Here is a 46302-nt window from a genome sequence, read left to right on the forward strand (position 1 = left end):
CCCTACGACCCCGTCACCCACCAGACCAACAACAAGATCAAAACGACTCCCGAGACGGCTCCGGCGGCATAGAGGTTGACTCAGGAAACTCACGCTGCCACCGTATCGGCGATCTGTTCCCGCAGGTCCCGGATGTCGCCGAGGTTGCGGTGGCGATGGGCGACGCGACCGAGTTCAGCCAGCTCGTGGTTGGCACGCAGCGAGCGGAGGTCGCTGACCTCCGCGAGGGCACTGCGGCCCTCGGCCAGCGCCTGCTCAGGGTCGCCGGCGGCCATCTGGAGCGTGGCGAGTTTGGTGCGGGAGAACGCGCGGGATCTGGCGAATCCATCGCCGTGGCCATTGACCGCTGCCTGGAGTCGCCGGAGGGCTTCCTGCGGCGGATGGCCGGCGAGGGCGAGGTCGAACAAGGCGTGGCCGGTATCGCCGTGGTGCTGGGCGCCGTCGTAATACGCCATCCACGGTCCCTCGGCGGCCGGGGCGATCGAGGCGAACGAGTCGTCGGACGCGCCGATCGCGGCCAGGGTCTGCTGGGCGCGCCCCATCTTCGCCAGGGCCCGCGCGCGAGCGTTGTGGAGCATGGACTGCTCCGCGGGGGAGAGTCGGTCGGCGCGGGCCAGGCCGAGCTCGGCGAAGGTGAGACCGGCGTCGGGGTCCCCACACCAGATGGCCTGGCGGGAGCGGAGGTTGTAGGAGATGGCGCGTAGCGGCCAGTTGTCCACTTCCTCGGCGCACGAGGTGGCGAAGGCGAAGAGCCGGCGGGCGTCTTCGTGGGCGAAGGCGTCGAAGGCCGAGGCGCCGACCACGGTCGCCAGGCGGCTGACGGCTCCGAACAGTTCAGCCCGCAACGGAGCGGGGCAGCGACTCTTCAGGAGGCTGGCTGCCCAGCGCAGTTGGGCGAGCGCCGTGTCACGGACGACGCCGGCGCCGCCGTAGAGGTTGTCCCAGCTGCGCAGTGTGGTCGCTGCGGTGCGGATCTGCTCGACGTCGGCGGGCCGGACAACTGCGGGTACCGCGGCGGCTGGGGTGGAGGTCAGGAGCTGGGCCAGAGGGCCGGCGGCGAGAGCTGCACTCGTCACGGCAAGGAAGTTGCGTCGTTCCACGGGGTCGGACTCATTCCACTCGGGGGCTGGCGGTGGCATTTCCAGCGTGCCCCCGAGCACCTCGCTTCGGGGAGGCTTGGCGGCCCCGTTGCGCCGTTTGTCCATTACCCCTGAGCGGTTGTCCAATTCAGCCTCGGCCAGCACGACGCTTCGCGCGAGCACTCCGCCGGTGTCCAAGACCGCGTCTAACGCCTGGGCGTGGTGAAGCTTGCAGGGCCGTTCCGCCCGCTCGATCTTGCTGATCAGGTCCCCACTCAAGTGGACCAACTGCCCGAGCCTGTCCTGGCTCAGCCCCCTGAGCTTCCGCCAGTACTGAAGTTCCGCGTCGAACCAGTGGGCCGCGGATCGGGTGGGGTCCAGAGGCTTGAGTGGTCGCGGCACTTGATCCCCCAGGGCGTCTCTTGTGGACAGCGGGCGCTGTCCGAATGCCGGTACTGGTCGAGCGGTTCACCGGCAGGGCTGAATGTTTCCGAGCGCTAAGCGCCCATTACACACCGCTACGGGTCTGACGTGCAGGTGTTCGGCACATCAGCGCGCAACGAAGGCGCGTGCTGCCCGCCGTAGCCGGACCGACCGAAGAGGAGATCGCCATGCAGCGAGTCAGCACGACCGTGCAGAACAGCAGCATCACCATCGAGACCGGGCGTCCGCTCCCCACCGACCTCGTCCTGCTGGAACGCAAGGGACTCGGCCACCCCGACACCCTCGCCGACCACCTGGCCGAGGAGCTCTCCCGCGCGTACAGCCGCTACACGCTCGACCGATTCGGCGCCGTGCTCCACCACAACTTCGACAAGCTTGCTCTGCTCGGAGGTTCCTGCGAAGTCCGTTACGGCGCCGGCCGGATGACGGCTCCGGTGAAGGTGCTGGTCAACGGTCGGGCCGCGTACGCCTGCGGCGGCGAGGACATCCCGGTACAGGAGCTGGTCGAACAGGCCGTCACGGCCTTCCTCCACGACCGGCTGCCCGAGCTCGTCGGCCACCTCGACCTGGTCTTCAACATCACCAGCAACCCCAGCCCCGGCGCGGTGGTCACCGACGAGAGCGGCACCGACCGGTCGCGCTGGTTCGCGCCCCGCTCGGTGGACGACCTGCGCGAGCGCCACACCCTGCTCGCCAACGACACCTCGCTCGGCACCGGCTGGGCTCCGATGGCCCCGTTCGAGCAGTTCGCCCACGCGCTCGTCAACCACCTGTCCGGGGTCAGCGAGTTCACCCGGGCGAACCCCTGGTGCGGCTCCGACGTGAAGCTGATGGGGCACTTCGACGGCGCCAAGGCCGAGGCCATCCTGTGCGTCCCCCAGAAGTCCGAGCACGTGCCCGACCGGGCCGCGTACCTCGCCAACAAGGAGGAGGTCCTGGCCGAGTGCGCCCGGTTCGCCGAGCAGCACCTCCCCGGCGTCGAGATCACCTTCCTCCTCAACGCCCGCGACGTCCCCGAGAAGGACGAGCTCTACCTGACCTACACCGGCAGCTCCATCGAGTCGGGCGACGAAGGCGTCGTCGGCCGTGGCAACCGGGTCAACGGCCTGATCACCCCGCTTCGCCCGATGAACCTGGAAGGAGCCAGCGGCAAGAACCCCGTCTACCACGTCGGGAAGCTCTACAACCTCGCGGCCACCCGACTCGCCCAGCGCCTGTACGACGAGACCGGCAGCTACGCCGAGGTGCACCTGGTCAGCGCGACCGGCCAGCGGCTCGACCAGCCCTGGAAGGTCCTGGTCCGGCTCGCGGCCGAGGACCCGGAGATCGAGAAGGTACAGGCCCAGGTCGCCCTGGCCCTCGGGGGCTTCCCGGAGCTCACCGCCGAGCTGGTCCACCACGGCGTCCGGCTCAGCTGATGCACACCGGATCGCCCACGCTCCTGCCCCCGCGCAGCGCTTGGCAGCGGCTCCGGGAGCACTACGGTTCGGGGGTGCACGGGTGGCTGGCCCGCGCCCCTGAGGTCTTCAACGAAGCCGCACGCCGCTGGCAGTTGACCCTCGACGGCTACCACGACGCCGGCCACGCCTCCCTGTTGATGGTGGCGCGCGAGCGAGCCAGCGGGCGCGAGGTCCTGTTGAAGGCATGGCCCGACCACAGCCGCTACCGCAACGAGATGATCGCGCTGGGGATCTGGGCGGCCGGGCCGGCCGTCAGGGTGCTCGAGCACGCGGACGACCTCGGCGTCGCCGCCCTGGAGATGGTGGCAGCCGTACCTGGCGGTTCCGTCGGACCGGAGATGCACGAGTACGAGACAGTAGCCGCCGCTATGCGGCAACTACATCGCCTTGGCCGGGCCGCGAACACCACGGCCTCAGCACTTCCCAGCCTCCACGACTTCCTCGAATGCGAGTTGGTCCCGCGAGTGCACCGTCGCCTGGCGGCGCAACGCCCCCAGTTGGAGGTCGACTGGGCGAGGCTCGGCGAGCGCTTGGTCACCGGACTGCGCCCGGACGCGGCACGGGCATCGGTCCTCCACGCTGACGTCTACCGCGAGAACGTCCTCTTCGACGACCGACGGGCGCCGGTCCTGGCGGACCCCCTGCCGATGGTCGGCGACGAGGTCTTCGACTGGGCGTTCTGGACCGTCTACTACGACCTGGGCACGGACACACGGGACCGCTTCGAGATCGCTGTCACCACCGCCGGCCTCGATCCGCGGCGGCTACGGCACTGGAGCCTCGCACTTTGCGTGGACGGGCTCCTCTACTACCGCGAGGTGGGGGACCACCGCGCCTCCGTGATGGAGCGGGTGATCGCAGGGCTGGCCGGCGACCTCGATCTCACTGCGGTGCCGGAGAAGGGCGGCCGGACGTGACCACTTACCTCCTGCGCCATTCCAGTACCCACTACAGCGCGGCTCACCGGGTCAACGGCGACCCGACTGTCGATCTTCCACTGGATCCGGCGGGACGCGCCGCCTGCCGGACGGGTAGCAGCGTGCTCGCTGCCGTTCAACCGAAGATCTGGCTCACCTCGGCGTTCGCCCGGACGGGTGAGACGGCCCGGCTGCTGATGGGCGATACCGATCATCCTGTCAGGGTCGAGCCCGCCCTCAATGAAATCGACTACGGGCAGTTCGAAGGCGGCTTCTTCACGGAGTACGCGCGCTGGCTCGTCGCCGCCGGACCATGGGAGAACCCGCCCGGGGCCGCCGAGTCCCAGCGCGAAGCCATCCGCAGAATGCTCGCCGGCCTCCGGAGCGCACTCCAGCTGCCCTCGCCTCGGATGGTCGTCGCGCACGGCCTGCTGGCCTCCGTGCTGCGGTGGCGCAGACGGACCTCGCGCGACGCCCCCGGGCGGGCCATGCCGATCTTCTTCGACGAGGTGCCCTGCCTGTACCTGGTCAGGATCGAGGACGGCGAACTCGAAGACCTGATCACGTCCCTGCTCGAAGTCCTGGATGCGGAGACACAGGAGACCACCGCAGCGGGCGGATGGTCATCGCGGCCAGAAGACCAGCGCACGCTTGCTACCTTCGATGGACCATCTGTCCAGCTGGAGGAGACGAACTCCCATGCATGATCCCCGCGCCCTCATCGAGATGGGTTCCGAGGCGGTCCGCCGCCTCGCCCGCCGCGGCTACACCCTGGATCTGTCTGCGTTGGAGTCTCTTCAGTCCAGCCGATCCCAGCTCATCACTCGTGTGGACGAGCTGCGGGCCGAGTCGAAGCGGGTCGCCCAGGAGGTCCAGCAGGCGGCCCGCCAGGGCGGCGACACCGAGACGCTGAAGGACCGAGCCCGCGAGCTCAAGGAAGAGATCCGGTCGGCCGAGGCGGAGCAGGAGCAGGTACAGCAGGAGTTGCGCGACTTCCTGCTGACCATTCCCAACCTGCCGCTCGACAGCACCCCCGAGGGCGACTCGGACGAGCACGCCGTCGAGATCCGTCGCTTCGGCACGCCGCCGTCCTTCTCCTTCGAGCCGAAGGACCACGTGGACCTCGGCGAGGCCCTCGGCATCCTCGACTTCGCCCGTGCCAGCAAGCTCTCCGGCTCCCGGTTCAGCGTCTCGCGCGGTGCCGGCGCCGCCATCGAGCGCGCCCTGGCGACGCTCTTCCTGGACCTGCACACCAAGCGGCACGGCTACGTCGAGCACGCGGTCCCGTACCTCGTCACCCGGCAGACCATGACCGGCACTGGCCAGCTCCCGAAGTTCGAGGAGGACCTCTTCGCCACCGGCATGGGTGACCGTGAACTCTTCCTGATCCCCACCGCCGAAGTCCCGCTCACCAACCTCTACGCGGACGAGATCATCCCGCCCGCCGACCTCCCCCTGGCCCTCACCGCGCACACCCCGTGCTTCCGCTCGGAGGCCGGCTCCTACGGCCGCGACACCCGCGGCATCCTGCGCCAGCACCAGTTCTCCAAGGTCGAGATGGTCCGCATCTGCGACCCCGAGGACTCCCAGGCCGAGCTGGAGAAGATGCTCAGCCACGCCGAAGCTTGCCTCAAGGAACTGGGACTGGCCTACCGGGTCGTCCAGCTCGCCGCCGGCGACCTCGGCTTCTCCGCCCAGATCACCTACGACATCGAGGTCTGGCTGCCCAGCCAGCAGACCTACCGCGAGATCTCCTCCGTCTCGGACTGCGGCTCCTTCCAGGCCCGCCGCGCGGGCATCCGCACCCGGGACGAGCATGGCAAGACCAAGCCCGTCGCCACCCTCAACGGGTCCGGACTGCCCATTGGCCGCACCCTGGCCGCCCTTCTCGAACAGTGCCAGCAGCAGGACGGCTCCATCGTCCTGCCCGAGGCCCTGGTGCCCTACCTCGGATTCCGCCGGATCTCGGCGGACGGAACAACGGAGGCATAAGTGTTAGTCGGCATCTGCGACTTCCCCAGCAGCTACACCTTCCCGCCCGTCGGCTACGGCGGGATCGAACGCTGGCTCTGGGCAGTGGCGGAAGGCGCCCGAGCCGCAGGCGCCGACGTACACCTCCTCGGCCCCGGCTGGAGGACCGACCTCGGAGCGGACTGGACCACTCGTCCGATCCGCCTCGAGGACCTCCAGCCGGGTACCCGGCAGACTCGTGACGTGCGGTCCACCGGCTACGACCTGCTCGTGGTCGGACACGAGTACCCGTCCCTCCCCGAGTGGCGTCGGGTCTGGGCCGATCTCGACTGCGACGTCGCGACCTTCCAGCACTCGCCGGTCTTCCGGCACGCCGCCGACGCCTTCGACGCGAAGCGCTCCCGGCTGTACTGCTACTCGCCCGAGATGGCGCGGCTGTACGCCGCCCACACGCCGGTGCTGGAGCACGCGGTCCACCTCGGGCTCGGTGAAGCCGAACCTCCCGCCAGGCCCGGCCGCGACCTCGTCTGGCTCGGCCGGATCGACGAGGAGAAGGCGCCGCACCTCGCGGTGCGCGCGGCCCAACTGCTCGGCCGGCGAATACGCATCGTCGGACCGGTTTTCGACAACGACTACGTGCGCCGTCACGAGGCCCTCTTCGCGGCTGATCACGTCAGCTGGGTCGGCGAAGTCGGAGGGGCGGCCAAGACGGCCGCGTTCTCCGATGCCTCGGTCTACGTCTACACCTGCTCACGAAGCTACGTGGAGGCCGGCGCCGCCGTGTTCGGGGAGTCCCTGCGTGCCGGCACGCCTGTCGCCGCGCTCTGCTGGCGAGACGGCACCTGTGCGGAGGCGGCTCTGTGCGAGAGCACCGGAGCCGTTGCCAGAGTCGATCCTGAGCACGACGACGAGGACGTGGCCCTGGTGCTTGCCACTGCGATCGAGCGGTGCCTGGAATTGGACGCACCGACCGTGCAGGACATCGGCCTGCACCGGTTCGACCCCGAGCGGCACTTCCGCGCGCTGGCGACCAGGCCGTGCTGACCGCGGACTCACCGTCGAGGCCTCTCGATCTCCTGAGCGACCGCCTCGGGCTCGGCACGCAGTGGGACATCGAGCACGGTGCCGACGGCCGCTTCGAGATCCGCCACCGCGACCGGGGGACGCCGTACCGGCCGGCAAGTCGACCGCTCCAGTGGGCCGGTCTGCTACAGCAGTTGGAGAGTGGCTTCCGTGCGGCGGGCGTCGCCCGCGCGAGACCGTTGCCCCTGCGGTGGGGCCGGGACACCGAGTTGACGATCTCCGCCGTCCAGGCGCTCGATCCCCTCCTCAAGGACGGAAAGCCGTATGTCTTCCGCCGTGGCTACCTTCCCCAGCCGGTCGTCCGACTGACCGGCGAGCGGGACCATGTCGGCGCCCTGAGGGAGGGATTCCTCACCTCGTTCGTCAACATCTCGCGGATCGAACCCGTCACTCGGCCGGCCGAGTTCACCGGGATTCTCGACCACTGGCTCACACTGTTGTCCGGCATCGGCCTCCACGCCAGACACCTCACCATCCATGGCCGCAACGCCGTCTGGCAACGCCGCGAAGTCTGCGGCCTCACGGTGCACTTCCGGCACCTGGACCTTCCCATCGGTGATATCGTCCTGCTCTGGAATGCTGCGGATCCCAGCTGCATGGCCGTGGACCTGGGCTCCGGCCTTGAGCGCCTGGCCTGGGCCCGCACCCGTCGCTCCTGGTGGGAGCTGGCCTTCGGCCGCTTCGCGACGGCCGGTGTGGACACCGACGTGCTCGACGCCGTTCGAACCGCGACGCTGCTCGTCGGTTACGGCATCGCCCCTGCGGCACGAGGGGCCGGCGGGATACTCCGCCGCATCCTTGCCGCCGTTCCTGCCGACGCCGCACCGCTCGGAGTCAGCGCCCTGGTCCGGGCGAGCCACGGGTTCTGGAGCCTCACCTCACCGATGGCCCTGCCGTGGCCCGAGGTCGCCTTCGTCATCGAGCGCGAGATCCACCGCCGCGACGTCACCTCCGCCACGCCTCTCCCCCTACCTCGGTCGAGCTGGAGCGACAGGACGTGAGGCCCCGACGTGACCGGAACCCGCCCGCCGAGTTCCGACTCCGCTTCGCCTGGACGACCGGGTTCTGCTTCAAGTGCGAGGAAGTCACCCAAGTCGCCGAGTTGGGCACACTCACCGTCGAAGGCGAGACCGTCACACTCGCGGCCTGCCACCTCTGCGCCTGGCGGCTGGAGCGGCAGCACCACCACGCCCGCCAAGCCCATCTCCGCGCCCAGCTCGCCGGTGCGTGGGCTGACGCTACGAGACGGGCAGCGGCCTGCATGTGAATAGGAGGGGTGTCGGTGGTGCGTGAATCCGCGTTCGGCTGTCGCCGAGAGGGCGGCCTCGGCCCTTCCGCCGTTTCGTGAAGAACACGGCCCTCAGCGCCGCGTGACGCTCGCGGCGCGAGCCTCGGGTCCGCAGCACGCCCGTTGCAGGCCGTCCTGCCAGCAGGCGACCGAGGTGTGATGGTGATCGCTTGGCGATCGCGTCGATCTTCGATCGGTGCGTGTGCTACGTTCCCAAGTCCAACCGAAAATAGGCGACCCCGGCGGTGGTGGAACACCCCGGGGTCCGGCACCAGGAGTGCGACCTCCCGATGCGTGTCCATCGTAGCGCCCACGCGCGCAACTTCACCGTGCTGCCCAACTGCATGCTGCAGTACCGGCAGCTGTCCTACACCGCCCGCGGCCTGCTCGCGGACCTCCTCTCCCGCCCGGACGGCTGGCGCGAGGACGGCCGGCACATGGCCGACAGCAGTCCCCAGGGACGCGGCGCGATCCGCAAGGCCCTGAAGGAGCTGACCGACGCCGGCTTCTACCGCGTCGAGAAGATCCGCATGCCGGACGGCACGATCATCACCGAGACCCACGTCTACGACACCCCACAGCTGGCGCTGCCGGGTGCCACCCGTCCGGTCTCCGGTGAAGCGAGCACCGGCGGTGCTGACGCCCTTGTAAAGAACCCGGATCAAGAAACCTCCCTCCCCGCCGACCACCCGCCGATCCTGGCCGACCGACCCGAAGGGCGGGAGGAGGGCCACGAGACCGTCCAGGAACCTCCGGCAGTGCAGGACGAGCAGATCCGCGAGGCAGTCGCCACGCTGTTCCGAGTGATCCGACCGGAGCCGCGCCTGCGCCTGGGCGACATCGAGGCGCGCGAGCTCGCGCCGCTGGTCGCCGAGTGGCTCAAGCGCGGCAGCACTCCTGCGGACCTGGCCCAGGCTCTGCTGCCGGGCCTGCCGGTGCCCATGCACTCACCCGTGGGAGTGCTCCGCAAGCGCCTCCAGCGCAAGATGCCACCCGTGCACGCCCCCGAGCAGCTCGCGACGCCCCGCTACGCCGAGTGCGCCCGGTGTCACGACCCGGTACCCCGACCGGGCATCTGTCGGGCCTGTGCTGGCCTCGGCACCTGCGCCGTCGCCGTAGGTGGCGGCGCGGCGGTGGCCCGCGCAGGGGCTGCACGAGTCCGGGCAGCGATACGAGCTTCCAACATCGGGCTGGGCACCGCGCGGCACGCACCCGCGACAGCAAGGTAGCGCTGGCGGTGCCGGTTTCGCCGAGACCGGCACCGCCGTTGAGGCCGAGTCACCGCCTCGGTCACGACGTCGTCGAACGCGGCGGCGACTACTGGCAGTTAACGCTTGCAACTGCAGATGGATCGTGTCATCCTGCAAGGCTTTGTCCTCACAGGCATGGAGGGGGAACTTGGGATGACGGCTAACGGTGCTGCGGGACCCGACCCGGGCGAGCTCGCTGCGCGATCTGCCAACTTCGGCTACCTGCTGCAGCACGAGCCGCTACTGGTGTCGTACGGGGTAACGGCCGAGTCGTACGTGCACTCCGACGCCAACGGCGCCATGTTCAAGGCGCGTGCGTTCGGCGAAGTCATGACCCGCTACTTGGTCGGGCTGCTGGGCATTCGGGTGGATCCGCGAGACCGCCAGGTCGATCGGATCAACGCCCTGGCCCGCGAAGGCGTCCTTCATCCGCAGGTGAAGGCGTGGTTCGAATCCGTTCGCGCTACCGGAAATCGTGCGGTTCACGACCACTACGCCGAGGTCCGGGCAGCCCTCGCTTGTGTTGAGAACTGCTTCCGACTTGGCGACTGGCTGCACCGTTCGCTGACCACCGACACAACTCATCGCGTCTTCCTTCCTCCGGCTCCCGCCACCCAGGGGCCGGTGCCGACAACGGCCCAGGAACAGCAGGAGCTGGAGCAGCTTCGAGCCGAGCTTGAGGCGTACCGCACCAAGCTCGCCGAGGCCCGACTGCGTTATGACGGCAAGCAGGACCGGCTGGAGCGTGAGCTCGTAGCCCGTGAGCTGGCGGAAGCCGAGCTCGCGCGGGCCGAGGCAGATCGGGCGGCACTCCGCGATCTGGTCGGTCAACTCAACGCCCGCCTTGAGCAGTTCAGTGCCGACGAGTTGCCGTTCACTGCTCCTGCGCGGCTTGGGGCCTCCCAGCGCGACGAGATCATCTCGCGCGCCCACAAGGCGGCCCAGCCGCCAATGAACGAAGCCCAGGTACGGGCGGAGATCGACCGCATGCTGGAGGCGGCCGACTGGGTGGTTCAGGATGCCTCTGCGGCCAACCTCCTTGCGGGCCGGGGGGTGGCACTCCGCGAGGTGAGCACGGCCGTTGGCCGAGCCGACTACCTTCTCTACGTCGATCACCGGCTGGTCGGAGTGCTTGAAGCCAAACGCGAAGGCGCTGATCTGACGGTCGCGCAGGACCAGGCAGCTCGCTATGCGTCGGGCCTGACGAAGGGCCAGCAGCTGAGCGCCTGGCGGGCAACCCTGCCCTTCCAGTACGTCTCGGACGGCAACACCTTCCGATTCAAGAACGAGCTCGACCCTGACGCCCGTACCCGCGACGTTTTCGCAGTGCACCGTCCGGAGACGATCGCCAGGTGGATCGAGGAGGCGGAAGCCGACCCGTCGGCGCCCACCTTCCGTGCGCGGCTTCGCCGACTGCCCCGGACCTTCCTCGATCCGGATCCGCTCCGGCCTGCCCAGGTCAAGGCAATCACTGGCCTGGAACGGTCGCTGGCAAGGGACGAACCGCGGGCACTGATCCAGATGGCCGCCGGCGCCGGCAAGACCTACACCGTGGTAAGCGAGAGCTACCGGCTGCTCAAGCACGCCAAGGCCAAGCGGATCCTCTTCCTCGTCGACCGCAACAACCTCGGCAAGCAGGCTGCCACCGAGTTCGACAACTTCAACACCCCTGATGACGGACGCAAGTTCACCGAGCTCTACCCGGTCCAGCGGATGTCCGGAAAGACCGTGCTCGGCTCGTCCGACATCGTCGTGTCCACGGTGCAGCGGCTGTGGCTGGCCCTGACGGGGCGGGAAGTGCCGGACGCGGACACCGAGGACGCGGCACTCGACCGCTACGACATGGTCGACGGCCCTGTGGAGGTCGGCTACAACTCCAAGATGCCGCCGGAGAGCTTCGACCTGATCGTCGTCGACGAATGCCACCGCTCCATCTACGGCAAATGGCGCGCAGTGCTTGAGTACTTCGACGCGCATCTGGTGGGCCTGACGGCCACCCCGGTCAAGCAAACGTTCGGCTTCTTCTTCCAGAACATCGTCAGCGAATACACGTACGAGCAGGCCGTCGCCGACGGCGTCAACGTCGACTTCGACGTGTTCCGGATCCGAACGGAGCTGGGCGAGAAGGGCGGCACGATCCCGGCCGAGACCGTGGTGCCCGTCCGGGAGCGCAAGACTCGCCGTGACCGCTACCAGGAGTTGGAGGACGACCTCAGCTGGGCGCCCTCGCAGCTCGGCCGCTCGATCATCAGCCGCGGACAGCTGAAGCTGGTCCTGGAGACCTTCCGCGACCGACTGTTCACCGACATCTTCCCGCCCGTGGGGGAAGGCGAGACGGAACACCGCCGCACCCACGTCCCCAAGACGCTGATCTTCGCCGTGGACGACAACCACGCCGAGGAGATCGTGGCAACGGCCCGGCAGGTCTTCGGCAAGGGAGACGACTTCTGCGTCAAGATCACGCACGCCGCCAAGCACCCAGATCGGCTGATTCAGGCATTCCGCAACAGCCCCGAGCTACGAATCGCGGTCACCGTCGACATGATCGCCACCGGAACGGACGTGAAGCCCCTGGAGTGCGTCTTCTTCCTGCGGGATGTGAAGAGCTGGGCCTACTTCGAGCAGATGAAGGGCCGAGGCGCCCGCACGATCGACCCGGATGAATTCCAGGCCGTGACACCCGACGCGAAGGTCAAGGACCGTTTCGTGATCGTCGACGCAGTCGGTGTCACGGACTCGCCGCGCGTCGACGCCCGTCCGCTCGTCCGTGCTTCCGAGAAGCAGATCCCGCTCCAGCGGCTGATCGACAAGAGCGCGACCTTCGCTCTGACCGAGGACGAGATCGCGACCCTTGCCGGCCGCCTCGCCCGCCTGGACAGGCAGCTGACCGAGGAGGAACGCGACGAGCTCGCCGAACTGGCCGGCGGCAAGTCGCTGAGCGAGATCGTCGGTGGGCTGGTCAATGCTGTGGACCCGGACGCCCAGGAGAATGCTCGCCGCATCGGAGGCCCGGATGCGGTCCGCCAGCTCGCAATCGACGGGTTGGCCCCCTTCGCCAACCGGGAGCTGCGGGAGCGAATCATGCAGATCCGCCGGGCGCACGACATCGTCTACGACGAGGTAAGCGTGGACGACATCGTCGAGGCCCGAGGCATCACCGCAGAAGAGATCGCGACCCAGCGGGTCACCTCGTGGCAGCAGTACCTCAAGGAACACCAGGACGTGATCACACCCCTGGAAGCGGCCTTCCGTGAGCGCCGCGACCCCCACGAGGTGTACCGGCAGCTGCGCGACCTCGCGCGTCGCATCGAGCGGCCGCCCTACCGCTGGACGCCGGATGCCCTGTGGAACGCCTACGTGCAGCTGGGCAAGGCCGCCGGGCGTCCGCAGCACGGCGCGGGCGTTGTCGATCTCATCGGCCTCCTGCGGGTAGAGCTTGGCCTGGATGAGACGGCACGGCCGTACCGCAGCCTGGTGGAGGAGCGCTACGCTGCCTGGCTCGCCCGCCAGCAGCAGGCCGGCGCTGCGTTCACCGGCGACCAGATCTGGTGGCTGGAGCGCATCGTCGATGTCATCGCCACAGACGCGGCGATCGAGCCCGACCACCTCAAGGACGTACCCTTCATCGAGCGCGGTGGAGTGGACGGCTTCCTCGCCGCCTTCGGTGGCCCCCGCGCGGCGGAGATTCTGGAAGACCTGGGACGGGAGCTGAGCGCGTGAGTGGGGACCTGCCTGACGGGTGGGCGTGGGCAACGCTTGGCGAGATCTCCCATTCCGTAAAGAATGGCATCTTCATTTCTCGTCCAAGCGTCGAACCTGATGGTTTGCCGATTCTTCGCATTAGCGCAGTGCGCCCGATGCGACTTAATTCTAACGACGTTCGCTATACGGGCCGGACAGTTCAAGAGATTCACGCCATTGGTGCACTGCTAGAGCCTGGAGACCTCCTCTTCACTCGCTACAACGGGAGCCCAGATCTCGTTGGTGGCTGTGCGATTGTGCCGGCCGGAAGCCAGTCCATGACCTACCCAGACAAGATCATCCGGGTCAGGGTAGTCGAAGAAGTCGCAGACCCACGATTCGTGATGTACGCCTTTTCGTGGGAAGGTGTCCGCAGTAGCGTACGGTCCTACATCAAGACAACCGCAGGTCAAGCCGGAATTGCTGGCGGCGAGCTAAAAAAGGTGCGCCTCCCGCTTCCCCCATTGGCTGAACAGCGCCGCATTGTCTCTGTTCTGGATGAACAATTTTCCAGGCTTGATGATGGCCTTGCGGAGGTAGACCGCGCTGAGCGCCGACTCGCTGCTCTGAACCGATCAATCCTTGGGAAAGCCGCCGAAAAGCTCCATGCAGATTTTCCGGAGGAGCGCCTCGGTGACCTGCTGCGTGAGCCACTGAGGAACGGCCACTCGGCTCGCCCGGCCAAAGGCGCAGGAATTCGAGCAATCACTCTTACCGCAGTAACGAAGGGTGAGTTCTCGGATGCCAACACTAAGATTACGTCCGCAGATCCAGCAAAGGTTGCTAATCTCTGGCTTGAGCCTGGCGACCTTCTAATCCAGCGCTCCAACACCCCGGAGCTTGTTGGCACATCTGCGCTATACGAGGGTCACCGCAACTGGTCGATTTTCCCCGATCTCCTCATTAGAGTGCGCGTGGACGAGGGGCGCATACTCCCCGGATATTTGCATATGATCTTGTCCTCCCCTGGCGTTAGGCGGTATTTCCGAGACTCGGCGAAGGGGCTCGCTGGCTCTATGCCGAAGATTGATCAAGGTACCATTCTTTCAGTGAAGGTCCCGGTGCCAAACCTTGAAGATCAAAGGGCGGCGGTCCAGAAAGTCCGTGATCAGGCTGACGCGGCACATCGGCTAAAGGCAGCCCTCGCTCGGGCCGAGGCACACGGTGCCGCGCTTCGTCGCTCGCTGCTTGCCGAGGCATTCGCCGGGCGACTTGTTGCTCAAGACCCAGCTGAAGAGTCAGCGACGGCCCTACTCGCGCAGGCCAAGGCATCATCGGTTGCTAGCACGCGTCGGCGTGGGACTGTGACAGGTCTCCTCGCAAGGCCGTCTACCCCTTCCAACCTTTCCCCGACGCCCTCTACCGCAAGCCACATTGGCCCTGGTGCTCAGACCGTCCTTGATCTGGAGATCTCCGAGTGACCACCATCGAGACTCGGCGCCTCGTCGACAAGCTCTGGAATTACTGCAACGTTCTCCGCGATGATGGCGTCTCTACGATCGACTACGTAGAGCAGTTGACCTTCCTGCTGTTTCTCAAGATGGCGGACGAAGCTCAGTCCAGGCCTGCCATGTTCCGCGAGCAGATCCTCCCGGCTGGCCCCGCATGGAGTGGCCGAGGTTGGCCTGAGCTGGTTAATGCCAAGGGCGACGCCCTGGAGATTGCATACCGCCACCTTCTTGAAGACCTGGGAAATGCTTCTCCGGGGACCACCTTTAACTTGATCTTCAACGGGGCGCGCAACAGGATTCAAGATCCTGCCAAACTGCGCCGCCTAGTCGTCGATCTGATCGACAAGGAGGATTGGTCGCAGCGGGGTACGGACGTTAAGGGTGACGCCTACGAAGAGCTTCTGGCCAAGGGCGCCGAGGACATCAAGTCCGGGGCGGGTCAGTACTTCACGCCCCGGTCGCTTATCCAGGCGATCGTCGACTGCGTGCGGCCCACACCGAACGACACGATTACGGACCCAGCGTGCGGGACGGGTGGCTTCCTCCTGGCAGCAGCCGAGTACCTTATCCGCGAGTACGGCGCCACCCTCACACCAGAGCAGCGCCGTGCCCTGAGCTCAGGCGGGATCTGGGGCACCGAGCTTGTGCGCAACACTGCGCGCCTGGCCGCTATGAACCTCTTCCTGCACGGCATCGGGCATGCCAACGGGCCGAAGCTGGTCAGGGACGAGGACGCTCTTGCGCAGCCGCCGGCGAAGCGCGCCAGTCTTGTCCTCGCCAACCCGCCCTTCGGTAAGAAGTCCTCGATCACCGTCTACGGCGAGGACGGCAGTGCCAGCCGCGAAGCCATCGCATATGAGCGCCGCGACTTCTGGGTCACCACCACCAACAAGCAGCTGAACTTCGTCCAGCACATCGCCTCTCTGTTGGAGATCCACGGTCGGGCGGCGGTGGTCCTGCCCGACAACGTCCTCTTCGAGGGCGGAGCCGGCGAGACTATCCGCCGTCGGTTGCTCAAGGAGTACGACCTTCACACCATGCTCCGCCTGCCGACCGGCATCTTCTATGCGGGCGGCGTCAAGGCGAATGTGCTGTTCTTCGACCGGAAGCCGGCGCGCCCCGAGCAGCCGTGGACGGAGAAGCTGTGGGTGTACGACTTCCGTACTGCGCAGCACTTCACGCTCAAGCAGAACCCCCTCACACGGGCCGCCTTGGACGACTTCGTCACGTGCTTCGCGGCAGACGACCGCAGCAAGCGAGTCGAGACTGAGCGCTTTAGGCCTTTCACGTATGACGAGCTGGTAGCCCGCGACAAGGTGAACCTCGACATCACCTGGCTACGCGACCCAAGCCTGGAGGACGCCGACTCCCTTCCTTCGCCCGAGGAGATCGCTGCGGACATCGTCGAGGACCTCCAGGCTGCCTTGGACGAGTTCGCAGCGATTGTCGACTCTCTCCGGCAGGCGCGCCAGCAAGCAGCGGATGCCACGGCGGAAGACCACCCAGACCAGGGTGATGAGTTGAGCGAGTAAGGCCCGCTGTATTGCCGGGCTCAGGGACTCCGGGCTTGACGCGGCATCCCAGAGCCCGGCAATACAGCGGCTCCTGCCTGCTTCGAACGCGTCCTCGGAGTACCGGCGGCATCCCGGCAGTTCCCCAGCGTAGGGTCGGTGGCATGCGTCTGAGTACCGTGATCCTCCCCATCCACCGGTGGGGCGAGGGACAGAAGATCTGGCGGCGGGCCGAGGACCTCGGCTTCCACGCCGCGTACACCTATGATCACCTCTCCTGGCGGTCGTTTCGGGATGAGCCGTGGTTTGGGTCGATCCCGACTCTCACAGCGGCGGCAGTGGCTACTGAGCGGCTTCGAATGGGAACACTCGTAACGTCGCCAAACTTTCGCCACCCTGTGACGCTGGCGAAGGAGCTGATCACGCTGGACGACGTGTCCGGCGGGCGGCTGACGCTGGGCATTGGCGCCGGTGGGGTCGGGTTCGACGCGACGGCGATGGGCCAGGAGGCGTGGTCGCCGAAGGAGCGGGCGGCGCGGTTCGGGGAGTTCCTGCCGCTGCTGGACGAACTGCTGACCAACGACGCCACGACGCGCGAGGGCACGTACTACTCGGCGGTCGAGGCGCGGAACGTCCCCGGCTGCGTGCAGACCCCGCGTGTGCCCTTCTACGTAGCCGCCGCCGGGCCGCGCGGGATGCGGCTGGCGGCCGAGTACGGGCAGGGCTGGGTGACGTACGGGGACCCGAAGGGGCCCGCGGACGTGCCGGTAGAGCAGGCACCCGGGGTCATCGCGCAGCAGATCGCGAAGCTGACGGCCGCCTGCGAGGTGAAGGGCCGGGACGTGGCGACGCTGGAGAAGATGCTCCTGCAGGGCTCGACGGCGGAGAAGCCCCTGGAGTCAGTGGACGCCTTCGTGGACTGGGCCGGGACGTACCGGGAGCTGGGGATCACCGAGCTGGTGATCCACTGGCCGGTGCCGGACTCAATCTTCGAGAACGACCTCGCCGTCTTCGAGCGGATCGCCACCGAGGGCCTGGCCCAGCTCGGCTGAGCCGGTCCTGCTCCACGTGGTTCGCGCCGTCGACCGACATGGAGCAACTGTCCGCCAGTGGCCGAGCGGACACTGGCGGACAGGCATCGAGACTCAGCTGTCGCGTCCTCCGGTGACCACGAGATCCGTCCCATCGAGCGTGGCTCCGACTGGCGACTCAGCCCACTTGGCGAGGAGGTCTGCGTGCTGTTCGACCTTGTCCAGCAGGCTCACGAGCTGGGCCGTATCCGGTGACGTGGGCAGTTCGCAGTGGATCAACGGTTCGCCGGTCGCGCTGCTGCACTCCTGGTCGTCGGGGTCATCGGGTTCCCAGCGGCAGATCTCGATCTCCCAGGAGCTGGCGGCCCTGTTACCGGGCTCCGGAGCGAGGATCGACAGGTAGTAGCCGTTCGAATCGTACGGCTCCGTAAAGATGCTGAGGGGAGCGTAATCCAGCGTGGCCTGCTCGCTGGAGCACTGGGAGTAGGCCGTCACCAGCACGCGCAGGTTGGCGACGGCTCGCTCGCGCTCCTTCGTCGAGATGTCCTTCTCGAGGCTGTCCAATTGCTCCCGGGCCTCACGGCTCAGCACGCGCATCCCGCCGTCGTACGCCACGAACGGGTGGCCGAACTCCCACTCCCTCCGCCCCTCCGTATCAGGCAAGGGAATCCCCTCCGAGTAGTCCGCCCAGGCATCGCGCAGCTCGCGTGCCTCCGTTGCCAGTTCCGCCTCGATCGCGGTAAGGACCGGCGGCGGCACCGCTCCCAGGGCGTCGTCCAGGTCGGTCAGAGCCTGATGGAGTTCCAGGCAGGTGTACTCGTACCACAGACTGTGCGCACCGTTCAGGAGACCTTCGCGTGAGTCCCGGTTTGTGAGCGCGGCGAGGTGCGTCCGGGGGTAGTTGTTCACGCCGCCGCCGCGGCGATCCCAAACACTCAGCGGAACGGTGGTCAAGGCTGAGATCCGGTTGAGCGCATCAACGATCGGCGCCGCCAGGGAAGGGCTGTTCAGACTCGTCACAGTGGATGAGGCGACCCCGGCGGACCCCTGGTAGGTCGCCAAGATCTGCGTCTTCCCGCGGTTCGCGTGCTGGGAGTAGATGGTCATAGGGCACCTTTCGACCACCGCGCTGATGGCAGCCCGCTGGTCACGTGAGTGATGGGGGAGCAAGGCGGTAGCGAGGGTGCTCTCCGACGCTCCGTGCCTCAAAAGACATCAGCGGTGGTCCAGGCTCTATCCCAGACTCCTTGCCACGGGCACCATAGCGCACTCAAGGCTTCCGGCAACGACTTCGGTCGTACCTGATGCGGCCAAAACAGTTTCGTGGAGAGTGTGTTGGAGACCGCTAAGCTCCATCCGTGGCCTACATCGTGACGCTGCCGGCGAGCGGACTGAACTCCATCCGCGAGAAGTTGAGGATCGAGCAGCGGTTGACGAAGGCACTGCCGAAGGAGGTCAGGCCGGTCGAGCCATCTCTAACTAGGCCCATGGTCCTTATCCTCAGTGAGACCACCACAACGGCCGGCCAGCGAAGCAGGCACTTGATGTGGCTCGGCATCGTGGCACAGCACAACACGGTGGGCGCCGTCGACAAGAGCATCACCGTAGACCCGCTCCGCGAGTGCATGGAGACCATCCCGCTCGACGGGCACGACGGCCTTCTCAACCGGCTCTCCGCTGAGCTTCGGAGCGAGTTCGAGCAGGCGTATCAGCTCGGTGCTGTCGGGCTGTGCAGTCCCACTCTGTGGGAGGCCATCGACGGCGCTCTGCGTGTAGCTCATCCGGGGACCGTCGGTCTGCTCGACTGGCTGGCCGCCCAGGCGAACCCTCCTATTCTGGACAGCAGTGATGCTGCCGACCGGTCCTGGCAGGAGCAACAGGACGCGACACGGAGTGTTCTGCGGATCTCCGAGTTCCCCCTGTCCGCCCTCGCGGCATGGCGGCGCCCGGTCTCGCGACACGATCCGTACTTGGCTGGCCTCATTCCCCAGCCAGTGGAGCACAGCCTGATCGACCATGACGTACGCGCCTCAGGAGAAGCCTTCGGCCTATTCAGCGAGTGGGAGGGCGGGACGGCCACACGCTGTGACGTCCACGTGTTGCGAGACGCCAACGGCCGACGTCTGGAAGTGGCGAACGTCAATGCCACCCCGGTCGAGTCCCGCTTCGGTACCGACATGATCTATTACCACGAGCCGACAATGAGCTTCACGTTCGTCCAGTACAAGCGCCTCCATTCACGCAAAGGGTCGATCCGCGTGGACGAACGGCTGAGGAACCAACTCGACCGGCTCGACGAAGTGGCCAAACTGAGCAGCCCACCTTCTCGCCCCAGCGACTGGCGGTTGGGGAACGACCCGTGCTTCTTGAAGCTCGCTTACTGGCCGCAGGACCCGGAGAGTCTCCCCACCGGAGGGCTTGCGCCCGGCATGTACCTTCCGATCTCCTACGTTCGTCTGCTCCTGGAGGACGACTGCACCCGCGGCACCCGAAAAGGAAGCGGTGCTCGGCTGCTCGGCTACGACCAGGTGGAACGCCACCTGGTCAGCACCCAGTTCATCGAGCTGGTCAAACACGGACTCGCCGGGACGGTCGGAACCACAGCTGAGCAGCTCCGGACCCTCGTCCAACGCCGCGTCAGTGCTGGTCACAGCGTCGTCGTCGCCACGGAACACAGCGACGAAACGGCCATCGAGCGCCAGCGGCGTACTCGAAGCCGAGCCTCCAAGGCCCGGCGATACATCCACGAGGCGCACAAGCCGGAACCCCTGTTCGAGCTGGAATGATCACCGCCAGTGCAGTTGCAGCACTACCGGAGCAACATCGGCCTTTATGCCCCAGGTCAGGATGCGATAGGTGAAAAAGGATTGACCGAGGTCACCAGCGTCCCCAGGCGGAGCCGCTCGGTGGCCGTCGCGGCGGCGGTCAGGGTCGGCACCGACCCGAACCACGGCTCGTCCCGGAAGCTCCGCCAGGACAGGTGGTCATAGGTGTAGGCGGCGTGGAACCCGAGCTCCTCGGCCCGCCGCCAGATCTTCTGTCCCTCGCCCCACCGGTGGATGGGGAGGATAACGGTACTCAAGCGCATGCACTGACGATACGCGCGAAATCGGCAGTGCCTCGGTCCGCCCGCAAGTCGGCACGGGCAGGTCGGTTAGCGTGGCGCCATGGGCACGTTGAGCAGGCGAGAACTGGCCGCGCTGATCGACGAGGCGACGGTCGACACCTACGACGAGCACGAGCAGGTGTCGGCTCTGTTCGCCGCGGTCGAGGAGAACCTGATGGTGCCGTTCAGCACCTCGGTGCTGGGCGTCGAGGTGACCGTGTGCGGCGTCGACTTGTCGCGGGACGGAAGGATCGTCGCCCGGTGCACCCGCGGAGGGTTCCGGCAGGCGATCGGGCTGCTGGACCTTCCGCTGCCTGACCCGGCTCCGGACGGAGCGGAGTGGGTCGAGGCGTACCGCTACTACTGGGCGCAGTGAGCGTCGGAACCTTCAGGACCGGGAGAGCTCGCATGACTGCTGTTGTACGGAGCGAGGACGAGGCGTCGTTGCGAGGCCTGATCGAGCGAAGCTCCGAACTGAAGGGCGAACTCGTCTCCTTCGCCCAGGGGCCTCGCTTCGACCGGTGGTTGACGCCACTCCTCCTGGAGGCCGCCGGGCCTCAGCGGCAGTTGGAGGAAGGCGATGCGATCCGGATCATCGACCACTTCATCCTGCGGTACCGCTTGCCGGACGGTGCGACCGTGGTGGACCGGTTCGTCGCCGGACGACGGAGCTTGACCGAAGCCGATCGGGAAATGCTGCTCGGCTGGCGTGACCCGGTCGAGGGCATCTTCGAGGTCCGGAGCAAGGACGGGGACGCCGTCGTCCTGCTGAACCTGATCGACGACCTGGAGTACCGCACCTACTCGAACCTCGGGCGGGCGGCCTTCCGCGGAGTGGCCAAGGGAGGATTCCTCGTCGCGTGCCTGGTGCCCGTCCACTCGGCCGACGGGGCGTGGCTGATCTCGGGCGCGATGTCCGCCTACCCGAGGTCCAGCGCCACCGAGATCGCCCACGCCGCGCTCCAACTGGCCACCAGCAGGCCCGAACTGGTCTTCCGCAACCCCGAGAAGATCGAGCAGGGATGGCGGTCGATGCGGGCGGACCGGGCCGCGTTCGTCGAGTTCTGCGGCAGCGACGAACTGGTCCTCGCACCCGCCGAGGCCGAGGACCGGCTCAACGCCTACTACCGGCACCGGCAGGAGGCCGCCGGGCGGCCAGACCGGGCCCGGGGCAGGCGGCTGCCGGCTTCGGACCTTCCGGCCTTCGAACTGCCGCGAGACCTCGCGGACTCGGACACCGTCGGCGTCATCTACGACGAGGTCGACGGGCTCAACTTCTACGCCGACTACGGGATGCTGCGAGACCTCTTCGCTGATCCGGCCCTCACGGGCCGCAAGCAGTACCACGACGTGCTCCGCGCCTACCTGCGCGAGGAGTCGATCGCGCCGCTGCCGATCCGCCGCCTGGCCGCCGCACACCCGGAGACGGTCGACACGGTGTTCCGGAAGCTGCTGCGCAAGCCCGGATTCACCTGGGGCGAGCACGGCGAGGAACTGCTGCGCCGGCGCAAGCCCTGGTACTACGCCCAGGAGCCCCGACCCGGCGTCTCCGTGATCGGCGAGCGCCTCAGCGAGCTCGCCGCTGGCAGCCGGCGGCAGAAGTTCACCAGGGCACGCCGCGTGCCGCGCCAACCCGACCATCCGTAACCGCGAACGCCCGCTTTCGGTGATCAGTAGCGACCCATGTGCGGCATGGCCTTCTACGCCAGCACGGTGATCGCCTGTGCCTTCAGCAGGTCTCCGCTGACTTCTTCGGGGGTGACCGGCGGGGCTTCGGTCTCTGGCGAGTCCCCGTTCGGGTGAAATCCTGGCGGGCGCGCCGGCTGTAAGAGACCATGAAGTACGGTTCCGTACGTCGTCGTGTGAGCCATGGGAGGTGCCGCCGTGTCTTACGAGCCGAAGCTCGCTGCCGCGCTGTCCGGCGCCACCCTGCGCCAGTTGTCTCACTGGCGCAGGGCCACAGGCCCGCGTGGTGCCGTCCTCGTGCCGGAGATCTCCGCCTCCCGGCCGATCCTCTACTCATTCCGGGATGTCGTCGCGCTTCGCATCTGCGTGAGACTTCGGGAGGAAGCGTCACTCCAGAAGATCCGCCGTGCTCTGGGCACCTTGCGCGACGATCTCGACGAACGCGAGCATCTGTCCAGCTACCGGCTCGTGGCCGGCGACGGCACGATCTATCTGGCAGATCCAGACCATGCCGTCGACCTCGTGCGCAAGCGAGGCAATGTGGTCATCCACGAGATGGTCGACGTCCTTCGACCGTTCTATCGAAACGGCCGACAGATCCCGAACCTGCTGCGTCCCAGGAATCATCTGTCCGTTGATCCCCTGGTTCGGGGAGGTGAGCCGGTGATCGAAGGGACGCGGATTCCCGCTTCGGAGGTCGCGGCTCTTCTGAGGGACGGCGTCCGACCGGAGTCGGTCAGGGACTTCTACCCCGGCGTCACCCCCGAAGCCGCTCGTGATGCGGCCGACTTCACCGACTATGTCGACAGTTACTCGGACGAGGGCCCCCGGCAGGCCGCCTCTTGAGGATCCTGCTCGACGAGAATGTCCCCTTGCCGTTGGCGCATATGGCTCGATTGCTACTGAAGCAACATGAGCTTCAGCACGTGGCAGAGATCGTCGGCTGGGCAGGCACCAAGGACACCGACCTCTACGCCCGGGCCGCCTCAGCCGGCTTCCAGGTCGTAATCACCAACGACACCAAGCAAATGGCTCGCCCACTGGAGGTCGCGGCGATCGCCGAATCGGGGCTGCACCGGATTGAGTACCGCCACAATCACAAGCACGGTGGCCTCGTGGGTCTGGGCGCGGCTGTCGCCACCGTCTGCGCTGGCCTGCCGCATGCGTTGACCGAACTCGAACGCGCAACGGGCCAACTTCTGATATCCCTCACCTCGATCGACCCGTCACATCAGAGTCGATTGCGGATCGTGGATCCCTCCACGGTTTCTCCGAAGTACTGGCCCACATCCGGGAGTGCCTGAGGGGCAGGACTTGCCCCTCGGCCCACCGGTGGATGGGCAGGATCACGGTACTCAAGCGCATGCTGCGACGACACGCGCGCGGATCGGGGAGGCCGAGGGCCGCTGGCACGTCGGTACGAGCAGGCCGGCCGGCGTGGCGCCACGGCACGCTGAGCAAGCGCGGGAGCCCCGGCCCGGTGTCTCTGTGATCGGCGAGCGCCTCGGCGAGCTCGCCGCCGGCAGCCGGCGGCAGAAGTTCACCAGGGCGCGGCGTGTCCCGGAGGCTGGCCGAGGGGGTGCTCCGGCGGGCGGTGTCGGCGGGGAGCGCTAGGATCTGGGCGATTCCTCGGGGGGTGGTTCTGGAGTCGCGGACTTCCCATGCCCCGGCCGCGTGTGTCGAGTCCAAGATGAAGGACGGCATGACCAGAGACATATCCAGAGGCCGCCGGCTGCGCCGGTCCACCGCCGTCGCCCTGTCGGCGGTGACCGGGTTCGCGGCGGCGGGGCTCGTCGCCCCGGCGGCCTCGGCCGCCCCCGCTCCGCAGGCCGACGCCGTCACGATCGGCGACGTGTCCTTCCAGAGCAAGCTGTCGCCCGCCGGCGGCACCGCGCCGGTGTCCTTCCCGGTGTCCGACGCGATCGCGATCTCCAAGGTCACGGTGACCGCGCACGGCCCGGCCGCCCAGGGCTGCGCGCCGACGGCCTCGACCACCTTCCCGGACGGCACCCTGTCGACATCGGTCTCGCTGAACCTGCCGTTCGCCGGGGCCGGCACCACCCAGGGCCCGAACGGCTCGCTGCCGACGGGCTGTCAGCCCGGCCTTTACGCGCTGGAGATCACCGTCACCGACGCGAACGGCACCCACAGCTACGGCGCGGCCGGCACTCCGCTGGCCAAGCCGCTGGACATCTCGGTGGGCAGCGCGGGCACCTACGTGTCGATGGCGCCGCAGCGCCTGCTGGACACCCGCAACGGCACCACGCTCCGCGGCCGCGGCGTCACCACGCTCAAGGTCGCCGGCACCGCGGGCATCCCGGCCGACGCCGTCGCCGTGGTCATGAACGTCACCGCGACCAACGCCATGGACACCGGGTTCGTCACCGTCTACCCGGCCGGCCGGCCCGCCCCGATCACCTCCAACCTGAACCACACCGCGGGGCAGACCATCCCCAACGCGGTGACGGTCCAGCTCGGCACCGACGGCGCCGTCCAGCTGCTGAACGGCTCGGACGGCAACCTCGACCTGATCGCCGACGTCACCGGCTACTACGTCCCGGACACCACCGGCGCCGTGTACACCGGCTTCACCCCCAAGCGAGTGCTGGACACCCGGGCCACCCACGTGCCGGCCCGCGGCACCGTCACGGTGAACCTGTGCAGCCAGGCCCGGATCCCGTACGACGCGACGGCCGCCGCGCTCAACGTGACCGTCACCGACCCCCAGGGCGTCGGCTTCCTGACGGTCTACCCGCACGGCCAGGCGCTGCCGAACGCGTCGAGCCTCAACTTCACCACGGGGCAGACGATCTCCAACATGGCGGTCGCCCGCCTCGGCACCGGCTGCCTGGTGGACATCTTCAGCTCGGCGTTCGCGCCGGTCGACATCGTGGTCGACGCCTCGGGCTACTTCGTCCCGGACACCAGCGGCCAGACCACCGACGGCGTGCTGGTCACCGGCGCCCCCGAGCGGGAGTACGACAGCCGCACCATCAACCACCCGCTGCTCGGCGGCTACTCGATGTTCGGCTGGGGCCTCAAGCCGCGCGACTGGGGCATCGGCTCGCTGCTGCTCAACGTGACGGTCACCGACCCGACCATGGACAGCTACGTCACCGTGTACCCCGACGGCGCCCCGGCGGACTCGGCCCCGACCGGCGCCGGGCTGCCGAACGCGTCGAACCTCAACTTCTCTCGCGGCCAGACCATCCCCAACATGGTCAACGCCACGGTGGGAGCCAACGGTTACGTGGACACCTTCAACCACGTCGGCAGCACCCACCTGGTGATCGACATGTTCGGCTACTACACCACCGGTGTGGGCGCGAAGGCCGCCGCGACCGCCAAGTCGGCAGCCCCGGCGCCGTCCGTGGCCGGGAGCACCCCGCTGGTGAACCCGCTGCGACTGCCGATCGCTCCGGCGACGTTCGCCGTCGGCCGTCCCTGATCCCCGCCTGCCCGACGGGTGCCGCCTCCCGGGGCGGCACCCGTCGCCGTTTCCGGGCGGCGCCGCCCGGAAACGGCGACGGTGCGGCGTCCGGACCGGGCGCCACCCGGTCCGCCGCGCCGAGGACTTGATGGATGTCACGAGAGGAAAGCGCCGCGACGCCGGCGAAGGCGCCGGGCGGCTCACCGCACGTCGAGCCGCTCGGCGCCGCCGGTGCAGCCGAGCTGCGTCCGGGCGGCGCGCTCGGCGAAGCCGCCGGCCACCTTGCCCATCCGCTCCCGGCCGGGGCCGCTCGCGAGCAGCTTCCCGTCCGTTCCGGTGAGTTCGACGAGGACCCGGTAGCCGGTGGACTTGCCGTCCAGCGTGCACTGGAAGGCCGCCGCCCCGACGCTGTCGCCGCCGGACCTCGCGCCGCCGAACGACGCCTCGGCGGTCAGCAGCCGACCGTCCCGGCCGTTGACCGAGCACCGTACGGAGGCCGGGGAGTTCTCGTCCGCCTTCCGGTAGTCGGTCCGGACGTAGACCCGGGGAGCACCGCCCAGCACCTCGGCGACCTCCGGGCCGTCGAGCAGGCCCCGGCACTCGCCGTGGGTGAGGGCGACGGCCGGCGGACGGTAGGACGTGTGGTCGAGGTACAGGTGCCAGCCGAGCAGGCCGCCGCCGAGCACCAGCGCGGCCCCGCCCGCGGTCACGGCCCTGGGGTGCTTCACGTGCACTGCTCCTTCCTGGCCTCCACCAGCGCGTCCCGGGCGAGCTGTTCGAGGTCGGCCTGGCCGGCGCCGGAGGTGCGGGCGCCCTCCCCGGCGACGACCTCCAGCTCGAAGTAGTCGTTCGGCGCCTTCCTCCCGGTCAGGCAGCTCGCGGCCGCGGCGGCGCCGCCCGGCCACGAGGAGCCGAGGCCGGCGACGTCGAAGGCGCGCGCGTCCGGGCGCTTCGCGGCCTCGGAGGACAGCGCCAGCGCACCGTCGCGCCCGACGGAGGTGAGGGTGAGCACGGTGCGCCCGTCGATCCGGACGACGCAGGTCCGCGGGTCGCGGCCGGTGACGGCCCTGACGCGCTCCTCGGAGTCCTGGTCGCCGTCCGGCAGCAGCCGCCCGAGCGGGGTGTCCGGGCCGGTGGGCAGCCCGCAGAGGTGGGCCGACCGGCCGGGACCCTCGACCGGGCGGTGGCCCTGCCAGTCCCGGTAGCCGACGAACCCGGCGGCCGCCACCGCCACCACCAGCACGCCGGGCAGCACCAGGGGGTCCTGGAGCCGCCCGGCCGACCGGTCGGCGAGGAACCGGGCCCAGCGAGCCGCGAGTCCGCTCACGCGTCGCCCTTCGCGTTGGTGCTGACGTTGTTCGCCGTCCCGCGCGACATGCCCTGGAGGGCGCTGTCCCGGGCGCTGTTGGCGAGCCGGTCGAGGTCCTGGCGGGAGATCGCGGTGCCGGACCCGGCGTCCCGGACGGCCTGGTCGGCGCCCTTGGCCACCCGGCCCTCGGCCTCGGCGGTGTGGTCGCGGCTCTCCTGACGCCCGTCCTCGGTGGTGTCGTGCTTGTTGGCCTCGATCACGCTGTCGGCGATCTCATCGACCAGCGCGCCGGCGATCTCGCCGCCGAGCGGGATCTTGTCGGTCACCGAGCCGATGACGGCGTTGAAGGCGTCCTTGCCGTAGCCGACGTTCTTCTCCAGCGCGTCGTTGAACTCCTTGTCGGAGACGGCGTGCTGGTTCTGCACCTCGTCGATCCGGGCCTGGTTGAGGTAGCCGCTGACGACCCCGCCGGACTCCGCGTTGTGCTTGACGTCCGACTCCAGCCGGGCGAAGTCGGTCTCCCCGCTGTCCAGGTGGCCCCGGATGAGCGCGGTGGTGTACGCCTGGTTGGCGTTGGACACCGCGCCGTAGGCGTCCGGATCGCGCCCGAGGGCGTCCAGCAGCCCGGCCACGGACGAGGCGTTGAGGTTGGCCGGGGAGCCGTTGACCGGCAGGTCGTGGCCGTGCGAGAGGGAGTTCTGCACGTCCCCGATGTACTCGGCGGTCATGTGCCCGAGGCTGCCGCGCATCGCGGCGAGCTTGCCGTCGCCCTTGATGTCGTCCAGTGCCCCGTCGCCGCCGTGCCGGCCGAAGGTGTCCACGACCCGGTTCATCAGGTCGGACTGCTCGGTGGTGTGCGGGGTCGGCGGGACGGGGCCCGGCTGGTCGTACGGGTGGCCGGTGGTGGCGGCCTCCAGGGCGCGGCCGAAGGCGGCCGGACCGGCCTGCTTGCTCGCGTCCCACACCTTGGCGTCCCGCGCGCTGGTGTCCGGGACCCAGTCCTTGTCGTGGGAGTAGTAGCTGAAGTAGTCGGCGGGCTTGGGCTTGCCGCCCTGGTTGACCGTGCCGTCCTCGTTGTACGCGGTCGGCTTCTCGGTGAAGAACTTGGTGGCCGCCTCCGGGCTGTGCCCGAGCGCGTCCAGGATGGCCGTGGTGGGCCGGAAGCCGGCGCCCGCCTCGGTGCCCCCGGTCAGGTTGAAGCCCTGGATCGGGGAGCCGGGCATCGGGGCCGGCCAGTACCGGTCCTGGGTGTCGAGCTGGGTGACGTGCTCGGCGATCGGGTTGAGGAAGTGGGGGTCGTAGTCGCCGTTCATCAGGATGCCGGAGAGCACCTGGTAGCCGTACGGCTGGTAGTCCAGCCCGGAGGGCCGGTACGGCTTGTCCCACACCTGCTGGGAGCCGGCCTTGCGCAGGGCGGCGTTCCACTCGTCGGACAGGTGCGGCTCGTTGGTGGTGCGGGTGGCGGTGGCCAGGGTGAGCCCGAGGTTCTTCTGGAGCTCCTCGTAGCCCTTCCAGCGGGCGGACTTGTCGTCGCGCGGGTGCGCCGGGTCGCCGACCATGGAGTTCCAGGTCTTGATCAGGCCGTCCGGGCCGAGGTCCTGGTAGAACTTGGTGGCGAACTTCGGGTCCTTGCCGTGCGAGGCCAGCAGCGAGTTCAGTTCGACGAGTTCGGGCTCGGTGATGTCCCCGCCCTTGGCGGCGAGCTGGGCGGCGCGCTTGCCGTCCGCCTCGGGGCCGCCGCCGATGGCCTTGCCGTTGAAGGACTTCGCCTGGTCGGTCGAGCTGTCGGCGCGCAGCGCGAAGGCGATCCGCTCGTCGGCGGCGGTGGCCTCGGCGACGGCGGCGTCGATCGCCTTGCGGGCGGCCTCCGCCTTGTCGCCCCACTCCTTCTGGTACTCCCGCATGGCCTCGTAGTCGTGCCGGGTGGCGTTGTCGGCCGGGGGCCAGCTCACGGTGCCGGTGTCGGTGACGGTCAGCCCGGCCGTCCGGGCGTCCGCGACGGACTTGTCCAGCTTGGCCTTGGCCGCCTTGAACTCGGCCGAGGCCTCCTTGAATATCGAGGCGAAGGCGGTGGCCTCGGTGACGGCGGCGGTCAGCTGCTCGTTGGTGCGTTGCAGGCCGGGCCGGGCCTGGTCGGCGGAAGGGCCGACCCAGCACGCGGAGTTGACCTTGGCTATCACCGTGCTGTCCCAGTCGCTGTCCAGTGACCGGAGCTTCACGGCGACGTCGGTCCAGGCGGTGGCGGCGGCGTCCAGGACGCCGAAGTCGGCGGTGCTGAGCTCGTGGAAGTCGACCATGTCCGCGCCCCCCTCAGCCGGTGAAGCCGGCCTGGGTGGCCGACTCGTTGCGCTGGTAGTTGGCGGAGGTGGCGCGCAGCGCCTGGGTGGTCTGGCCGATGGTGGCGCCGAGGGCGGCGACGCACTGGTCCCAGGTGGAGGTGACGCCCTGGGCGGCCTTGCCGGTGCTCCAGTTGGCGAGGGCGGTGGAGACCTTGGTGGTGGCCTCGTCGGCGGCCCGGCCGTCGGTGTTGAGGCGGGCGTGGATCTGGTCGGAGTTGTTCCCGGCGGCGGCGATCGCGTTGGGGTCGGCGCTGAAGCCGCCCCCGGCGCCCCCGCCGCCCCCGCCTCCGGCCGGGGCCGAGGCGGAGTTGATCCGGGTGCGGGCCGTCTCCTGGGCGCGGGCCTGGGCGGTCAGATTGCCGTCCGCGTCGTAGGCCCAAGGGTTCATCATCCGGTCGAACTCCGTCGCCCGATCAGTCATGTCGATCGCTTCCCCTCCGTGCCGGCTCGCTGTTCCGGCACCCCCGTCGGCAAAGAACTCGTCAAAGTCGCCAAGATTTCGACAAAGAGTACAGGGGCCTCCGCTTCGGCCGAACCCCTAGGGGGAAGGCGGCCGGACGTCATCCCGCAGCAGCAGGCCCCCTCGTCATTCCAGCTCATGACCCGTGCGACAGAGGGCCGTTACGTTGGTGGACGTGTCCACAGCTGTCATCAAGACGGACGGCCTCACCAAGAGGTTTCCCCGTGTCACCGCGCTCGACCAGCTCACCGTCGAGGTGCGGCCGGGCGTGGTCGGTCTGGTCGGGGCCAACGGCGCGGGCAAGTCCACCCTCATCAAGATCCTGCTCGGGCTCGCCCCGGCGACCTCCGGCCGGGGCGAGGTCCTCGGCCTGGACATCGCCACCCAGGGCTCCGAGATCCGCGCCCGGGTCGGCTACATGCCCGAGCACGACTGCCTGCCGCCGGACGTCTCCGCGACCGAGTTCGTGGTGCACATGGCCCGGATGGCGGGCCTGCCCGCCACCGCCGCCCGTGAGCGCACCGCCGACACCCTGCGGCACGTCGGCCTGTACGAGGAGCGGTACCGCCCGATGGGCGGCTACTCGACCGGCATGAAGCAGCGGGTCAAGCTCGCCCAGGCACTGGTGCACGACCCGAAGCTGGTGCTGCTGGACGAGCCGACCAACGGCCTCGACCCGGCCGGCCGGGACGAGATGCTGGGGCTGATCCGCCGGGTGCACACCGACTTCGGCATCTCGGTGCTGGTCACCACCCACCTGCTCGGCGAGCTGGAGCGCACCTGCGACCACCTGGTCGTGATCGACGGCGGCCGGCTGCTGCGCTCCTCCTCCACGGCCTCCTTCACCGAGGCGACGGCCGTCCTCGCCGTCGAGGTCGGCGACTTCCCGGACGACCACGCCGGGGAGCCGGGCCCGGCGCTGCGCGAGCGGCTCGCCGCGGCCGGGCTGTCCGTCCAGCCGGAGGGCTCGCACCAGCTGCTGGTCCGGCTGGCCGACGAGTCGACGTACGACACCATCCGCGACACCGTGGCCGAACTGGGCCTCGGCCTGGTCCGATTGGAACAGCGCCGGCACCGGGTCGCCGAGCTCTTCACCGAAGCCCGGGAGCAGGACGCCCGGGGCACCGAGCAGACCGAGCAGAGCAAGGGAGGGACGAACGATGCCGCTGCCTCCTGAGAGCAGGCCCGCCGACACCGGCGTCATCCACGACATCGGCTACCGCGGCTACACCGGCCCCCGGCTCGGCCGTTCCTACGCCACCCGCGCGCTCTTCACCCAGAGCCTGCGCGCCGCATACGGCCTCGGCCGCTCCGGCAAGTCCAAGGTGCTGCCGATGCTGGTGCTGGGCGTCGTCACCGTGCCCGCGCTGATCATGGTGGCGATCTCGGTGGTGATGAAGCGGACCGAGCTGCCGGTCGAGTACGCGGGCTACCTCTCCATGCTCAGCCTGGTGGTCTCGGTCTTCCTCGCCGCCCAGGCGCCGGTGCTGCTCTCCCGGGACCTGCGCCACCAGACCGTCCCGCTCTACTTCTCCCGCCCGATCACCCGCGCCGACTACGTGCGGGCCAAGTTCGGCGCCATGGCCTGCGCCCAGCTGCTGCTGATGACGGCCCCGTTGCTGGTGCTGTACGTCGGCGCGCTGCTCGGCGGGATGGACTTCGCGCACAACACCGGCCACTTCCTGTACGGCCTGGCCGCGGCCGTGCTGTACGCGCTGGTGCCCACCTCGGTGGCCGTGGTGATCGCGGCCGCCACCCCGCGCCGGGGCTTCGGGGTGGCCGCGATCATGGGCTACCTGACGATCAGTGCCGCGCTGGGCGCCATCGCGGTCGGGATCAGCAACCCGGGGACGACCGGCTCCGAAACCGCGCAGTGGATGGCGCTGATCTCGCCCACCGACCTGGTGGAGTCCCTGGTCAACGAGCTGTTCGGGCTCGGCGGGGGGTTCGACCGCCGGCATGCGCCGGGCGGCCTCGGGGTGCTGGTGTTCGCGCTCGTCGCGGTGGCCATGGTGGCCGGCTCGTACCGGCTGCTGCTGCGCCGCTACCGCCGGGTTTGATTCAACTGCTGGGTGTGAGAGAGGGCGGCATGGCCACCATCAGCATCGACAAGGTCTCCCGCTGGTTCGGGAACGTGGTCGCGGTCAACGACATCACCATGGACATCGGCCCCGGCATCACCGGCCTGCTCGGGCCGAACGGCGCGGGCAAGTCCACCCTCATCCACATGATGAGCGGCTTCCTGGCCCCCTCCAGCGGCTCCGTCACCCTGGACGGCGCGCCGATCTGGCGCAACCAGCAGGTGTACCGGCAGATCGGCCTGGTGCCCGAGCGGGAGTCGATGTACGACTACCTGACCGGCTGGGAGTTCGTCCTCGCCAACGCCGAACTGCACGGCCTGCCCCAGCCGGGCGCGGCCGCCGGCCGGGCGCTGGACCTGGTGGAGATGGCGTACGCCAAGGACCGCCGCACCGGCACCTACTCCAAGGGCATGAAGCAGCGGGTCAAGATGGCCTCGGCGCTGGTCCACGACCCGTCCGTGCTGCTGCTCGACGAGCCCTTCAACGGCATGGACCCGCGCCAGCGGCTCCAGCTGATGGACCTGCTGCGCCGCTTCGGGGCCGACGGCCGCACGGTGCTGTTCTCCTCGCACATCCTGGAGGAGGTCGAGCAGCTGGCCCGGCACATCGAGGTGGTGGTCGCCGGACGGCACGCGGCCTCGGGGGACTTCCGCAGGATCCGCCGGCTGATGACCGACCGCCCGCACCGCTACCTGGTCCGTTCCAGCGACGACCGCCGGCTCGCCGCCGCGCTGATCGCCGACGGCTCGACCACTGGCATCGAGGTGGACGAGCGGGAGCGGGCCCTGCGGATCGAGGCGGTGAACTTCCAGGGCTTCACCACCCTGCTGCCCAGGGTCGCCCGGGAGGCCGGCATCCGGCTGTACACCATCTCCCCGGCGGACGAATCGCTGGAGAGCGTCTTCTCGTACCTGGTCTCCGCGTGAGCGCCGCCGCCGGGACCGTTCTCGCCCGGCCCGCCGCCGGGACCGTTTCCGCCCGGTCCGCCGCCCCGGCCGTCGTCACCAGGACCGTTGTTGCCCAGGAAGGGGCCGACCGACCATGAACCCCACCGTCGCCAGGCTGACCCTGCGCGGGCTGCTGGGCCGCCGCCGCGGACTGCTGTTGCTGGTGGCCCCCGTCCTGCTGCTGGGCGTCGCGGCCCTCGCGAGCGCGTCCAGCGCCGACGCCCATGAGATGGCCGGCAGGGTGCTCGGCAACCTCGGCCTGGGCACCCTGGTCCCGATCCTCGGGCTGGTGGTCGGCACCGGGGTGATCGCCACCGAGATCGACGACGGCTCGATCGTCTACCTGCTGGCCAAGCCGCTGCCCCGGTGGCGGATCGTCACCACCAAGCTGATCGTCGCGATCGGCGTCACCTGGCTGTTCTCGGTCGTCCCGGTGCTGCTGGCCGGGCTGCTGCTGGTCGGCACCCAGGACGGCCTGGCCCTCGGCTACGCGGTGGCGGTGCTGGTCGCCGGGGCCGCGTACAGCGCGCTGTTCCTGCTGCTCGGCGTGGTCACCCGGCACGCGGTGGTGGCCGGGCTGGCGTACGCCCTGATCTGGGAGTCGACGGTCGGCAACTTCGTCCAGGGCGCCCGGACGCTGAGCGTCCAGCAGTGGGGCCGCGCGGTGGGCGAGGCGGTCGCGGGGCAGAACGCGATCAGCGCCGACGTCTCGCTCGGGGCGGCCGTACCGCTGCTGCTGGTGGTCACCGTCGTGGCGACGGTGCTCGCCTCGGTGAAGCTGGCCGGGCTGACCCTGGCCGGCGAGGAGTGAGCCGACGCGGCCGGGCCGCGTGAACGGCGCGGTGTGAACGGCACCGCGTGAACGGCACCGCGTGAAGAGCACAGTGCCCCGGAGCCCGTACGGACCCCGGGGCACCGCGTGGTCGCTCTCCTCGCGAGCCGTTCCGGAGCGAGCGGTTCCGGAGCGGGCGGTTCGGAGGGTGCGGCTCAGAGGGTGCGGTTGCGGCCCGCGCCCCAGCCGGCCGCGCCGACCACCAGCACCAGGACCAGCATCAGCACCAGGGCCGCGTCCCAGCCGCCGGTCAGCTGGTGCAGCGCACCCGCGCCGACCGGGCCGGCCGCCGCGACCAGGTAGCCGATCGCCTGCGACATCCCGCCCAGCTGGGCGGCGCCGGCCGAGTTGCGGGTGCGCAGCACGATGAACGCCAGGCCCAGGCCCAGCGAGCCGCCCTGGGCCACGCCGAGGATGGTCGCCGACACCCACGCGGCGGAGACCGGCGCGACCAGCAGCAGCGCGATGCCCAGCCCGTTCAGCGCGGCCATGGACACCGCCAGCGCGCGCTGGCTGGTCATCCGGCCGGCCATCAGCGGCACCAGGAAGGCGCCGGCCACCTGCACCAGGTTGGAGAAGGCGAAGACCAGACCGGCCTGGCCGCGGTCCATGCCGTGGTCCGCCAGGATGGTCGGCATCCAGGCGACCAGGGTGTAGACCAGCAGCGACGAGATGCCCATGAAGAGGCTGATCTGCCAGGCCAGCGGGGAGGTCCAGATGCCCTCGATCGGCTTGCTCGGCTGCTGGGTGGCCGCGGCCACCGCGGCCTTCTCCTGCCGGGAGCGCAGCACCTGCGGCAGCCAGGCCACCGCCGCGATCAGGGCGAGCAGCGACCAGGCGCCGAGCGAGGCCCGCCAGCCGCCGCCGAGCGCGTGCTCCAGCGGGACGGAGGTGCCGGCCGCGAGGGTGGCGCCGACCAGCATGGTGGTCGAGTAGACGCCGGTCATGGTGGCCGCGCGGTCCGGGAACTCGCGCTTGACCAGGCTGGGCATCGACACGTTCAGCACCGCGATGGCCACGCCGATCACCACGCAGCCCGCGTACAGGGCCGCCACCGAGGGCAGCACCCGCAGCAGCACGCCCGCGCCCAGCACCAGCACCGCGCCGAGCACCACCCGTTCGGCGCCGAAGCGGCGGGTCAGCCGGGGGGTGAGCGGGGCGCCGACGCCCTGGAAGAGCACCGGGACCGTGGTGATCAGGCCGCTCGCGGTGGCCGACAGGCCGAAGGTCCGCTGGATCTCGCCGACCATCGGGGAGACCGCCGCCAGACAGGCGCGCATGTTCAGCGAGACCAGCACGATGCCGGCCAGCAGCAGGAGCGGATGGGCCAGCCGGGCGCGGACGGGGAGCGGGGCAGGGGTGGTGGCAACCGGCTGCTGGGCACGGGTGACGGCCATGGGCGTGCTGTTCTTTCGTGAATGTGCGTGGATGCGGGCGGCGGAAGGGAGGCTCGCGCCGTCCTACTTCCGGGCCGCGATGGCCGCGAGCAGCTGCTCGACGGCTCCGATGGGCTCGGCGAGCAGCGCGCGGGACGCCGCCTCGGCCCGGTCCGGGTCGCCGCTCTCGATCGCGTCGACGAGCGCCTCGTGGGTGGCCACGACCGCCTCGGGCATCTCGTGGTCACCGAAGGCGGAGGTCATCGTCTCGCGCACGGAGGCGCTGAAGTAGCGGTACACCTCGGTCAGCGCCGGGTTGTGCGCCGCCTCGACGACGGCGGTGTGGAACTCCAGGTCGTGCTCGACGGTGGCCTCGCGGCTCGCCCGCTCGGGGTGGGTCGCGAACACCTCGGCCTCGCGGGCCAGCGCGGTCCGCATCCGCCGGATGTCCTCGGGGGTGTGCCGCAGCGCGGCCAGCCGGGCGCCCTCGGTCTCCAGCGCCGCACGGACCTCCAGCACGTCCCGGATGCCCGAGCGCTGGACGCCGCGCAGCACGGACGCCGGGTCGCTGGTGGAGCGGACGAACGTCCCCTCGCCCTGCCGGGAGACCAGCATGCCGGCGTGCACCAGCACCCGGATCGCCTCCCGCACGGTGTTCCGCCCGATCTGCATCCGCTCGGCCAGCTCGTGCTCGGTGGGGATCCGCGACCCGACCGGCCACGCCCCGTCCGCGAGCTGCTCCCGCAGCTGCTCGATCGCGGTGTCCACCAGGGAGCGCCGCCCGGCCGCCTGCAGACCGCCGCTCATGCCGGGCCTCCCTTCCGCACCGCGTACGTCGTCACTGGTCGTCGGTCATCCTACAACCTTTGCCCGGTCATCCTACAACTGCCTGCGCCCGGGGGTGCGGGGCCCGGACCGGTGTAGGCCGTGCCCAAAGGTGATAGCAGGCCAGCCAACTTGATAGCGCACTTGATAGCAGACGCCTTGTACTTGATAGTGATGTGGGTCACTGAGAGGTGAGGGGTGGGGATGCTGCCACGACGGCTGGCGCTTGCCGTCGCGCCGGAAGAGGGGGAGTCGTTTGCGTCCTGGGTGGATCGGATGGCGAGCTTCAACCACTGCCCACCAGGCGTGATGGCCGACCTGTTGGGCTTACCCGTGCGGGCCGTGAGCGAGTCGCGGCCGTTGGCGTACGGGGTGAGGGCCGACACGGAGCTCCGCCGGGCGGTGCACGCCGCCACCGGGGTACGCGAGCATGCGGTGGAGCGGATGCATCTGGCCGTTTTCGACGGTGGGGTGCTGAACCTGGCGGATGTCTGGGACGGGGACGAGACGGCTGTCCGCACAGCTGGTCGGCGCGAGTGGGTGGACCTGTTCGGCAGCCGGGCGTGCCCGCGGTGCCTGGCGGAGTCCGGTGGGGTGTGGCAGCTGCGCTGGAAGCTGTCGGGGGCGGGGATATGCCCCGAGCACTCGGTGGTCCTGCTCGACCGCTGCCCGACCTGCAACGTCCCGCTGCGGTACGGCGGCAGTAAGCCGTCGGGACTGTCGCGCCGACGTGCGGGACATCCGACCGTGTGCGGGAGCGTGACGGGCGGCTACGAGTGCCCCCAGGCGCTGTCGTCGGTAGCTGCGACGGAGGCGGACGCCGAGGTAGCCGAACTTCAGAGCATCTGGCTGCGGAACACCGCTCATGACGCGCGACCGCGTCTTGGCGGTGAAGAGGTGCCGATAGCGGTGTGGTTCGCCGCCTTCCGTGCTGCGGTGGTGATGATCCGACTCGGTCTGCCGGACGTGCTCACGTCGATTGGGCGTCTGCCGGAGTGGATCCGTGCCGCGCTGCTGGACGAGCGGTCGGAGCGGGGCAGCAGCGGAGGCCGGTACGGCTGGGGGCCGGCGACCGCGTCGGCGGCTGCCGCCTTCGTGACCCTGGTCGTCCCGGTGCTGAGTTCGGCCACCACGCGTCAACTGGCGGAGCACATTGGTCCGTTGGTCGAGGCGCTGGCCGCGCGGGGGCGCCTTGCGGCCCGGCCGCTGACCCGCATGGACCTGCCCGCCGTGTTCGCGCGCGCGGTACTCCAGAACCTGCCCGCGGGCGCGCGGGCCGAGAAGCTATGGCGGCAAGCGGCGGAGAAGGGGAGCTGATGACGGCACGCGACATCGACCTGGTGCGGGTGCGCTACGTGGACGGCGAGGGGAGCGAACACCTGGTCCGGCTGGACCAGGTGGCTGATCTGCCCTTCGAGGACGCGAAGATGGCCCGCGCGATCCCGAGCCACAAGGATCAGGGCCACACTCCCGGCAGCTACTGGTCCTCGACGATGGGCGACCTGGTCGAGTACGAGAGCTACCTGGAGTCGAAGTGGCTGATGATGCTCGACTTCGATCCGCGGGTGACCGCGTTCTCCACGCAGCCGCTGGAGTTTGACGGCATCGACAGCGAGGGCCCGTGGCAGCACACGCCGGACATCTTCGCCCGCCGTGTGGACGAGAGTTGTCTACTCCTGGACGTCAAGAACCCGGAACAACTCGATCACCCGAAGGTGCGGCTCCAGGCCGAGCGCACCCGCAGGACATGCGAGCGGCTCGGCTGGGACTACGACATGGTCGGCGAACCCCCCGAACAGCGCTGGACGAACGTCGACTCCCTACTCGGCGCCCGCCGGCCCCTGCACCTCGGATCCGACCTCGTACCCCGCCTGCTGGAGCTGGCCCGCGACGGCGTCACCATCGGCGACCTGCTGAGTTTCATGGAGTACCCCGACCTCGCCCGAGGAGTCCTGTTCCATCTGATGTGGCATCACCGCATCACCGCCGATCTCGACGCGCCGCTGCGCGATACGACCCTCGTCCAGACCGCCCAGGAGCCGGCATGACACCACCTCGTGAGCCGTTCCGACTGCGACGCGGCGCCCGGCTGTTGCTCGACGACATCCCGCAGACCGTCACCGGGATCACCGACGACGGCGTACGCCTGCGCGCGGACACCGGCGCACTCACCCTGATCGGCGCGGGAGAACTGCTCGCCGACCCCTCGTTCCAGCCGTACGACGAAGAGGTTGACGCTGCCGATCCGGTTCGGGCCGAGCCGGACGCGGGCGCCCTGCTGGACGGGTTGACCGAGGAGCAACAGGAAGAACTCCTGGAGGTTCAGCAGCACTTCCTGGAACTCACCACCGGCTACCGCTCGGGAAACCCCGACGCTGCGCTGCCCGGAGAGCCCCGTCCCGAATACGCGCCCGGCGTTCCGATGCGACGCAAGGTGGAGAGCAAGGCCGCCGAACTCGGCTACGCGACCGCCCAGACGTGGAGACGGCTCAAGCGGTGGCGCGAGGAAGGACTGTGGGGCCTGGTCGACCGCCGCACCCTGCGCACCTCCGACCCGTTGGCGGGCGTCGACTCGCGGCTGATCAACGCGATCCTTGCTCAGCACGACGTCAACGAAGTGGACGACTCCACCGGCAGCCTCAACCGGCTGCGGCGCCGGGTCGAACGGCGCCTGGAGGCCGAGCACGGCCCGGGCGCGGTCACGGTGCCGCCACAGAGGTCCTTCAACCGGTACGTCGCCCTGCTGCTGCCCGGCCGCTACACCACGGGCCAAGCGACGACCCGGCAGTCAGCGGCGAACCGGCCCGACAAGGTCTACCAGCCGATCATCGCGCACCGCCCGGGCGAAGTGGTGATGCTCGACACGAGCTGGCTGGACGTGCGTGCCTACGACCCGGTCACCGACACCGTGTCCTCCGTCGACCTGACGATCGCCATCGACGTGTGCACCCGCAGCCTGCTGGGCTGGCGGCTGGTGCCCAAGGGCACCAAGGGTGTGGACGCCGGCATGGTGATCGCGGACGCCATGATGCCCGAGCCAATGCGCCCGGGATGGCCCGACTCGCTGCGGCACAAGGTCCTGCGGCTGCCCTGTGAGCCCCTGCTGTCGATGGACGAGCGGTTCGCCGCCGCAGCGGCCCGCCCCGTGATCTTCCCTGAGCGGATCGTCATCGACCACGGAAAGGCGTTCGCCTCCCAGGCCGTCAAAAACGTCTGCCGCCGCTACGGCATCACCATCCAGGACGCCCGCAAGTACCGGCCCACCGACAAACCGCAGGTCGAGGCCGCCTTCAAGACCATCCGGACCCAGTTCTCCGAGCACATCGCCGGCTACAAGGGCAACCACGTCGTCCACCGGGGCCGCGACGTGGACGCCACCGCCCGCTGGACGATCGAGGAACTCGAGGAGTTCTTCGCCGAGTACGTCGTCGCCGTCTACCAACGGCGCCGTCACAGCGGCCTGGTGCTGCCGGGCTTTCCCGAGGTCAACCTCAGCCCGAACGACGCCTACCGCCTCGCTGTCCACCGCTGCGGCTACATCGCCGCTCCGCGCGATGCCAACCTCTTCCTGGAGCTCCTGCCCATCCATTGGACGGGCATCAACCACTACGGCGTCCAGAAGGACTACCTGCTCTACAACGACCAGCCACTGCGGCCCCACGTCGGCGCTGCCTCGCCCTACCACCACGCCAAGGGCAAGTGGCCGATCCGCTACGACCCTCGTGACATGACCCAGGTGTACTTCCACGACCCGTTCACGGGCAAGTGGCACACCATCCGCTGGACGCACGCCCTGCGAGGTCTGGAACCGTTCACGGACGTGACGCTGCGACAGGTCAAGCGCGAACTTCGCGAACGGGGCCGTGACCCGCAGGACCAGGAGGCGATCCTGGACGCGCTGCTGGACCTGCAGAACCGCACCGACGCCGCCGAGGCCTCCACGGCGCGCAACCGTCGGGCACGGGCGCGGGACGCCGAACGGGCCCGGGCCGCGGCCCGCGACCGTGCCCGCACCGAACTGGTGGACTCCGCTGCCGACGCGCCGCCGAAGGAGACCGTACTGCGGGCGGTGCCGGATCTTCCCGCCGAGGACGAGGAGTTCACCATCGACTTCGACAACCTCCCGTCCTTCGAGGTCTGGGGCGGCGGAACGGACGGGAGCGAGCGCACATGACGGGCGACAACACGCCGACGGAGGCCGGCGGATACCGGCATCCCGGGCTGGCCGAGCCACGGACGAAGGAGGACTGGTTCTTCTACGTCGACTACGAGCCGCCTCCCCGTCCGGTCCTGCCCCCGTACGAGGAGTACCTGGCGATTGAAGACGACGCGGCCCGCAGGCGTCTGAACCATCCGCGCAATCTCTACCACAGCGCGCTGGTGCTGGTCTGGACGCCGTCGATCCGCTACTTCGAGACCGAGATCACCGAGCTGCTGCTGGCGAACGAAGCGGCACCGCCCGGCGCCCGGCACGGGCTGCTGATCGACGGTCCGGCCACCGCGGGCAAGTCGACGCTCATCAAGATGATCGCCCGCAAGCTCCAGAGGCAGCTTCGCGAGGACTTCCCCGAACGTTTCGAACCCCAGATCGGTGACTACGTGCCGGTCGTCTACGTCTCCTTGACCGACGAGGTCACCTCGAAGCAGATCTCCGTCGCCCTCGCCCGCTACCTCAACGTTGCGACCAGCGGCACCAAGGACGACATCGACCACCGGGTGCTGCTGGCCCTCAAGGCATGCGGCACCCAACTGGTCGTTTTCGATGATCTCCACTTCCTCGACTGCTCGCGCAAGGAAGGCCGGGCCGCGAACGACCACATCAAGTTCCTGGCCAACCACGCGGCCTGCACGATCGTAGGTACCGGCGTCGACCTGGAGGACAGCCCGTTGCTGTCGGAGGGAACCAGGGCCACCAGCCGCGAGCGCAAGGGCAGCCAGGCCGCTGAACGCTACGACCGCAACAACCAGACTGCCGGCCGGTTCAGCCGGCACGAACTGCGTGCCTTCAGCCTTGAGAGCGAGAACGACAAGGTGGAGTGGGCGGGCATGGTCAACGTCCTGGAGAGCGCCCTGGAGCTCTACAAACACGACAAGGGCAGCCTGACCCGGCTGCACTGGCGCTATCTTCACGAGCGCACGGGCGGCAGCATCGCGGGCTTGCACACGCTGATCCGCCGCAGTGCCATCAGGGCCGTCCAGTCCGGCAGTGAGGCGATCACCCGGGAGCTGATGGACAGCATCACGCTTTCCTACGATCACGAACGCGGCTACGCGAGGGTCCTCGAGCTGAAGCGCAGGGAGGAAAAGAAGAACACCCGCCGGCGGGCCGGGCCGGCAGTGGGAGAGGCCAGCGGGGCGTGAGCGCCAAGTTCGAGGCAGGGATGGCACGATGGCGAGTGTGAAGACGCTGCCTCGCCGGCTGGCGCTGGTCCCCGAGCCGTATCCGGGGGAGTCCTTGCTCAGCTGGGTCGACGCCCTCGCCCGGCACAACCGTGTCTCGCGATCCGCCGCGATCCGGATGGCCGGCCTGGTCGGGCAACGCCGGCAGCCGGGGGAGCTCACCCCGATGTTCGGGCTGCACGTCGACGAGCAGATCGCCGAGCACGCGCAGGCAGCAACCGGCGTCAGCCCCGAACAACTGAGGCGGATAACTCTGCTCCACTACGCGGGCACGCTCCTGGACCCAGCGCCCCGCATCCGCGATGTGCCCGGGCCCCTCAGCAGTTGGCAGTACCGACAGCGCATGATCCTGCGCGGACGTTCCCGGGCCTGCCCCGCCTGCTTGCGCGAGAACGGCGGCCGGTGGCTGCTGATGTGGCGCACGGCCTGGGCGTTTGCCTGCCCCCGCCACCGGGTGTACCTGATCGACACCTGTCCGGGCTGCCGCCAAGGACTGCATCAGACCACCACCAAGGCAGCCCCGACATCGCACTGCCCAGAACGGGCGCCCTCTGGCCAGCGTCGCAAATCCGGGTCACTGTGCGGGCGGGACATCGCCCGCATGCGGCCGGCCGTGATCACCGACGAGCACTTGCTCGCCTGCCAGGAGCGGATCGTGGCGCTCGCCATCGTCCCACCGTCCGAAGAAGCCGAGAGCCTGGTGAAGCAACTGCGGCGGGCCATGCTGGACGCGTATGTCGCACGCGCAGAAGTCCCCGACTTCCCGGCTACCGACGAAGCGGTGCACGACGCGTGGCACAAGACCGATCACCGCTATCTGCCGCCTTTCGGCGACGCGCTGCTGACCGCCGCGGCCCTCAAGATCGCCACCCTCGGCGGGATCAGCGTCCCGGCGGAACGACACCAGGCCGATGCCTTCTCCTGGGGAAAGACGGTCGTTCACCCTGACACCACCGCGCCCGGGGCCAACTACCCCGCCAACCGGTTCGGCGGTCGCTGCCGCCGCAGCGGATGCAAAGCCTGGATCAGCCCTGGGCAGGGCGCCTTGCTGCGGTGGCGCTCGCAGGAATCGATGCTGTGCGCCGAGCACGCCGCCGACGCGGCCCTGCCCGCCCAGCCCCGTGCCACATTGCACCCCAGGCCGGACCCGCTTGCGGCCTTCCTGCGCGAGCGCCTGGCCGAGGAAGAGAACGGCGTCGAAGCGGGTGACACCGCGCACCACGAACGGATCCTGAGTCTTCAGTTGGTTCTGTCCGCCTACGAGGCCAGCGATCTCCGGAGCAACGCGGGGAAAGCCCTGCAGTACGCGGTCCGCGCGCTCACCATCCCCTACGCCGGCCACGTCGACCACAACCCGTACTGGCTGCCGCGCCGAGGCGAGTTCCTGCGCGACGGCCCCGATCCCCGCAGCCTGCTCGCCGATCAGACCGCACGGTTCCGTTGACGGCTCGCCCTTCTGGATGGCAGCGGCTCCTCGGGGAACAGCCCGGCCAGACGGGGATAGTCCTTCACAGCGAGGCGGGCATCGGACAGCGGACGGCGCTGGAACCCCTCCGCGCGCTCCCGGAACCACGCGGCCCCGGCGACGCAGTCCTCCACAAGAAGAACGCGAGCGGCGATCCGCAGCATCGCGGAGATGGCGAGCGGCTCTCCCCGGCTGAACAACCAGGCGTACCCCGCCCGATGCGCGCGACTTCGGCCATCGAGCAGGGCCCGGCTCACTGCGTCCTCCATGTCGTCCGCGTGGGCACGAGAACCCACGACCCCGATCACGCGGACCAGGGCATCGAGGTCCCGCAGAGCCTCACGGGCCCGGTTGTTGCTCGCGTCGTCAGCCGGCGCGAGCAGGGCATCGATGCGCCGCTGAACGTGGACGGCCTCCTCGTCCTCGACGGGCACAACCGGCAACTCCTCCATCGGAAAGCCGCACCGGGGAAGTCCGCGGGGCCATGGCCCGGTCCTGGGCGGATTCAGCGGCTGGGTGCAGAACGTCCGCTGCTGGGCGTTGGTCGCCGTCGGCCGCCAATACAGTTGCATCCCGCAGCGCGGACACCGGTTGACCAGGTAGACCAAGTGGTCCGGACACAGGAACGTCCACTTCAGACGCCAGCTCAGCACCACCGTCCCTGCGAGGCCCGCAGGCACAGGGGGCAGGCCGTTGAATGCTCCCGGCGGGCCCATGGCTCCGAGGCTTGCCAGACCTTGTGAGCCGGCTGCAGAAGGGAGGGAAACGCGGTCGGAGCGTAGTGGCTGTAGAGCATCCGCCGTACCTGCACGGATTGAAGCCCCGTGCGCCGGTGCACCACCTGCAACTGTTCGTCGCTCATGAAGTTGTAGAAGCCGGTGCGGCCTGCCGGGAGCCCGAGAGCGTTCACGGTCCTCTGCCGGGACAAGCGAGTCGTCGCTGCCAGGTAGTCCACCCAACTGGTGAACGCCTCGCCGGGAAACGGGGCGGGAACGAAGGAGAGCCGACGGTCGTCATCGTTCATGCTGTCCTACAGTCGCGGAGTCGGAGCTGATCCCTGATTGTCTCCGACCGCCCGCCCTGGCGTGGTACGGGCGGTCTCAGCATCGTGCCTCTACTACTTGTAGATCACGGGTGGTCAGTCTGGCGGAACTGCTAGTTCCGCACACTCCCACCTCTTGGCGAATTATCCGCATTTACCGCCCCGAAATGACATAAATGGAACACTTCCGCAAATTGGCAATAAGGTAAATATCTCGCCTCATTGATTGGTTTGCGTGGGCACTATTGAGACATGTTTGGCTAAAAACTTTCCTTTGCTGGAAGGTCTTTGGGTTGCCTGGAATATTGATCGCAGGCAGCCCAAGTAGGGCCTGTCAAAATTGCATCCTTTGGGGGGACTGCATTGCGTAAGATATCGACGGTCATCGCTGTTGCCACTGTGGGCTTCGCCCTGGCCCCGTTCACGGCTCAGGCCGCCTCTCTGAAGGCGACCCCATCCACCCCGTGGGTAGCCGAGTCCGCGCCGGCCGTGATCCCGGCCGATGCCAGCATCGTCGAGCGGGCCGTGCCTTCGGGTGGGGCCAACGCCGACCGGATCAAGCAGTCGCTTGCATCGGTTCTGCCGTCCAGTGCCGGAATTGACGACGTGCTGACCGAGACGTACCAGGAAGTCGGGCAGACCACTCGCGCGAATATCTCCCTCCCCGGTGCAGACCTCACCGTGACTCGAGTGCGACTGCCGCGCGCCGTGCCAGCATCCTTCTTCGGGGGAACAGCAACCGTGAACCCCAACAACGACAAGGGGGTTGTCTTCGTTGACCCCACCGTCGATGCACCCCAGGTGTCGGTCGTCGCGCCTGATGGAACCGCGACCGTCTGGTCGCAGATCCCGGTGCGGACGACCTCCTCGCAGCTGGCTGCGAAGGCCCCCACCGCGGCCCAGCTCAAGGAGTGGGCCCTCGCCTACGACAAGATCAACCCGAGCACCGGGAAGGTGGAGCGACGGCAGGAACGTTCCCTCCTCCTGTCGGTTGGCTGCAACGTGGGCCACACGGAAGCGTGGGCGGACGGTGGCATGATCCACGCTGGAACGAGCATGCAGTGCAGCGAGGAGGGCCGTATGAACATGGCTGCGGCGATCTTCCAGTACCGAGGCCTCGGATTCTGGCGCGAGAAGGCCAGTGCAAACATCATCGACCAGTGGGGCTCCGGGGACGGCGTCTACCCCAGGTGGACCTGTGCCGCCGGAACCGGCAGCCAGCTCTACCGGCTGGAGAACGGTACGGCCTCGATTTATGTCGGGCCTGGCAACAACTGGACCCAGGGTGGCCGCTACATTGGTGAGGAACGCCGCTACACCTGCGGCTGATACCTGAGGGGCGGGCCCACGAGTTGGAGCACAAGAATGAGGCCGAAACCAGCACCGCTATGTTCGGCTGCGGTCTTTTCTCTGCGCTCATTGCTTGGCTTGCCCTTGCTGGACTCGCCTACCTGCTAGGAATCGGATCCGGCCTCAACTGGATCGCCTGGATTGTCGTTCCCTGCGCCGGCGTGGTCGGGATCGCCTACTGTCGGTCCCGGCTACGCCGACGCCACCCGGTGCAAGAGAATCCGCACGAATAGTCATGGCTGGGCCCCATCGTTCGTGCGGACGCTCTGGGCCCTGATCACTTAGAAGTTATCTCATTTGGGCTTGTAAGCTGCTCGCGTGACGATCGTGGAGCGCTTGGTGCCGGACGAGCTGTGGGAGCTGTTCCAGTTGGTGGTGCCGGCGACACCGAGGCGGCCGCAGGGCGGTGGTCGGCGCCGCTACGGGGACCGCGAAGTGCTGGCGGCGATCATCTTCGTCGCCACGTCGGGGTGCACGTGGCCCAACTGCCGCCTTGCTTCGGCCCGTCCGGGCCCACCGCGCACCGCCGCTTCACCGAGTGGAGCAGGGCCAGGGTATGGGCGAAGCTCCACCGCGTCGTCCTGGACGAGCTCGGCGCGCGGGGCGAGCTGGACTGGTCGCGGTGCGCGGTCGACTCGGTGAACATGCGGGCCCTGAAAAGGGGGAGCTGACAGGTCCGAATCCTGTCGATCGGGGCAAGTACGGGTCGAAGATCCACCTGCTCACCGAACGCACCGGCCTGCCCCTGTCGCTCGCGATATCCGGTGCCAACGTCCACGACAGCCAGGCCCTGATCCCTCTCGTCGAGGCGATCCCGCCGATCCGCTCACGACGCGGACCCAGGCGCCGCAGGCCCGGCAAGCTGCACGCCGACAAAGCCTACGACCACCGCTTCATCCGCTCCTACCTGCGACGACGGCAGATCCCGGCCCGCATCGCCCGCCGAGGCATCGACTCCTCCCAGCGCCTCGGTCGCCACCGCTGGGTGATCGAACGCACCGTGGCCTGGTTCGGCGCCTTCCGCCGGCTCCACCGCCGCTACGAACGCAAGGCCGACCACTTCGCCGCCTTCGCCAGCATCGCCGCCGCCCTCATCTGCACCCGCCGACTCCCCAAATGAGATGAATTCTTAGCCCCGTCGAGCCAGTACTCGGCGGGGCTAAGTGCTGCGAAGCGGTTGGTGCGGGTGTGGTGGGCGTCGATGCGGGCGAGTTCGCCAGCGCAGGGTATCTCACGTTCGGGCTCTGGCCTGCACTACCCGCTCCGACTGGCGACGCCAGGCGGAGCTACTTGCCCAAATGGGCTCACATGCCGTCTCTATGTTGCGCTGTCATCTAGTGTCCTGCACCTGAAATTCGCTTCATATCTGTAGCCTGTGCCCATGGCGCGTATGGGGCGGCCGATGGCCGAGCTGACCTTGACCGATGA

38 protein-coding genes and 2 pseudogenes are annotated in these 46302 nt (G+C 68.8%); 29 read left to right on the forward strand and 11 right to left on the reverse strand.

What is annotated here, in order from left to right:
- Positions 1 to 89 precede the first annotated feature (89 nt).
- Positions 90 to 1481: a helix-turn-helix domain-containing protein gene (locus ACZ55U_RS32405; protein ID WP_465531913.1), complete on the reverse strand. Its 1392-nt coding sequence runs from the start codon at positions 1479 to 1481 to the stop codon at positions 90 to 92.
- Positions 1482 to 1690: 209 nt separating this feature from the next.
- On the opposite strand from ACZ55U_RS32405, the gene ACZ55U_RS32410 reads away from it, so the two are divergent.
- The 12 genes from ACZ55U_RS32410 to ACZ55U_RS32465 all read left to right on the forward strand — a co-directional run bounded on the left by ACZ55U_RS32410 (position 1691) and on the right by ACZ55U_RS32465 (position 17247).
- A complete protein-coding gene (locus ACZ55U_RS32410; protein WP_465531915.1) occupies positions 1691 to 2941 on the forward strand; it encodes a methionine adenosyltransferase in 1251 nt (416 codons plus the stop codon).
- 74 nt (positions 2942 to 3015) lie between these two features.
- Entirely contained in the window at positions 3016 to 3900 is an 885-nt protein-coding gene (locus tag ACZ55U_RS32415) for an aminoglycoside phosphotransferase family protein (protein ID WP_465531917.1), read from the forward strand.
- Positions 3897 to 4607 carry a histidine phosphatase family protein gene (locus tag ACZ55U_RS32420; protein ID WP_465531919.1) on the forward strand — a complete coding sequence of 237 codons (711 nt, stop codon included), beginning with the start codon at positions 3897 to 3899 and terminating at the stop codon, positions 4605 to 4607. The genes ACZ55U_RS32415 and ACZ55U_RS32420 overlap by 4 nt, the downstream gene beginning before the upstream one ends.
- On the forward strand, positions 4600 to 5892 hold the full coding sequence (gene serS, locus ACZ55U_RS32425; protein WP_465531921.1) for a serine--tRNA ligase: 1293 nt from the start codon (positions 4600 to 4602) through the stop codon (positions 5890 to 5892). The genes ACZ55U_RS32420 and serS overlap by 8 nt, the downstream gene beginning before the upstream one ends.
- Entirely contained in the window at positions 5893 to 6915 is a 1023-nt protein-coding gene (locus ACZ55U_RS32430; protein WP_465531923.1) for a glycosyltransferase, read from the forward strand. It abuts the gene before it with no gap.
- Positions 6909 to 7955 (forward strand): hypothetical protein, encoded by a 1047-nt coding sequence (locus ACZ55U_RS32435; protein ID WP_465531925.1) that lies wholly within the window; start codon positions 6909 to 6911, stop codon positions 7953 to 7955. Before ACZ55U_RS32430 ends, ACZ55U_RS32435 begins: the two co-directional genes overlap by 7 nt.
- Complete coding sequence (locus ACZ55U_RS32440) at positions 7952 to 8221, forward strand: hypothetical protein (RefSeq protein WP_465531927.1); 270 nt, start codon at positions 7952 to 7954, stop codon at positions 8219 to 8221. Before ACZ55U_RS32435 ends, ACZ55U_RS32440 begins: the two co-directional genes overlap by 4 nt.
- Before the next feature lie 311 nt (positions 8222 to 8532).
- The gene (locus ACZ55U_RS32445) at positions 8533 to 9471 is read left to right on the forward strand and encodes a hypothetical protein (RefSeq protein WP_465531929.1); all 939 of its coding nucleotides are present in this window, start codon (positions 8533 to 8535) and stop codon (positions 9469 to 9471) included.
- A 105-nt stretch (positions 9472 to 9576) separates the two neighbouring features.
- Complete coding sequence (locus ACZ55U_RS32450; protein WP_465531931.1) at positions 9577 to 13212, forward strand: DEAD/DEAH box helicase family protein; 3636 nt, start codon at positions 9577 to 9579, stop codon at positions 13210 to 13212.
- Between the two features lie 299 nt (positions 13213 to 13511).
- Positions 13512 to 14654 carry a restriction endonuclease subunit S gene (locus ACZ55U_RS32455; protein ID WP_465531933.1) on the forward strand — a complete coding sequence of 381 codons (1143 nt, stop codon included), beginning with the start codon at positions 13512 to 13514 and terminating at the stop codon, positions 14652 to 14654.
- On the forward strand, positions 14651 to 16216 hold the full coding sequence (locus ACZ55U_RS32460; protein ID WP_465531935.1) for a class I SAM-dependent DNA methyltransferase: 1566 nt from the start codon (positions 14651 to 14653) through the stop codon (positions 16214 to 16216). The genes ACZ55U_RS32455 and ACZ55U_RS32460 overlap by 4 nt, the downstream gene beginning before the upstream one ends.
- Positions 16217 to 16359: 143 nt before the next feature.
- Positions 16360 to 17247, forward strand: a complete 888-nt coding sequence (locus tag ACZ55U_RS32465) for an LLM class flavin-dependent oxidoreductase (RefSeq protein ID WP_465531937.1) — start codon at positions 16360 to 16362, stop codon at positions 17245 to 17247.
- A 93-nt stretch (positions 17248 to 17340) separates the two neighbouring features.
- Here ACZ55U_RS32465 and ACZ55U_RS32470 read toward each other — a convergent pair whose 3' ends face one another.
- The gene (locus ACZ55U_RS32470; RefSeq protein ID WP_465531939.1) at positions 17341 to 18333 is read right to left on the reverse strand and encodes a hypothetical protein; all 993 of its coding nucleotides are present in this window, start codon (positions 18331 to 18333) and stop codon (positions 17341 to 17343) included.
- Between the two features lie 251 nt (positions 18334 to 18584).
- Here ACZ55U_RS32470 and ACZ55U_RS32475 point away from each other — a divergent pair, with 251 nt between their 5' ends.
- Positions 18585 to 20012 carry a hypothetical protein gene (locus ACZ55U_RS32475; RefSeq protein ID WP_465531940.1) on the forward strand — a complete coding sequence of 476 codons (1428 nt, stop codon included), beginning with the start codon at positions 18585 to 18587 and terminating at the stop codon, positions 20010 to 20012.
- A 65-nt stretch (positions 20013 to 20077) separates the two neighbouring features.
- On the opposite strand, the pseudogene ACZ55U_RS32480 reads toward ACZ55U_RS32475, so the two are convergent.
- Positions 20078 to 20314 (reverse strand): annotated as a pseudogene (locus ACZ55U_RS32480) (LLM class flavin-dependent oxidoreductase); the annotation flags it as partial.
- A gap of 79 nt (positions 20315 to 20393) precedes the next feature.
- Between ACZ55U_RS32480 and ACZ55U_RS32485 the strand changes: the two are divergent.
- From ACZ55U_RS32485 to ACZ55U_RS32505, 5 genes are all read left to right on the forward strand, one after another.
- Complete coding sequence (locus tag ACZ55U_RS32485) at positions 20394 to 20708, forward strand: hypothetical protein (protein WP_465531941.1); 315 nt, start codon at positions 20394 to 20396, stop codon at positions 20706 to 20708.
- A 32-nt stretch (positions 20709 to 20740) separates the two neighbouring features.
- Positions 20741 to 21979, forward strand: coding sequence for a hypothetical protein (locus ACZ55U_RS32490; protein WP_465531942.1), 1239 nt, complete (start codon positions 20741 to 20743; stop codon positions 21977 to 21979).
- A gap of 237 nt (positions 21980 to 22216) precedes the next feature.
- Positions 22217 to 22864, forward strand: a complete 648-nt coding sequence (locus tag ACZ55U_RS32495) for a DUF433 domain-containing protein (protein WP_465531944.1) — start codon at positions 22217 to 22219, stop codon at positions 22862 to 22864.
- The gene (locus ACZ55U_RS32500) at positions 22861 to 23322 is read left to right on the forward strand and encodes a DUF5615 family PIN-like protein (protein ID WP_465531946.1); all 462 of its coding nucleotides are present in this window, start codon (positions 22861 to 22863) and stop codon (positions 23320 to 23322) included. Before ACZ55U_RS32495 ends, ACZ55U_RS32500 begins: the two co-directional genes overlap by 4 nt.
- Positions 23323 to 23720: 398 nt before the next feature.
- A complete protein-coding gene (locus ACZ55U_RS32505; RefSeq protein WP_465531948.1) occupies positions 23721 to 25466 on the forward strand; it encodes a hypothetical protein in 1746 nt (581 codons plus the stop codon).
- Positions 25467 to 25648: 182 nt separating this feature from the next.
- Here the strand turns inward: ACZ55U_RS32505 and ACZ55U_RS32510 are convergent, their stop codons facing one another.
- The 4 genes from ACZ55U_RS32510 to ACZ55U_RS32525 are packed head-to-tail and all read right to left on the reverse strand — an operon-like array spanning position 25649 to position 29517.
- Positions 25649 to 26176 carry a hypothetical protein gene (locus ACZ55U_RS32510; protein WP_465531950.1) on the reverse strand — a complete coding sequence of 176 codons (528 nt, stop codon included), beginning with the start codon at positions 26174 to 26176 and terminating at the stop codon, positions 25649 to 25651.
- Positions 26173 to 26775: a hypothetical protein gene (locus tag ACZ55U_RS32515; protein WP_465531952.1), complete on the reverse strand. Its 603-nt coding sequence runs from the start codon at positions 26773 to 26775 to the stop codon at positions 26173 to 26175. The genes ACZ55U_RS32510 and ACZ55U_RS32515 overlap by 4 nt, the downstream gene beginning before the upstream one ends.
- Positions 26772 to 29054, reverse strand: a complete 2283-nt coding sequence (locus tag ACZ55U_RS32520; RefSeq protein WP_465531954.1) for a hypothetical protein — start codon at positions 29052 to 29054, stop codon at positions 26772 to 26774. The genes ACZ55U_RS32515 and ACZ55U_RS32520 overlap by 4 nt, the downstream gene beginning before the upstream one ends.
- Positions 29055 to 29067: 13 nt before the next feature.
- On the reverse strand, positions 29068 to 29517 hold the full coding sequence (locus tag ACZ55U_RS32525) for a hypothetical protein (protein WP_465531956.1): 450 nt from the start codon (positions 29515 to 29517) through the stop codon (positions 29068 to 29070).
- 214 nt (positions 29518 to 29731) lie between these two features.
- Here ACZ55U_RS32525 and ACZ55U_RS32530 point away from each other — a divergent pair, with 214 nt between their 5' ends.
- The 4 genes from ACZ55U_RS32530 to ACZ55U_RS32545 all read left to right on the forward strand — a co-directional run bounded on the left by ACZ55U_RS32530 (position 29732) and on the right by ACZ55U_RS32545 (position 33395).
- Complete coding sequence (locus ACZ55U_RS32530; RefSeq protein ID WP_465531958.1) at positions 29732 to 30733, forward strand: ABC transporter ATP-binding protein; 1002 nt, start codon at positions 29732 to 29734, stop codon at positions 30731 to 30733.
- Positions 30717 to 31616: an ABC transporter permease gene (locus ACZ55U_RS32535; RefSeq protein ID WP_465531960.1), complete on the forward strand. Its 900-nt coding sequence runs from the start codon at positions 30717 to 30719 to the stop codon at positions 31614 to 31616. The genes ACZ55U_RS32530 and ACZ55U_RS32535 overlap by 17 nt, the downstream gene beginning before the upstream one ends.
- A gap of 29 nt (positions 31617 to 31645) precedes the next feature.
- A complete protein-coding gene (locus ACZ55U_RS32540; protein ID WP_465531962.1) occupies positions 31646 to 32563 on the forward strand; it encodes an ABC transporter ATP-binding protein in 918 nt (305 codons plus the stop codon).
- Between the two features lie 115 nt (positions 32564 to 32678).
- On the forward strand, positions 32679 to 33395 hold the full coding sequence (locus ACZ55U_RS32545) for an ABC transporter permease subunit (RefSeq protein WP_465531964.1): 717 nt from the start codon (positions 32679 to 32681) through the stop codon (positions 33393 to 33395).
- A gap of 176 nt (positions 33396 to 33571) precedes the next feature.
- Here the strand turns inward: ACZ55U_RS32545 and ACZ55U_RS32550 are convergent, their stop codons facing one another.
- The gene (locus tag ACZ55U_RS32550) at positions 33572 to 34813 is read right to left on the reverse strand and encodes a CynX/NimT family MFS transporter (protein ID WP_465531966.1); all 1242 of its coding nucleotides are present in this window, start codon (positions 34811 to 34813) and stop codon (positions 33572 to 33574) included.
- Between the two features lie 63 nt (positions 34814 to 34876).
- Positions 34877 to 35599 (reverse strand): FadR/GntR family transcriptional regulator, encoded by a 723-nt coding sequence (locus tag ACZ55U_RS32555; RefSeq protein WP_465531968.1) that lies wholly within the window; start codon positions 35597 to 35599, stop codon positions 34877 to 34879.
- Between the two features lie 222 nt (positions 35600 to 35821).
- On the opposite strand from ACZ55U_RS32555, the gene ACZ55U_RS32560 reads away from it, so the two are divergent.
- From ACZ55U_RS32560 to ACZ55U_RS32580, 5 genes are read left to right on the forward strand one after another with little or no spacing between them, the layout of a single operon-like run.
- Complete coding sequence (locus ACZ55U_RS32560) at positions 35822 to 36934, forward strand: TniQ family protein (protein ID WP_465531970.1); 1113 nt, start codon at positions 35822 to 35824, stop codon at positions 36932 to 36934.
- Positions 36934 to 37665, forward strand: coding sequence for a TnsA-like heteromeric transposase endonuclease subunit (locus ACZ55U_RS32565; RefSeq protein WP_465531972.1), 732 nt, complete (start codon positions 36934 to 36936; stop codon positions 37663 to 37665). Before ACZ55U_RS32560 ends, ACZ55U_RS32565 begins: the two co-directional genes overlap by 1 nt.
- A complete protein-coding gene (locus ACZ55U_RS32570; protein WP_465531974.1) occupies positions 37662 to 39791 on the forward strand; it encodes a Mu transposase C-terminal domain-containing protein in 2130 nt (709 codons plus the stop codon). The genes ACZ55U_RS32565 and ACZ55U_RS32570 overlap by 4 nt, the downstream gene beginning before the upstream one ends.
- A complete protein-coding gene (locus ACZ55U_RS32575; RefSeq protein ID WP_465531976.1) occupies positions 39788 to 40978 on the forward strand; it encodes a TniB family NTP-binding protein in 1191 nt (396 codons plus the stop codon). The genes ACZ55U_RS32570 and ACZ55U_RS32575 overlap by 4 nt, the downstream gene beginning before the upstream one ends.
- A gap of 28 nt (positions 40979 to 41006) precedes the next feature.
- Positions 41007 to 42461, forward strand: coding sequence for a TniQ family protein (locus tag ACZ55U_RS32580; RefSeq protein WP_465531978.1), 1455 nt, complete (start codon positions 41007 to 41009; stop codon positions 42459 to 42461).
- On the opposite strand, the gene ACZ55U_RS32585 is transcribed toward ACZ55U_RS32580, so the two are convergent.
- Together ACZ55U_RS32585 and ACZ55U_RS32590 are read right to left on the reverse strand one after the other, a co-directional pair.
- Positions 42440 to 42916, reverse strand: coding sequence for a hypothetical protein (locus ACZ55U_RS32585; RefSeq protein WP_465531980.1), 477 nt, complete (start codon positions 42914 to 42916; stop codon positions 42440 to 42442). The two genes, ACZ55U_RS32580 and ACZ55U_RS32585, sit on opposite strands and share 22 nt — an antisense overlap.
- Positions 42917 to 43128: 212 nt before the next feature.
- Positions 43129 to 43506 (reverse strand): TniQ family protein, encoded by a 378-nt coding sequence (locus tag ACZ55U_RS32590; protein WP_465531982.1) that lies wholly within the window; start codon positions 43504 to 43506, stop codon positions 43129 to 43131.
- Positions 43507 to 43887: 381 nt separating this feature from the next.
- On the opposite strand from ACZ55U_RS32590, the gene ACZ55U_RS32595 reads away from it, so the two are divergent.
- Both ACZ55U_RS32595 and ACZ55U_RS32600 read left to right on the forward strand, forming a co-directional pair.
- Positions 43888 to 44853 carry a hypothetical protein gene (locus tag ACZ55U_RS32595; protein ID WP_465531984.1) on the forward strand — a complete coding sequence of 322 codons (966 nt, stop codon included), beginning with the start codon at positions 43888 to 43890 and terminating at the stop codon, positions 44851 to 44853.
- 345 nt (positions 44854 to 45198) lie between these two features.
- Positions 45199 to 45994: pseudogene (locus ACZ55U_RS32600) on the forward strand (IS5 family transposase).
- Positions 45995 to 46302 lie beyond the last annotated feature (308 nt).

Source organism: Kitasatospora sp. NPDC034533, from assembly GCF_055575155.1.

Excerpts from the sequence above, each read along its gene's own strand:
- ACZ55U_RS32590 (WP_465531982.1), bottom strand. The coding sequence starts at position 43,506 with ATGAACGATGACGACCGTCGGCTCTCCTTCGTTCCCGCCCCGTTTCCC.
- ACZ55U_RS32520 (WP_465531954.1), bottom strand. The coding sequence starts at position 29,054 with ATGGTCGACTTCCACGAGCTCAGCACCGCCGACTTCGGCGTCCTGGAC.
- ACZ55U_RS32570 (WP_465531974.1), top strand. The coding sequence starts at position 37,662 with ATGACACCACCTCGTGAGCCGTTCCGACTGCGACGCGGCGCCCGGCTG.
- ACZ55U_RS32580 (WP_465531978.1), top strand. The coding sequence starts at position 41,007 with ATGGCGAGTGTGAAGACGCTGCCTCGCCGGCTGGCGCTGGTCCCCGAG.
- ACZ55U_RS32575 (WP_465531976.1), top strand. The coding sequence starts at position 39,788 with ATGACGGGCGACAACACGCCGACGGAGGCCGGCGGATACCGGCATCCC.
- ACZ55U_RS32410 (WP_465531915.1), top strand. The coding sequence starts at position 1,691 with ATGCAGCGAGTCAGCACGACCGTGCAGAACAGCAGCATCACCATCGAG.
- ACZ55U_RS32445 (WP_465531929.1), top strand. The coding sequence starts at position 8,533 with ATGCGTGTCCATCGTAGCGCCCACGCGCGCAACTTCACCGTGCTGCCC.
- ACZ55U_RS32560 (WP_465531970.1), top strand. The coding sequence starts at position 35,822 with ATGCTGCCACGACGGCTGGCGCTTGCCGTCGCGCCGGAAGAGGGGGAG.
- ACZ55U_RS32485 (WP_465531941.1), top strand. The coding sequence starts at position 20,394 with ATGGGCACGTTGAGCAGGCGAGAACTGGCCGCGCTGATCGACGAGGCG.
- ACZ55U_RS32555 (WP_465531968.1), bottom strand. The coding sequence starts at position 35,599 with ATGAGCGGCGGTCTGCAGGCGGCCGGGCGGCGCTCCCTGGTGGACACC.
- serS (WP_465531921.1), top strand. The coding sequence starts at position 4,600 with ATGCATGATCCCCGCGCCCTCATCGAGATGGGTTCCGAGGCGGTCCGC.
- ACZ55U_RS32540 (WP_465531962.1), top strand. The coding sequence starts at position 31,646 with ATGGCCACCATCAGCATCGACAAGGTCTCCCGCTGGTTCGGGAACGTG.
- ACZ55U_RS32465 (WP_465531937.1), top strand. The coding sequence starts at position 16,360 with ATGCGTCTGAGTACCGTGATCCTCCCCATCCACCGGTGGGGCGAGGGA.
- ACZ55U_RS32525 (WP_465531956.1), bottom strand. The coding sequence starts at position 29,517 with ATGACTGATCGGGCGACGGAGTTCGACCGGATGATGAACCCTTGGGCC.
- ACZ55U_RS32470 (WP_465531939.1), bottom strand. The coding sequence starts at position 18,333 with ATGACCATCTACTCCCAGCACGCGAACCGCGGGAAGACGCAGATCTTG.
- ACZ55U_RS32490 (WP_465531942.1), top strand. The coding sequence starts at position 20,741 with ATGACTGCTGTTGTACGGAGCGAGGACGAGGCGTCGTTGCGAGGCCTG.
- ACZ55U_RS32550 (WP_465531966.1), bottom strand. The coding sequence starts at position 34,813 with ATGGCCGTCACCCGTGCCCAGCAGCCGGTTGCCACCACCCCTGCCCCG.
- ACZ55U_RS32535 (WP_465531960.1), top strand. The coding sequence starts at position 30,717 with ATGCCGCTGCCTCCTGAGAGCAGGCCCGCCGACACCGGCGTCATCCAC.
- ACZ55U_RS32505 (WP_465531948.1), top strand. The coding sequence starts at position 23,721 with ATGACCAGAGACATATCCAGAGGCCGCCGGCTGCGCCGGTCCACCGCC.
- ACZ55U_RS32565 (WP_465531972.1), top strand. The coding sequence starts at position 36,934 with ATGACGGCACGCGACATCGACCTGGTGCGGGTGCGCTACGTGGACGGC.
- ACZ55U_RS32455 (WP_465531933.1), top strand. The coding sequence starts at position 13,512 with ATGACCTACCCAGACAAGATCATCCGGGTCAGGGTAGTCGAAGAAGTC.
- ACZ55U_RS32545 (WP_465531964.1), top strand. The coding sequence starts at position 32,679 with ATGAACCCCACCGTCGCCAGGCTGACCCTGCGCGGGCTGCTGGGCCGC.